At 75.8% G+C, this 55840-nt stretch carries 53 protein-coding genes (1 of these 53 cut by a window edge); 22 read left to right on the top strand and 31 right to left on the bottom strand.

The window, feature by feature from the left end:
* On the bottom strand, nucleotides 1-828 hold the 5' portion of the coding sequence (locus AC5FZL_RS00265; protein ID WP_493616549.1) for an L-lactate MFS transporter. It extends 561 nt beyond the left edge of the window; 828 of the gene's 1389 nt are visible here — the first part of the coding sequence; its start codon is at nucleotides 826-828; its stop codon lies beyond the left edge, outside the window.
* A gap of 192 nt (nucleotides 829-1020) precedes the next feature.
* On the opposite strand from AC5FZL_RS00265, the gene AC5FZL_RS00260 reads away from it, so the two are divergent.
* Together AC5FZL_RS00260 and AC5FZL_RS00255 are read left to right on the top strand one after the other, a co-directional pair.
* Nucleotides 1021-2796 carry an acetyl/propionyl/methylcrotonyl-CoA carboxylase subunit alpha gene (locus AC5FZL_RS00260; protein WP_493616565.1) on the top strand — a complete coding sequence of 592 codons (1776 nt, stop codon included), beginning with the start codon at nucleotides 1021-1023 and terminating at the stop codon, nucleotides 2794-2796.
* Between the two features lie 239 nt (nucleotides 2797-3035).
* Nucleotides 3036-3920 carry an endonuclease domain-containing protein gene (locus AC5FZL_RS00255; protein WP_493616548.1) on the top strand — a complete coding sequence of 295 codons (885 nt, stop codon included), beginning with the start codon at nucleotides 3036-3038 and terminating at the stop codon, nucleotides 3918-3920.
* 132 nt (nucleotides 3921-4052) lie between these two features.
* Here AC5FZL_RS00255 and AC5FZL_RS00250 read toward each other — a convergent pair whose 3' ends face one another.
* Complete coding sequence (locus AC5FZL_RS00250; RefSeq protein ID WP_493616547.1) at nucleotides 4053-5468, bottom strand: NAD(P)H-quinone dehydrogenase; 1416 nt, start codon at nucleotides 5466-5468, stop codon at nucleotides 4053-4055.
* Nucleotides 5469-5556: 88 nt separating this feature from the next.
* Between AC5FZL_RS00250 and AC5FZL_RS00245 the strand changes: the two genes are divergently transcribed.
* Nucleotides 5557-6006 (top strand): gamma-glutamylcyclotransferase, encoded by a 450-nt coding sequence (locus AC5FZL_RS00245; RefSeq protein WP_493616546.1) that lies wholly within the window; start codon nucleotides 5557-5559, stop codon nucleotides 6004-6006.
* Here AC5FZL_RS00245 and AC5FZL_RS00240 read toward each other — a convergent pair.
* Entirely contained in the window at nucleotides 5961-7268 is a 1308-nt protein-coding gene (locus AC5FZL_RS00240; RefSeq protein WP_493616545.1) for a DUF418 domain-containing protein, read from the bottom strand. The genes AC5FZL_RS00245 and AC5FZL_RS00240 overlap by 46 nt on opposite strands.
* Before the next feature lie 86 nt (nucleotides 7269-7354).
* Here AC5FZL_RS00240 and AC5FZL_RS00235 point away from each other — a divergent pair, with 86 nt between their 5' ends.
* Both AC5FZL_RS00235 and AC5FZL_RS00230 read left to right on the top strand, forming a co-directional pair.
* Nucleotides 7355-8227: a purine-nucleoside phosphorylase gene (locus AC5FZL_RS00235; protein WP_493616544.1), complete on the top strand. Its 873-nt coding sequence runs from the start codon at nucleotides 7355-7357 to the stop codon at nucleotides 8225-8227.
* Nucleotides 8224-9963 (top strand): phospho-sugar mutase, encoded by a 1740-nt coding sequence (locus AC5FZL_RS00230; RefSeq protein ID WP_493616543.1) that lies wholly within the window; start codon nucleotides 8224-8226, stop codon nucleotides 9961-9963. The genes AC5FZL_RS00235 and AC5FZL_RS00230 overlap by 4 nt, the downstream gene beginning before the upstream one ends.
* 14 nt (nucleotides 9964-9977) lie before the next feature.
* Here AC5FZL_RS00230 and AC5FZL_RS00225 read toward each other — a convergent pair whose 3' ends face one another.
* Complete coding sequence (locus AC5FZL_RS00225) at nucleotides 9978-10736, bottom strand: HpcH/HpaI aldolase family protein (RefSeq protein ID WP_493616542.1); 759 nt, start codon at nucleotides 10734-10736, stop codon at nucleotides 9978-9980.
* Between the two features lie 20 nt (nucleotides 10737-10756).
* A complete protein-coding gene (locus AC5FZL_RS00220; protein WP_493616541.1) occupies nucleotides 10757-11479 on the bottom strand; it encodes a hypothetical protein in 723 nt (240 codons plus the stop codon).
* Between the two features lie 111 nt (nucleotides 11480-11590).
* Between AC5FZL_RS00220 and AC5FZL_RS00215 the strand changes: the two genes are divergently transcribed.
* Nucleotides 11591-13366: a SpoIIE family protein phosphatase gene (locus tag AC5FZL_RS00215; RefSeq protein ID WP_493616540.1), complete on the top strand. Its 1776-nt coding sequence runs from the start codon at nucleotides 11591-11593 to the stop codon at nucleotides 13364-13366.
* A 3-nt stretch (nucleotides 13367-13369) separates the two neighbouring features.
* Here AC5FZL_RS00215 and deoC read toward each other — a convergent pair whose 3' ends face one another.
* A complete protein-coding gene (gene deoC / locus AC5FZL_RS00210; protein WP_493616539.1) occupies nucleotides 13370-14077 on the bottom strand; it encodes a deoxyribose-phosphate aldolase in 708 nt (235 codons plus the stop codon).
* A 50-nt stretch (nucleotides 14078-14127) separates the two neighbouring features.
* Between deoC and AC5FZL_RS00205 the strand changes: the two genes are divergently transcribed.
* On the top strand, nucleotides 14128-14778 hold the full coding sequence (locus tag AC5FZL_RS00205; protein WP_493616538.1) for a uridine kinase family protein: 651 nt from the start codon (nucleotides 14128-14130) through the stop codon (nucleotides 14776-14778).
* Nucleotides 14775-16790 carry a M13 family metallopeptidase gene (locus AC5FZL_RS00200; RefSeq protein ID WP_493616537.1) on the top strand — a complete coding sequence of 672 codons (2016 nt, stop codon included), beginning with the start codon at nucleotides 14775-14777 and terminating at the stop codon, nucleotides 16788-16790. The genes AC5FZL_RS00205 and AC5FZL_RS00200 overlap by 4 nt, the downstream gene beginning before the upstream one ends.
* Nucleotides 16791-16872: 82 nt before the next feature.
* Here AC5FZL_RS00200 and AC5FZL_RS00195 read toward each other — a convergent pair whose 3' ends face one another.
* The 10 genes from AC5FZL_RS00195 to AC5FZL_RS00150 all read right to left on the bottom strand — a co-directional run bounded on the left by AC5FZL_RS00195 (nucleotide 16873) and on the right by AC5FZL_RS00150 (nucleotide 27899).
* On the bottom strand, nucleotides 16873-17964 hold the full coding sequence (locus AC5FZL_RS00195; RefSeq protein WP_493616536.1) for an adenosine deaminase: 1092 nt from the start codon (nucleotides 17962-17964) through the stop codon (nucleotides 16873-16875).
* Nucleotides 17961-18164, bottom strand: a complete 204-nt coding sequence (locus tag AC5FZL_RS00190) for an Rv3202a family protein (protein WP_493616535.1) — start codon at nucleotides 18162-18164, stop codon at nucleotides 17961-17963. Before AC5FZL_RS00190 ends, AC5FZL_RS00195 begins: the two co-directional genes overlap by 4 nt.
* A gap of 10 nt (nucleotides 18165-18174) precedes the next feature.
* Nucleotides 18175-19476 carry a thymidine phosphorylase gene (locus AC5FZL_RS00185; RefSeq protein ID WP_493616534.1) on the bottom strand — a complete coding sequence of 434 codons (1302 nt, stop codon included), beginning with the start codon at nucleotides 19474-19476 and terminating at the stop codon, nucleotides 18175-18177.
* Nucleotides 19477-19628: 152 nt separating this feature from the next.
* Nucleotides 19629-19976 (bottom strand): cytidine deaminase, encoded by a 348-nt coding sequence (locus AC5FZL_RS00180; RefSeq protein WP_493616564.1) that lies wholly within the window; start codon nucleotides 19974-19976, stop codon nucleotides 19629-19631.
* 62 nt (nucleotides 19977-20038) lie between these two features.
* Nucleotides 20039-21343 (bottom strand): ABC transporter permease, encoded by a 1305-nt coding sequence (locus AC5FZL_RS00175; RefSeq protein ID WP_493616533.1) that lies wholly within the window; start codon nucleotides 21341-21343, stop codon nucleotides 20039-20041.
* On the bottom strand, nucleotides 21340-22617 hold the full coding sequence (locus AC5FZL_RS00170) for an ABC transporter permease (RefSeq protein ID WP_493616532.1): 1278 nt from the start codon (nucleotides 22615-22617) through the stop codon (nucleotides 21340-21342). Before AC5FZL_RS00170 ends, AC5FZL_RS00175 begins: the two co-directional genes overlap by 4 nt.
* A complete protein-coding gene (locus AC5FZL_RS00165; RefSeq protein WP_493616531.1) occupies nucleotides 22614-24158 on the bottom strand; it encodes an ABC transporter ATP-binding protein in 1545 nt (514 codons plus the stop codon). The genes AC5FZL_RS00170 and AC5FZL_RS00165 overlap by 4 nt, the downstream gene beginning before the upstream one ends.
* 131 nt (nucleotides 24159-24289) lie before the next feature.
* Nucleotides 24290-25360 carry a BMP family lipoprotein gene (locus AC5FZL_RS00160; RefSeq protein ID WP_493616563.1) on the bottom strand — a complete coding sequence of 357 codons (1071 nt, stop codon included), beginning with the start codon at nucleotides 25358-25360 and terminating at the stop codon, nucleotides 24290-24292.
* 116 nt (nucleotides 25361-25476) lie between these two features.
* Complete coding sequence (locus tag AC5FZL_RS00155; protein ID WP_493616530.1) at nucleotides 25477-26709, bottom strand: amidohydrolase; 1233 nt, start codon at nucleotides 26707-26709, stop codon at nucleotides 25477-25479.
* A 71-nt stretch (nucleotides 26710-26780) separates the two neighbouring features.
* On the bottom strand, nucleotides 26781-27899 hold the full coding sequence (locus tag AC5FZL_RS00150) for a mannose-1-phosphate guanylyltransferase (RefSeq protein WP_493616529.1): 1119 nt from the start codon (nucleotides 27897-27899) through the stop codon (nucleotides 26781-26783).
* A 171-nt stretch (nucleotides 27900-28070) separates the two neighbouring features.
* On the opposite strand from AC5FZL_RS00150, the gene sdhC reads away from it, so the two are divergent.
* From sdhC to AC5FZL_RS00130, 4 genes are read left to right on the top strand one after another with little or no spacing between them, the layout of a single operon-like run.
* Entirely contained in the window at nucleotides 28071-28472 is a 402-nt protein-coding gene (gene sdhC, locus AC5FZL_RS00145; protein ID WP_493616528.1) for a succinate dehydrogenase, cytochrome b556 subunit, read from the top strand.
* 15 nt (nucleotides 28473-28487) lie between these two features.
* Nucleotides 28488-28967, top strand: coding sequence for a succinate dehydrogenase/fumarate reductase transmembrane subunit (locus AC5FZL_RS00140; RefSeq protein ID WP_493616527.1), 480 nt, complete (start codon nucleotides 28488-28490; stop codon nucleotides 28965-28967).
* 28 nt (nucleotides 28968-28995) lie between these two features.
* Nucleotides 28996-30753 carry a succinate dehydrogenase flavoprotein subunit gene (sdhA, locus tag AC5FZL_RS00135; RefSeq protein ID WP_493616526.1) on the top strand — a complete coding sequence of 586 codons (1758 nt, stop codon included), beginning with the start codon at nucleotides 28996-28998 and terminating at the stop codon, nucleotides 30751-30753.
* Complete coding sequence (locus tag AC5FZL_RS00130) at nucleotides 30753-31499, top strand: succinate dehydrogenase iron-sulfur subunit (protein ID WP_493616525.1); 747 nt, start codon at nucleotides 30753-30755, stop codon at nucleotides 31497-31499. Before sdhA ends, AC5FZL_RS00130 begins: the two co-directional genes overlap by 1 nt.
* A 66-nt stretch (nucleotides 31500-31565) precedes the next feature.
* On the opposite strand, the gene AC5FZL_RS00125 is transcribed toward AC5FZL_RS00130, so the two are convergent.
* The 3 genes from AC5FZL_RS00125 to trpS all read right to left on the bottom strand — a co-directional run bounded on the left by AC5FZL_RS00125 (nucleotide 31566) and on the right by trpS (nucleotide 34359).
* Nucleotides 31566-32648, bottom strand: coding sequence for a YihY/virulence factor BrkB family protein (locus tag AC5FZL_RS00125; protein WP_493616562.1), 1083 nt, complete (start codon nucleotides 32646-32648; stop codon nucleotides 31566-31568).
* Nucleotides 32649-32730: 82 nt separating this feature from the next.
* Nucleotides 32731-33351 (bottom strand): 2'-5' RNA ligase family protein, encoded by a 621-nt coding sequence (locus tag AC5FZL_RS00120; RefSeq protein ID WP_493616524.1) that lies wholly within the window; start codon nucleotides 33349-33351, stop codon nucleotides 32731-32733.
* Between the two features lie 3 nt (nucleotides 33352-33354).
* Nucleotides 33355-34359 carry a tryptophan--tRNA ligase gene (gene trpS / locus AC5FZL_RS00115; RefSeq protein WP_493616523.1) on the bottom strand — a complete coding sequence of 335 codons (1005 nt, stop codon included), beginning with the start codon at nucleotides 34357-34359 and terminating at the stop codon, nucleotides 33355-33357.
* A gap of 87 nt (nucleotides 34360-34446) precedes the next feature.
* Between trpS and AC5FZL_RS00110 the strand changes: the two genes are divergently transcribed.
* The 3 genes from AC5FZL_RS00110 to galK are packed head-to-tail and all read left to right on the top strand — an operon-like array spanning nucleotide 34447 to nucleotide 37640.
* Nucleotides 34447-35229 carry a DeoR/GlpR family DNA-binding transcription regulator gene (locus AC5FZL_RS00110; protein WP_493616522.1) on the top strand — a complete coding sequence of 261 codons (783 nt, stop codon included), beginning with the start codon at nucleotides 34447-34449 and terminating at the stop codon, nucleotides 35227-35229.
* Nucleotides 35230-35274: 45 nt separating this feature from the next.
* Nucleotides 35275-36396, top strand: a complete 1122-nt coding sequence (galT, locus tag AC5FZL_RS00105; protein ID WP_493616521.1) for a galactose-1-phosphate uridylyltransferase — start codon at nucleotides 35275-35277, stop codon at nucleotides 36394-36396.
* Nucleotides 36393-37640, top strand: coding sequence for a galactokinase (gene galK, locus AC5FZL_RS00100; protein ID WP_493616520.1), 1248 nt, complete (start codon nucleotides 36393-36395; stop codon nucleotides 37638-37640). Before galT ends, galK begins: the two co-directional genes overlap by 4 nt.
* 4 nt (nucleotides 37641-37644) lie before the next feature.
* On the opposite strand, the gene AC5FZL_RS00095 is transcribed toward galK, so the two are convergent.
* Nucleotides 37645-38694 (bottom strand): zinc-dependent alcohol dehydrogenase family protein, encoded by a 1050-nt coding sequence (locus AC5FZL_RS00095; protein WP_493616519.1) that lies wholly within the window; start codon nucleotides 38692-38694, stop codon nucleotides 37645-37647.
* Between the two features lie 179 nt (nucleotides 38695-38873).
* Between AC5FZL_RS00095 and AC5FZL_RS00090 the strand changes: the two genes are divergently transcribed.
* Complete coding sequence (locus AC5FZL_RS00090) at nucleotides 38874-39902, top strand: sugar-binding transcriptional regulator (RefSeq protein WP_493616518.1); 1029 nt, start codon at nucleotides 38874-38876, stop codon at nucleotides 39900-39902.
* Here AC5FZL_RS00090 and AC5FZL_RS00085 read toward each other — a convergent pair.
* Nucleotides 39893-40354 carry a hypothetical protein gene (locus tag AC5FZL_RS00085; RefSeq protein WP_493616517.1) on the bottom strand — a complete coding sequence of 154 codons (462 nt, stop codon included), beginning with the start codon at nucleotides 40352-40354 and terminating at the stop codon, nucleotides 39893-39895. The genes AC5FZL_RS00090 and AC5FZL_RS00085 overlap by 10 nt on opposite strands.
* Nucleotides 40355-40445: 91 nt before the next feature.
* On the opposite strand from AC5FZL_RS00085, the gene AC5FZL_RS00080 reads away from it, so the two are divergent.
* Nucleotides 40446-41228 carry a hypothetical protein gene (locus tag AC5FZL_RS00080; protein WP_493616516.1) on the top strand — a complete coding sequence of 261 codons (783 nt, stop codon included), beginning with the start codon at nucleotides 40446-40448 and terminating at the stop codon, nucleotides 41226-41228.
* A 20-nt stretch (nucleotides 41229-41248) separates the two neighbouring features.
* Here the strand turns inward: AC5FZL_RS00080 and AC5FZL_RS00075 are convergent, their stop codons facing one another.
* The 7 genes from AC5FZL_RS00075 to AC5FZL_RS00045 form a co-directional block, all read right to left on the bottom strand.
* On the bottom strand, nucleotides 41249-41683 hold the full coding sequence (locus AC5FZL_RS00075; protein ID WP_493616515.1) for an SAM-dependent methyltransferase: 435 nt from the start codon (nucleotides 41681-41683) through the stop codon (nucleotides 41249-41251).
* A gap of 43 nt (nucleotides 41684-41726) precedes the next feature.
* Nucleotides 41727-43088: a lactate racemase domain-containing protein gene (locus tag AC5FZL_RS00070; protein WP_493616514.1), complete on the bottom strand. Its 1362-nt coding sequence runs from the start codon at nucleotides 43086-43088 to the stop codon at nucleotides 41727-41729.
* Nucleotides 43085-44068: an ABC transporter permease gene (locus AC5FZL_RS00065; protein ID WP_493616513.1), complete on the bottom strand. Its 984-nt coding sequence runs from the start codon at nucleotides 44066-44068 to the stop codon at nucleotides 43085-43087. Before AC5FZL_RS00065 ends, AC5FZL_RS00070 begins: the two co-directional genes overlap by 4 nt.
* A complete protein-coding gene (locus tag AC5FZL_RS00060; RefSeq protein ID WP_493616512.1) occupies nucleotides 44065-45030 on the bottom strand; it encodes an ABC transporter permease in 966 nt (321 codons plus the stop codon). Before AC5FZL_RS00060 ends, AC5FZL_RS00065 begins: the two co-directional genes overlap by 4 nt.
* Entirely contained in the window at nucleotides 45027-46574 is a 1548-nt protein-coding gene (locus AC5FZL_RS00055; protein ID WP_493616511.1) for a sugar ABC transporter ATP-binding protein, read from the bottom strand. Before AC5FZL_RS00055 ends, AC5FZL_RS00060 begins: the two co-directional genes overlap by 4 nt.
* Nucleotides 46571-47662 carry an ABC transporter substrate-binding protein gene (locus AC5FZL_RS00050; protein WP_493616510.1) on the bottom strand — a complete coding sequence of 364 codons (1092 nt, stop codon included), beginning with the start codon at nucleotides 47660-47662 and terminating at the stop codon, nucleotides 46571-46573. Before AC5FZL_RS00050 ends, AC5FZL_RS00055 begins: the two co-directional genes overlap by 4 nt.
* A gap of 68 nt (nucleotides 47663-47730) precedes the next feature.
* A complete protein-coding gene (locus AC5FZL_RS00045; RefSeq protein ID WP_493616509.1) occupies nucleotides 47731-48639 on the bottom strand; it encodes an SMP-30/gluconolactonase/LRE family protein in 909 nt (302 codons plus the stop codon).
* A 377-nt stretch (nucleotides 48640-49016) separates the two neighbouring features.
* Between AC5FZL_RS00045 and AC5FZL_RS00040 the strand changes: the two genes are divergently transcribed.
* Genes AC5FZL_RS00040 through AC5FZL_RS00025 form a run of 4 tightly spaced genes read left to right on the top strand, consistent with a single transcriptional unit; the run spans nucleotide 49017 to nucleotide 52549 of the window.
* On the top strand, nucleotides 49017-49742 hold the full coding sequence (locus AC5FZL_RS00040) for a FadR/GntR family transcriptional regulator (protein WP_493616508.1): 726 nt from the start codon (nucleotides 49017-49019) through the stop codon (nucleotides 49740-49742).
* A 17-nt stretch (nucleotides 49743-49759) separates the two neighbouring features.
* On the top strand, nucleotides 49760-50773 hold the full coding sequence (locus AC5FZL_RS00035) for a C-terminal binding protein (RefSeq protein WP_493616507.1): 1014 nt from the start codon (nucleotides 49760-49762) through the stop codon (nucleotides 50771-50773).
* Nucleotides 50770-51429, top strand: coding sequence for a bifunctional 4-hydroxy-2-oxoglutarate aldolase/2-dehydro-3-deoxy-phosphogluconate aldolase (gene eda / locus AC5FZL_RS00030; protein WP_493616506.1), 660 nt, complete (start codon nucleotides 50770-50772; stop codon nucleotides 51427-51429). Before AC5FZL_RS00035 ends, eda begins: the two co-directional genes overlap by 4 nt.
* Nucleotides 51430-51466: 37 nt before the next feature.
* The gene (locus AC5FZL_RS00025) at nucleotides 51467-52549 is read left to right on the top strand and encodes a sugar kinase (protein WP_493616505.1); all 1083 of its coding nucleotides are present in this window, start codon (nucleotides 51467-51469) and stop codon (nucleotides 52547-52549) included.
* Nucleotides 52550-52701: 152 nt separating this feature from the next.
* Here AC5FZL_RS00025 and AC5FZL_RS00020 read toward each other — a convergent pair whose 3' ends face one another.
* Complete coding sequence (locus AC5FZL_RS00020) at nucleotides 52702-53895, bottom strand: FAD-dependent monooxygenase (RefSeq protein WP_493616504.1); 1194 nt, start codon at nucleotides 53893-53895, stop codon at nucleotides 52702-52704.
* A 60-nt stretch (nucleotides 53896-53955) separates the two neighbouring features.
* Between AC5FZL_RS00020 and AC5FZL_RS00015 the strand changes: the two genes are divergently transcribed.
* A complete protein-coding gene (locus AC5FZL_RS00015; RefSeq protein ID WP_493616503.1) occupies nucleotides 53956-54927 on the top strand; it encodes a pyridoxal-phosphate dependent enzyme in 972 nt (323 codons plus the stop codon).
* Between the two features lie 30 nt (nucleotides 54928-54957).
* Here AC5FZL_RS00015 and AC5FZL_RS00010 read toward each other — a convergent pair whose 3' ends face one another.
* Together AC5FZL_RS00010 and AC5FZL_RS00005 are read right to left on the bottom strand one after the other, a co-directional pair.
* Nucleotides 54958-55374, bottom strand: coding sequence for a GNAT family N-acetyltransferase (locus tag AC5FZL_RS00010; RefSeq protein ID WP_493616502.1), 417 nt, complete (start codon nucleotides 55372-55374; stop codon nucleotides 54958-54960).
* A gap of 66 nt (nucleotides 55375-55440) precedes the next feature.
* The coding region (locus AC5FZL_RS00005; RefSeq protein ID WP_493616501.1) for an ABC transporter permease subunit at nucleotides 55441-55840 on the bottom strand (400 nt) is incomplete at its 5' end.

The following is a 55840-nucleotide window of genomic DNA, read 5'->3' as shown; positions in this document are numbered from 1 at the left end:
GAGGTCGGAGAAGAAGCCCTGGATCATCGGGGACGCCGCCTCGAGGATCCCGATGCCGGCGGTCACGTTGCAGAACAGCACCACCCACAGCAGCCAGAACTGCGGCGTCCGGATCGCGTTGGCCGCGGACACGTTGGCGTTGGTGCGCAGCGCCGAGGTGTGCTCGCTCGGCGTCCAGCCCGCGGGGCGCCAGTCGGCGGCGGGGACGCGGATCACCCAGGCGCCCAGGCTCATCACGACGGCGTAGATGACGGCCAGGGTGAGGAAGGTCGGCGCGACGGCGTCCGAGAGGGTGCTCTCGGGGTCCGCGGCGTAGCGGTTCATCAGCGACGTGGACAGCGGGCTGGCGATGAGAGCGCCGCCGCCGAAGCCCATGATCGCCAGGCCGGTGGCCAGGCCCGGGCGGTCCGGGAACCACTTGATGAGCGTGGAGACCGGGGAGATGTAGCCCAGGCCCAGGCCGATGCCGCCGATGATCCCGTAGCCCAGGTAGACCAGCCACAGCTGGTCGGTGGAGATGCCGAGGGAGCCGATGAGGAAGCCGCCGACCCAGCAGAGCATCGAGGCGACCATGGTCTTGCGCGGGCCGTTGCGCTCGACCCAGGTGCCGCCGAACGCCGCCGAGAGGCCGAGCATGACGATCGCGATGGAGAAGATCCAGCCGATCGCGGTGGCACTGGCGTCGAAGTGCTCCTGGAGCGGGATCTTGAAGACGCTGAAGGCGTACGCCTGGCCGATGCTCAGGTGCACGGCGAGCGCGGCCGGCGGGATCAGCCATCGGCTGTACCCGGCGGGCGCCACGGTGCGCTCGCGGTCGAGGAAGGACATGGGGGCAGAGCCTCCTGCGTCGATGGGGACTGTCGGGGCGTGTCTACTCCTGCGGGACCTCGATCACCACGCGGCGCACCGCACCTGTCCCACCCGGTGCAGCGTTACGCTCCCGTGGGCCCACTCCGGGGCCACGAGGAGGCGATCGGCGCAGTGGCAGGCTCAGCGGTGGACGTGACGAGCACCCGAGCGATCACCAAGGTCCTCATCGCGAACCGGGGCGAGATCGCCGTCCGGGTGGCGCGCGCGTGCCGCGACGCCGGGATCGCCTCGGTCGCCGTCTACGCCGACCCGGACCGGGACGCGCTGCACGTCACCGCCGCCGACGAGGCCCACGCCCTCGGCGGGGCGACCTCGGCCGAGAGCTACCTGCGCATCGACAAGCTGCTCGAGGTCGCCGCCCGCTCCGGCGCGGACGCCGTCCACCCCGGCTACGGCTTCCTCGCCGAGGACGCCGGCTTCGCCCGCGCGGTGCTCGACGCCGGCCTGGTCTGGATCGGCCCGCCGCCCTCGGCGATCGAGGCCCTGGGCGACAAGGTCGCGGCCCGGCACATCGCCGAGCGGGTCGGGGCGCCGCTGGTCGCCGGCACGTCGGACCCGGTCTCCGGCGCCGAGGAGGTGCTGGCCTTCGTCGACACCCACGGGCTGCCGGTGGCGATCAAGGCGGCCTTCGGCGGCGGCGGGCGCGGCATGCGCGTGGCGCGCACCCGCGAGGAGGTCACCGACCAGTACGAGTCGGCGGTCCGCGAGGCCGTGGCCGCGTTCGGGCGCGGGGAGTGCTTCGTCGAGCGCTACCTCGACCGGCCCCGGCACGTGGAGACCCAGTGCCTGGCCGACGCCCACGGCGGGGTCGTCGTCGTCTCCACCCGCGACTGCTCGCTGCAGCGCCGCCACCAGAAGCTCGTCGAGGAGGCGCCCGCGCCGTTCCTCACCCCCGCCCAGGAGGAGCAGCTGCGGACGTCGTCCGCGGCGATCCTGCGCGAGGCCGGGTACGTCGGGGCGGGCACCTGCGAGTTCCTCGTGGCCGGCGACGGCACCGTGTCCTTCCTCGAGGTCAACACGCGCCTGCAGGTCGAGCACCCGGTGACCGAGGAGGTCACCGGCATCGACCTCGTCCGCGAGCAGCTGCGGATCGCCGCCGGGGAGCCGCTGGGCTACTCCGAGGTGCCGGTGCGCGGGCACAGCATCGAGTTCCGGATCAACGGCGAGGACGCCGGGCGCGGGTTCCTGCCCTCCCCCGGACCGGTCACCGTCTTCTCCCCGCCCGGCGGCCCCGGCGTCCGGGTCGACTCCGGCGTGCGCTCGGGCGACGTCGTCTCCGGCGCCTTCGACTCGATGCTGGCCAAGCTCGTCGTCACCGGGGCCACCCGCGAGCAGGCGCTGCAGCGGGCGCGCCGGGCGCTGGCGGAGTTCCGGGTCGAGGGCATGCCGACCGTGCTGCCCTTCCACCGCCTCGTGGTGGAGGACCCGGCGTTCGCGCCGGCTCCGGGCGTGCCCTTCTCCGTGCACACCCGCTGGATCGAGACCGAGTGGGAGGGCAGCGTCGCCCCGTGGCAGGGCGCGGGCGCCGAGGAGACCACGACGGGCCACCCCCGCGAGCGCGTGGTGGTCGAGGTCGCCGGCAAGCGCCTGGAGGTCGTGCTGCCCTCCTGGCTGACCGAGGCCGGGCACACCGCGGCCGCCACCGTCACCCACGCCCGCAAGCAGCCGCGCCGGGCCCGCGGGGCGGCCGCTGCCGCAGCCGTGGGCGGCGACGCCCTCGTGGCGCCGATGCAGGGCACGCTCGTGAAGGTGGCGGTCTCCGAGGGGCAGTCCGTGCTGGCCGGCGACCTGGTCTGCGTCCTCGAGGCGATGAAGATGGAGCAGCCCCTGGTGGCGCACAAGGCCGGGGTCGTCACGGGACTCAAGGCCGAGGTGGGCGCCACGCTGACCTCCGGCGCCGTGATCTGCGAGCTCCGCACCCCCTGACCCCGGCGCGGCGTTCCCGTCCCCTCGCGCTTCCGCACTTCTCCGGAGGAGTGTCGTTCGGGCGCCCGTCCTCCCAGCACTTCTCCGGAGGAGTGCGCTTCGTGGCGCCCTCCTGTCCGCACTTCTCCGGAGAAGTGCGGCTGAGCACCCGCCGCCCACAGGAGCGCCCGGCGTCCCGGTGTCCACAGGGGCATCAGGCGGACGCCGACCGCGCCCCCGGACGCCCCAGGCTGCTCCGGGTGCCTCGCCGACCGTGGCCCGACCACCTGCCCGACGTCTTCCTCGGCTCAGCCGCGGTGGCCCAGGGGGTGCTCACGCCCGCGCAGCTGCGCAACCCGCGGCTCGCGCGCGTGCTGCAGGACGTCTACCGGCCCGCTCACGTCCCCCTCACCCACCCGCTCAAGTGCCGGGCCGCAGGCCTCGTGGCGCCCACCGGGGCGCGGCTGACCGGGCGCTCGCTGGCCACGGTGCTCGACGTGCCGCTGCTCGGGCCTGCTGACGACGTCGAGATGGTGGGGCCGGAGGGTGCGGCCGGCGACGGCGTTCGTGGGATCCGGCTGCGCGCGGCCTCGCGCGGGCCGCTCGGGTCCGCCACGTGGCGGGACGTCCCGATCGCGACGCCGGAGCGCCTGGCCTACGACCTGGCTGCGCGCTTCGACCTCGAGACCGCCGTGGGCCACCTCGACGCGGTCGCGCGCGCAGGCCTCGTGGACCTGGACGCCCTGACCGGATGGCTCCTCGACCGTCACGACGACGACGTGTGCCGGGTCCGCGAGGCCGTCGCCCTGGCCGACCCTCGCGCCGAGTCGCCACCGGAGTCGGTGTGCCGGGTGCGGCTCGTGCGCGCCGGCTTCGACGTGGTGCCGCAGCACCGCGTGCGGGACCACCGCGGCGTCGTGGCTCGGGTCGACCTGGCCCTGCTGGAGCTGCGGATCGCCATCGAGTACGAGGGCGCCTGGCACGCCGCCCTGGCGGACCAGCTCCACAAGGACCGCCAGCGGTTGAACCGGCTGCGTGAGGCCGGCTGGCTCGTCGTCTACGTCACCGCCGAGACGCTGCGCGAGCGCGGGGCCCTCGTGGACGCCGTGCGCCGGGCCGCCGCCCAGCGGACCCTCGCGTCCTGACGCGCTGCGAACCGCACTCCTCCGGAGGAGTGCGGTCCCCATGCGCCCTCGAACCGCACTCCTGCGGAGAAGTGCGGTGAGGGGCCCAACCGGAACAGCACTCCTCCGGAGAAGTGCGGAAGACGGCGGGGGTCAGCTGACGGCGGGGCTGATGTGCAGGCGGCGCGCGGCCTCGGCGATCGAGCCGGACAGCGAGGGGTAGACGGTGAACGCGTGCGCGACCTGGTCGACGGTGAGCCGGTGCTCCACCGCGAGCGCCACCGGGAAGATCAGCTCGCTGGCCCGCGGCGCCACCACGACGCCGCCGATCACGGTGCCGGACCCGGTGCGGCAGAACAGCTTCACGAAGCCGTCGTGGATGCCCTGCATCTTGGCCCGCGCGTTGCCGGCCAGGGGCAGCTTGACGACCTCGCCCTGCGCCTCGCCCGACTCGATCTGCGCCTGCGTCCAGCCGACCGTGGCGATCTCCGGGGCGGTGAAGACGTTGGCCGCCACGGTGCGCAGCTGCAGCGGCTGCACGGCGTCGCCGAGGGCGTGCCACATCGCGGTGCGGCCCTGCATGGCGGCCACCGAGGCCAGCTGCAGGACGCCGGTGCAGTCGCCGGCGGCGTAGACGCCCCGGGCGGAGGTGCGCGAGACCCGGTCGACCTGGATCTGCCCCGCCTCGTTGAGGGCCACCCCGGCCTCCTCGAGGCCGATCCCGGCCGTGTTCGGGATGGACCCGACGGCCATGAGGCAGTGCGAGCCCTCGACCGTGCGGCCGTCGGCCAGGGTGACCACGACGCCGTCCGCGGTGCGCCGCGCCGACTGCGCGCGCGAGCGCGACAGCACGGTCATGCCGCGGCGCTTGAAGACCTCCTCGATCACCTCGGCGGCGTCGGCGTCCTCCCCCGGCAGCACGCGGTCGCGGCTGGAGACGAGCACGACCTCCGCGCCCAGGGCGTCGTAGGCGCTGGCGAACTCGGCGCCCGTCACGCCCGAGCCGACCACGACGAGCCGCTCGGGCAGCTCGCGCAGGTGGTACAGCTGCGTCCAGGTGAGGATCCGCTCGCCGTCCGGCATCGCGTCGGGCAGCGTGCGCGGGGAGGAGCCGGTGGCCACGAGGACGACGTCGGCGGCGAGCTCCTCGCGGCTGCCGTCGGCGAGGTCGGCCACCACGCGGTCCGGGCCCTGCAGGCACCCGGTGCCCTCGAGGATCGTCACGCCCTCGGCCCGCAGCCGGGCCCCGATGTCGGTGGACTGCGCCTGCGCGAGGTCGCGCACCCGCTGGTTGACCCGGCCGAGGTCGACCGTGACGCCGTCCGCGCTGCCGTCGGGCGAGCCGGGGAAGCGCAGCCCGAGCTCGTCGGAGCCGTCGACCAGGGTCATCACCTCGGCGGTGGCGATGAGGGTCTTGGAGGGGACGACGTCGGTGAGGACGGTGGAGCCGCCCATGCCGGCGCGCTCCACGACCGTGACCGAGGCGCCGAGCTGGGCGGCGACCAGGGCGGCCTCGTAGCCGCCGGGGCCACCGCCGACCACGACGACGCGCGGGGACTCGCCGAGCACAGGGACCTCCGGGGGCCGTCGAGGGGGGACGCCCCCATTCTGCCTCCTGCCGACGACAGCGCGGGGGAGGTCAGTACGCTCGCCGCCCATGGCCCTGTACGCCGCCTACGCGAGCAACCTGCACCCGGAGCGGATGGCGAAGCGGGCACCCCACTCGCCGCTCCAGGGCACCGGCTGGCTGCGCGGCTGGCGCCTGACCTTCGGCGGCGAGGAGCGGGGCTGGGACGGCGCGCTGGCCACCCTCGTCGAGGACCCCGCCGAGCAGGTCTTCGTGGCGATCTACGACCTCACGGACGCCGACGCCGAGCAGCTCGACCAGTGGGAGGGGGTCGACATCGGCCTCTACACCAAGATCAAGGTGCGGGTCGCGACGCTCGACGGCGAGCAGGTGGCCTGGACCTACGCGCTCGACGCCTACGAGGGCGGGCTGCCCAGCGCCTTCTACCTCGGGATGCTGGCCGACGCCGCCGAGGGCGCCGGAGCGCCGGACGACTACGTCGCCGCGCTGCGCTCGCGGCCCTGCCGCTCCGCCGGCTGAGCCCGCCCGTACACCAGGCGCCGCAGCAGCTGCTCCGCTGGGCCGGGGCGACCGGCCCGGGCCAGCAGGACGGCCACCACCAGGCCGACGAGGTACACCCCGACGGCCACCGCGGCGGCGAGGGCCGTGCCGGCGCCGACGCCGAGCCCTCCGGCCCAGGGCGCCATCAGCGGCACGAGCAGCACGGACTGGAGCAGGTAGCAGGTCAGCGAGCGCTGCCCCACCGCGGCGAGCGCCCCGAGCACGCCACCCGGGCGGGCCGGCGCCCCCGCGCGCTGGCGCGCGGCCACCACCCAGGCGACGAGCGCCACGAAGGCGACGGCTCCGGCCAGGCCGGTCAGCGCGTGCAGCGCGCCGGCCAGCAGGCCGCTGACCCAGCCCACCTGCCACACCTGCAGGGAGGCCAGCACGAGCGGCAGGGAGCCCAGCACGCTCACCGCGAACCCGCCCACGGTCAGGGACCGCAGCAGGCGCAGGTGGTCCCCCGGCCGCTCCAGGACGCGGCGGCGCGCCAGCCAGAGGCCCACCGCGGCCGGGGGCAGCAGCGCCAGGACGACGACCGGCGACAGGAGGAGGTTGCCGAGCACCGCGACGGCGCGCTCGCCCAGGGCCCCCCACGGGCTGGTCGGGTCGAGCCCGAACGGGGCCGCGGACGAGCCTGCCAGCCCGGTGATCCCGTCGACCGCGCTGAGGCCGACGAAGAGGACGAGCGTCCCCCCGGCGCACGCGAGCAGGGCGCGGTCGCCGGCGCGCACGAGCAGCACCAGGGCCAGCCCCAGCACGCCGTAGGCCAGCAGCACGTCGCCGGTGAAGAGCAGCACGCCGTGCACGAGGCCGAAGGCGGCCAGCCAGGCACAGCGGCGCAGCAGCACCGCCCGCGCCGCCGGCCACGGGACGCCGAGCGCGGCCTGGCGGCGCAGGATCATCACCAGGCCGTAGGCGAAGAGCAGCGTGAACATGGGGAACGCCCGGTTGTCGACGAAGACCCCCACGAGGGCGTCGACCGCGCGGTCGGCGCCCGAGCCGTCCACCGGTCGGGCCGAGGGCCCCAGCTCGCGCCCCGAGAGGTGGCCGACGCTGTTGGCCAGCGCGATCCCGAGCAGGGCGAGGCCGCGGGCCAGGTCGGGGGCGAGGTCGCGCTCGCCGTCCCGCACGGGGCGGGGCGCCGGGACGGCCCCGGCAGCGGTCGGGACGGCCCGGGCGGCGGTCGGGACAGCGGACGGGGCGCTGGGGACGGCGGTGTCCGCAGCAGCAGGGCGCACGAGGGGCTCCACAGCACCAGGACGGTAGCGGCGCGCGCGGCGATGGCGGCGCGGGCGCGTCGGCGCGTCGCGGTAGCGTCCGCGCCATGACCGCCCCCGTCGACCCCACCGACCTCACCGACCCGGCGACCGACCCCTTCGCCGTCGCGGCGCAGGCCGCCGCCGTGCTGGCCGAGCGCACCGGCGCCGCCTCCCACGACGTCGCGCTCGTGCTCGGCTCGGGCTGGCAGGCGACCGCCGACCTGGTCGGGCGCACCGTGGCCGAGGTGCCGGTGACCGACCTGCCGGGCTTCCCGCCGCCGGCGGCGCTGGGGCACGTCGGGGTGGTCCGCTCGGTCGAGGTCGAGGTGGACGGCGGCACGCGCCGCGCCCTCGTCTTCGCCTCCCGCACGCACCTGTACGAGGGCCGCGGCGTGCGGCCGGTCGTCCACGCGGTGCGCACCGCCGCCGCTGCCGGGTGCTCGAGCATCGTGCTGACCAACGGCTGCGGGGGCCTGGACCCGGCCTGGGGGCCGGGCACCCCGGTGCTCATCAGCGACCACATCAACCTCACCGCGACCTCCCCGCTGGAGGGCGCGACCTTCATCGACCTCACCGACCTGTACTCGCAGCGGCTGCGCGCGGTGGCCCGCGAGGTCGACCCGGGCCTGCCCGAGGGCGTCTACGTGCAGTTCCGGGGCCCGCACTACGAGACCCCCGCCGAGGTCGCCATGGCCGGGCGGATGGGCGGTCACCTCGTGGGCATGTCCACGACGCTCGAGGCCATCGCCGCGCGCCAGTCCGGGATGGAGGTGCTCGGCATCTCCCTCGTCACCAACCTCGCGGCCGGCGTCGGCGACCAGCCGCTGGACCACCAGGAGGTCCTGGACGCCGGGGCAGCGGCCGGCCCCCGGATCGGCGCGCTGCTGGCCGACGTCGTGCGCCGCGTCCTGGCCGCCGGGCCGGTGGGCGCCCGGTGACCTCCGCGCAGGAGGCCGCCGTCGACGGCGCGCTGCTCGAGCGCGCCCGCGCCTGGGCCGCCGAGGACCCCGACCCCGCGACCGCCGCGCAGCTGCGCGCGCTCGTCGAGCAGGCCCGCGACGGCGACCCCGCCGCCGCGGCCGACCTCGCCGACCGCTTCGCCGGCACCCTGGAGTTCGGCACCGCGGGGCTGCGCGGGGCCCTGGGCCCGGGGCCGAACCGGATGAACCGCTCCGTGGTCGTCCGCGCCGCTGCCGGCCTGGCGGCGCACCTGCTCGCCGGGCGCGCGGGCGACGCGGGGCCCGGCGCCGCGCCGTCGGTCGTCATCGGCTACGACGCCCGGCACGGCTCGGCGGCCTTCGCGCGCGACACGGCCGCCGTGATGACCGGCGCGGGGCTGCGCGCGCTGCTGCTGCCGCGCCCGCTGCCGACGCCGGTGCTCGCCTTCGCCGTCCGTCACCTGGGCACCGACGCCGGCGTCATGGTCACGGCCAGCCACAACCCCCCGCAGGACAACGGCTACAAGGTCTACCTCGGCCGCGCCGAGGGCGGCTCGCAGATCGTGCCGCCCGCGGACGCCGCGATCGCCGCGCGGATCGCCGCGGTCGGTGCCCTGGCGGGCGTCCCGCGCCCAGACGCCGGGTGGGAGGTCCTCGGCGAGGAGGTGCTCGAGGCCTACCTGGAGCAGGCCGCCGCCGCGGCGCCGCCCGCCCCCGCCGACGGCCGCCGCGCGGGGCTGCGCGTCGTGCTCACCCCGATGCACGGGGTCGGCGGCGCGGTCGTCGTCGAGGCACTGCGCCGCGCCGGCTCCACCGGCGTCACCGTGGTGCCCGAGCAGGCCGAGCCCGACCCCGACTTCCCGACCGTGGCCTTCCCCAACCCCGAGGAGCCCGGCGCGATCGACCTGGCGCTCGCGCTGGCCCGCGAGCGCGGCGCCGACCTCGTCATCGCCGTCGACCCGGACGCCGACCGGTGCGCCGTCGCGGTCGACGACCCGGCCGGCCCCTCGGGGCCCGGCTGGCGGATGCTCAGCGGCGACGAGCTCGGCGCCCTGCTGGGCGAGCGCGTCGCCACCGCCGAGGGCCGGCGCTCCGGCGGCGTCCTGGCGAACTCCCTCGTCTCCAGCCGGCTGCTCGGCCGGATCGCCGCCGCGCACGGGCTGGCGCACGCCGAGACCCTCACCGGCTTCAAGTGGATCTCGCGGGTGCCGGGGCTGGCGTTCGGCTACGAGGAGGCGATCGGCTACTGCGTGCGCCCCGAGGCGGTGCGCGACAAGGACGGCATCTCCGCCGCCGTGCTCGTGGCCGCGACGGCCGCCGACCTCGCCGCGCAGGGCCGCACCCTGCTCGACGTCCTCGACGACCTGGCCCGCGCCCACGGCGTGCACGCCACCGACCAGCTCTCGGTGCGGGTGAGCGACCTGTCGCTCATCGGGGCCGCGATGGCCCGCCTGCGCGCCGCCCCGCCCACCGCCCTGGGCGGTTCCGCCGTGGTCACCGCCGACGACCTCCGCGAGGGCGCCGGCGGCCTGCCGCCCACCGACGGCCTGCGCTACCTCACCGCCGACGGCGCCCGCGTCGTCGTGCGGCCCAGCGGCACCGAGCCCAAGCTCAAGTGCTACCTCGAGGTGGTGCACCCGGTGGACGCCGGCGCCGACCTGGGCGCCGTGCGGGCGCAGGCGCGCACCGCCCTGGCGGCGCTGCGCGCCGACGTCGGGGCGGCCCTCGGCCTCTGAGGCGCCCCCAGGGCTCAGCCGCGCAGCTCGGCGATCCGCGCGGCGGCGGCCTCGGCCAGCAGGGCGGCGTCGGTCGCCGCGACGACGGCCGAGAAGCCGTGCGCGGCGAACGCCCGCGCCCGGGCGGGCTCGGCGGCGAAGGCGGCCGAGCCCACCCCGGCGGCGCGGCAGGCGGCCACCACGCGGGGCAGAGGCGCGCCCGGCGAGGTGTCGGCCAGCAGCGCGTCCACGCTCGTGCCGAGGGTCAGGGACAGGTCGAACGGGCCGACGAGGACGGCGTCCACGCCGGGAGTCGCGGCGATCGCCTCCACCTGCTCCAGCGCGCGGGCGGTCTCGACCATGACCACGCAGGCGACCGCGGCGTCAGCGGCCTCCGGTCCGGGCGCCGACCGGCCGCGCAGCCCCGCCAGCGCCCCCCAGCTGCGGTGCCCGCGCGGGGCGTAGCGGCACGCGGCGGCCACCTCGGCGGCCTGCTCGGGCGACTCCACGAGCGGCACCACGACCCCGGCGGCCCCGGCGTCCAGCGCCCGGCCGATGAGCACCGCGTCCCCGGCGGCCACGCGCACGAGCACCGGCGGGTCCGGCGGGAGCGCGGCGAGCGCCTCGACCACCGCCCGGTCGTCGTAGAGGCCGTGCTGGGCGTCGAGGACGAGCCAGTCGCAGCCCGAGCGCGCCAGCAGCTCCGCGGCCGGCGCGTGCCCGAGCATCGACCACGCGCCCCAGCGGACCCCGCCGCCACCGCTCCCCGCCCCGAAGACCCCGCGCACGTCCACGGGGTCATGGAACCAGCCGGTCAGGCGCCGCGCAGGTCCGGCGCGGGGACGTTGACCACGTCCGCGTCGCCGGCCAGGGAGTCCCCGAGGGAGACCGGCCACGCCTCGAGGTCGGGGCGGGCGAGGACGGCGTCCACGAGCTCGGTGGTGCCCGCCACGAGCGTGGAGTCGAGGTCGACCTCGGTGGCGACGCACCAGGCGCGGTCGGCGGGCCAGAAGAGGTTCGGCGACTGCGGCACGAACAGGGTCGGCGACACCTGCTCCCCCAGCTCCAGGGCCGCGGTGAGCGGCCCGGTGGACAGCAGGTGGTCGCGGCCGGGCAGCCGCACCCGGGGACCGGGAGCGGCGCCGGACCCGGCCCAGCCGTCCCACCGGCAGAACCAGCACACCTGCGGGGTGGCGGTGTGCTCGGCCAGGACGCCGACCAGCGCGGCGAGGGCGTCCGGGTCGAGGTTGCCGGGGTCGGGCTCCTCGCCGTCCCAGCCGGGCCGGGTGCGGGCGCCGCGCACCACGGTCGAGACGGCGTGCCACTGCACCAGGGGGTGCACGCGGCGCCCGGTGGCCGCCGCCACGTCGGCCCAGCGCGCCGGCTCGCCGTCCTCGTCCGAGGCGGGGTGCAGCACGCGGGCCACCGCGGCGAAGCCCGAGGGCACCACGGAGCCCACGGTGCCCTCCCCCTGGAGGCGCGCGGCGACCCACTCCGCCTCGGCCACGTCGTCGCTGGGGACCGGTGCGGTAGCCACCGCGCCATGGTGCCGGACGCAGGCGCGCTCCGACGCGCGTTCCGGGCACCGGCCCCTACAGTGAGCACCGCTGAGCCAGGCAGTGCAGCCGCTCGAGTGATGAGGGTCGCCATGACGTCGTGGGGGTCGCCGGACTACGCCGCGCTCTTCGACGCCGTGCCCACGCCGTACCTGCTCCTCGACCCCGACCTCGTGGTCGTCGGCGCCAACCGCGCCCAGTGCGCCCGCCTGGCCCGCCCCCGCGAGGAGGTCGTGGGGCGCCCGTGCTTCGACCTCTTCCCCCTCGCCCCGGACGCCGAGACCGACGGCCCCGACCTGCGCGCCTGCCTGCAGCAGGTGCTGGAGACGGGGCAGCCGCTGACGATGGGCCCGCGGCGCTACCCCGTGACCGACGCCGAGGGCCGGCTCGAGCAGCGGTGGTGGAGCCCGATCGTCGTGCCCGTCCACGACGGCGAGGGCGCGGTGGCCTGGCTGCTGCTGCGCTTCGAGGACATCACCGACTACGTCCGCCAGCGCGGTGGGGGCGAGGCCCGGCCCGAGGGGGTCGACGAGTCGGAGGTGGACGTCTTCGCCCGCGCCCGCGAGCTGCAGCAGCACAACCGCCAGCTCTGGGACACCGGGCGCCGCGAGCGCCGGCAGGTGGAGCGGCTGGAGGGCCTGGCCCGCGCCGCCCTCCTCGTGGGCTCCACGCTGTCGCTGCACGAGGTCCTGGACCGGATCGTCGCCAGCGCGCGTGAGCTCGTCGGGGCGTCGTGGGCGGTCCTCAGCTACACCGGTGCCGGCGGCTACGGGCCGGCCCTGGTCGCGACGTCCCCCGCACCGGCCTTCCCGCCGCCACCGGAGGACCCGTGGACGCCCGGGGCGGCGCGGTCCCTGGCCACCGTGGCCGACGAGCTGGTCCGAGCGCGGCCGGTGGCGCGCCTGACCCCGGACGAGCTCGCGCGCCACCCCGCCCGGGCCGGCGTCCCCGGGGCGAGCGGCTGCCTGGCCGCGGCGGTGACCGGCCGCGAGGGCTCCGTCGTGGGCCTGCTGGCCCTCGCCGGCAAGCTCGACGGCGAGTTCGACGCCGCTGACGAGGCGCTGGCGCTGCAGCTGACCGCCCTCGCCTCGGTGGGGGCGGACAGCGCGGCGGTCCACCAGCGCGAGCACCACGTCGCCGAGACCCTGCAGCGCAGCCTGCTCACGCGCCCGCCGCAGCCGGACCACCTGGAGATCGCCGTCCGCTACGCCCCGGCCGCGCGGCACGACCAGGTCGGCGGCGACTGGTACGACGCCTTCATGCGCGCCGACGGGTCGACGGTGCTCGTCATCGGCGACGTGACCGGTCACGACATGGAGGCCGCGGCGGCCATGGGCCAGCTGCGCAACCTGCTGCGCGCCACCGCCTACGACCGCAACGGGCCGCCGTCGTCGGTGCTGCGCCGCGTGGACCGCCTCGTGGACGGCCTGGGCCTGGAGACGCTGGCGACCGTCCTGCTGGCCCGGGTCGAGCAGGGGCCGCGGGACCGGGCGCGCGGGCTGCGGCGGCTGCGCTGGTCGAACGCCGGGCACCTGCCACCGGTGCTGCGGCGCGCGGACGGCTCGGTCGAGGTGCTCGCCACCGAGCCCGAGCCGCTCCTGGGCCTGGTGCCGCCGGAGCCGAGGACCGACCACGTCGCGGTCCTGGCGCCGGGCGACACGCTGCTGCTCTACACCGACGGCCTGGTCGAGCGGCGCGAGGCCTCCCTCACCGACCGGATCGAGGCGCTGGCCGCGGCGGTGCAGCGCTGCGTGCCCGACCCGCTGGACCGGCTGTGCGACCACCTGCTCCAGGAGCTGCTCCCGGGGGGCGGCGAGGACGACGTCGCGCTGCTCGTCGTCCGCTGCGGCGCCGAGCCGCCGCTCTGAGCCTCAGGCCGGCAGGCCGGCCAGGACCGCAGCGCTGCCCGACAGCCCCAGGCGGGTGGCGCCGGCGGCGACCAGGGCGAGCGCGGCCTCCGTCGTGCGGATGCCGCCGCTGGCCTTGATGCCCAGGCGCCCGCCGACGGTGGCGGCCATGACCTCGACGGCGTGCACGCTGGCGCCGCCGGTGGGGTGGAAGCCGGTCGAGGTCTTGACGAAGTCCGCGCCCGCGGCCTCGGCGGCGCGGCAGACGGCGACCAGGGCGTCGTCCTCGAGCGCGGCCGACTCGACGATGACCTTGAGGACGCCGGGGGCCGGGACGGCAGCGCGCACCGCGGCGATGTCGGCCTGGACGGCCGCGTAGTCGCCCGCGCGGGCCGCGCCCACGTCGATGACCATGTCGACCTCGTCGGCGCCGTCGGCGACCGCCCGGGCGGCCTCGGCGGCCTTGACCTCGCTGGCGTGCTTGCCGGAGGGGAACCCGGCGACCGTCGCGACCACGAGGCCCTCGCGCGCGGCCGGGTCCAGCGGCAGGAACGACGGCGAGACGCACACCGCGAGCACGCCGAGCGCGCGGGCCTCGGCCAGCAGCGCCGCCACGTCGGCCGCCGTCGCCTCGGGCTTGAGCAGCGTGTGGTCGACCAGCGCGGCCAGCTCGCGGGCGGACGCGGGGGCGGAGGCGGACGGCGCGGGGGTGGACGGCGCGGGGGTGGTCATGGCGCCCATCCTCCCAGCCGCCCGCCGGGGCCCGGCCAGCGGACGGGAGGATGGGCGCCGTGCCGACCGCTCCCCTCCACGACGCCGCCGACCGCCCCGCCCGCGTCGTGCTGCTGTGCGGCCCCAGCGGGTCGGGCAAGACCTCCCTCGTGCGCCGCCTGGGCCTGCCCTCCCTCGCCCTGGACGACTTCTACCGCGACGGCGACGACACCAGCGACCCCCCGATGCCGCACCGCTTCGGCATCGTCGACTGGGACGACGTCGCGAGCTGGGACGCCGGCCGCGCCCTGGAGTGCCTGCGGGAGCTGTGCGCGCACGGGGCGGCCGACGTGCCGGTCTACGACATCCCCACCTCGAGGCGCACCGGCACCGCGCGCCTGGACCTGTCCGGCAGCCCCGTGGTGCTCGCCGAGGGGATCTTCGCCGCCCACCTCGTGCGCGCCTGCGAGGACGCCGGCCTGCTGGCCGACGCGGTCTGCCTGCGCCTGAGCCCGTGGACGACGTTCTGGCGCCGCCTGCTGCGCGACCTGTCCGAGATGCGCAAGCCGCCGTGGGTGCTCCTGCGCCGCGGGTGGGCGCTGCGGCGCGCCGAGCCCGCGCTGGTGGGCCGCTGGACGGCGCTCGGCTGCCGGCCGCTGTCCCCCGGCGCGACCGAGGCCGCCGTCCGCGCCCTCGTCCCCGCCGGAGAGGATGGGGCATGACCACGACGGACCCCACGCAGCAGCCGACGGTGCGCTCGGGCCTCGACCTCGCGCACGTCGACGCCGCCACCCGCCCCCAGGACGACCTGTTCGCGCACGTCAACGGCGCCTGGCTGCGCGACCACGTCATCCCGCCGGACCGCTCCCAGGACGGCGCCTTCCGCGCCCTGCGCGACGCCGCCGAGGCCGACGTCCGGGCGATCGTCGAGGAGGCCGCGGCCGCGCCCCGCGTCGAGGGCAGCACCGCCGCGAAGATCGGGGACCTGTACGGCGCGTTCATGGACGCCGAGCGGGTCGAGGCCGCGGGCACCGGGCCCCTGCAGCCCCTGCTCGCCGAGGTCGCCGCCGCGCCCGACCGCGCCGCGCTCGCGGCCCTGCTGGGCCGCGGCCTGCGCGAGGGGCTGGTGTCGCTCGTGGGCGCGTTCGTCGCCACCGACGCCAAGGACTCCACCCGCTACCTCGTGCACCTGTCCCAGTCCGGGCTCGGCCTGCCGGACGAGTCCTACTACCGCGAGGACTCCTACGCGGCGATCCGCGAGGCCTACCTCGCCCACCTGGCCCGGATGGCGGCCCTCGTCGGCCTGGTGCCCGAGGGCGACGAGGCGGCGGGCGCGGCGCTCGCGGCGTCCGTGATGGACCTGGAGACCGCCCTGGCGAGCGCCCACTGGGACCGGGTGACCAACCGCGACGCCGACCGGACGTACACGCTCATGACGCTGGAGGGGCTGCGCGAGCACGCCCCGGCCTTCGACTGGGACCCGTGGCTGGCCGGCCTGGGCGCCCCGGAGGGCTCCTTCGCCGAGGTGGTGGTGCGCCAGCCGGGCTTCGTCGCCGACGCCGCCCGGCTGTGGGCCGAGCGGCCGCTGCAGCAGTGGAAGGACTGGCTGGCGCTGCGGACGGCGTCCGCCTGCGCCAGCTACCTCTCCGCCGCCGTGGTGGAGCAGAGCTTCGACTTCTACGGCCGCACCCTGTCGGGCACCCAGGAGCTGCGGGAGCGGTGGAAGCGCGGCGTCTCGCTCGTCGAGGGCGCGCTCGGGGAGGCCGTGGGCGAGCTCTACGTCGAGCGCCACTTCCCCGCCGCGGCGAAGGAGGCGATGGTCACCCTCGTCGACAACCTCGTCGCCGCCTACCGCGAGTCGATCTCCGCGCTGGACTGGATGGGCCCGGAGACCCGCGAGCGCGCGCTGGCCAAGCTCGCGAGCTTCACGCCGAAGATCGGCTACCCGGACCGGTGGAAGGACTACAGCGACCTCCAGGTCGACCGCGACGACCTGCTCGGCACCGTGCGCCGCGCCGGGGCGTGGGAGAGCGACCGGGACCTCGCCAAGGTCGGCCAGCCCGTCGACCGCGACGAGTGGTTCATGACGCCGCAGACGATCAACGCCTACTACAACCCGCGGATGAACGAGATCGTCTTCCCCGCGGCGATCCTGCAGCCGCCCTTCTTCGACCCCGAGGCCGACGACGCCGCGAACTACGGCGGGATCGGCGCCGTGATCGGCCACGAGATCGGCCACGGGTTCGACGACCAGGGCTCGAAGTACGACGGCGAGGGCAACCTCGTGGACTGGTGGACCGAGGCCGACCGCGCCGAGTTCGACCGCCGCGCGCAGGCGCTCATCGCCCAGTACGACGCCCTGTCCCCCGCCGGGCTGCCCGACCACCACGTCAACGGCGCCCTGACCGTGGGCGAGAACATCGGCGACCTCGGCGGCCTGACCATCGCGCTCAAGGCCTACCGCCTCGCGCTGGCCGCCGCGGGCGTCGACGAGCCGCCGGTGCTCGACGGCCTGACCGGCGAGCAGCGGGTGTTCTTCGGCTGGGCGCAGGTGTGGCGGGCGGCCACCCGCGAGGAGGAGGCGCTGCGCCGCCTCGCCGTCGACCCGCACTCCCCGCCGGACCTGCGCTGCAACGCCGTGGTGAGCAACCTCGACGCCTTCCACGAGGCCTTCGACGTGCGGGAGGGCGACGGGCTGTTCCGCCCCGAGGCCGAGCGGGTCCGCATCTGGTGACCCCCACCCCCTCGTGACCAGGGGATCCCGCCACCCCGGCCGGGGTGGCGGGATCCCCTGATCACCGAGCGAGGCGCCGGGGTCAGGCCCCCGGAGCGCGCCAGCCGGGCAGGACGACGTCGCGCTGCAGCTGCTGGCGCAGGTCCTCGGGCATGAACGCGGCGTCCAGGGCGTCGAGGGTGACCTGGCGGAAGTCGTCCCAGCCCCAGCCGGCCTCGGTGGCCAGGAGCACCATCTCGTCGGTCAGCGTCGTGCCCGTCCACAGCCGGTCGTCGCTGGAGAGGGTGATGGTGAACCCGAGGTCGCGCAGCGCGGTGACCTGGTGCCCGGCGATCGAGGGCGAGGCGCCGGTCTGGGTGTTCGAGCGCGGGCACACCTCCAGCGGCACCTGGCGGTCGCGCACGTAGGCGGCCACCCGGCCCAGCGCGTTGGTCACGCCGTCCCCGGCGCGCACGTCCTCGAGCACCCGCACCCCGTGGCCGATGCGCTGCGCGCCCTGCGCCAGGGCCTGCGCCACCGACTCCGGGCCGACCGCCTCACCGGCGTGGATGGTGAACGGGAGCAGCTGCTCGCGCAGCAGCGCGAAGGCCTCGGCGTGGGCGGTGGCCGGGAACCCGATCTCCGGGCCGGCGATGTCGAACCCGACCACCCCGGCGTCCCGGCGCGAGAGCGCGAGGCGCGCCGCCTCCAGCGACCGGTCGCTCTGGCGCATGGCGCAGACGATGGCGCCGGTGCGGATGGGCGTGCCCGCCGCGGCGGCCTCGGCCTCGCCGGCGCGCAGCCCGGCCAGGACGGCGTCGATGACCTCCTCCATCGAGAGCCCGCCCGCGGTGCTCAGCTCGGGCGCGAAGCGGCTCTCGGCCCAGACGACGCCGTCGGCGGCCATGTCGAGCACGAACTCGCGCGCCACCCGCTCCAGGCCGTGCGCGGTCTGGAGCACCGCGCCGGTGTGGGAGAACGGCTCGAGGAACGCCTCGAGGGAGCCGGAGTCGGCCGCCGTCTGCACCCACGCGGCCAGCTCGGCCGGGTCGGTCGTCGGCAGCTCGTGGCCGGCCTCGGCCGCCAGCTCGACGAGGGTGGCCGGTCGCAGGCCGCCGTCGAGGTGGTCGTGCAGGACGACCTTGGGCGCAGCGGCCAGCGCCTCGCGCGCGGGAGCGGTCGTCGGGGTGCTCACGCGCGGTCCTCCTCGGCGTCCTGGGGACGGGGGTGCTCGTCGTCACCGTCGTCGGGCAGGGCGTGGCCCTGCTCCAGGACGTCGGCCGGCTCGGCCTCCAGCGGCAGGGCCGTGCCGCTCTGCGTCGGGTCGGCCTCGTCACCGCCGACGGGCTGCAGCTGCTCCACCACGTCGGCCTCGTTCGCGTCTGCCTCGCTCATGGCGCCAACCCTAGGAGGCGATGCGCTCGAGCACGACGCCGCCGGACGCCGGGGCGGCGTCGGCGCTGACGTCGCAGCCGCCCTCGAGCGCGGCCAGGGCCCGCTCGAACCGCTCGGGGGTGTCGGTGTGCAGCGTCAGCAGGGGCTGCCCGGCGCGGACGGCGTCCCCGGGCCTGGCGTGCAGCACGACGCCGGCCCCGGCCTGGACGGCCTCGCCCTGGCGCGCGCGGCCGGCTCCCAGGCGCCAGGCCGCCACGCCCACGGCCATCGCGTCGAGGCGGGCGAGGGTGCCGTCGGCGGGGGCGAGGACGGTGTGGGTGTGCGCGGCCACGGGCAGGGCGGCGTCCGGGTCGCCGCCCTGGGCGCTGACCATGCGCCGCCACACGTCCATGGCGCTGCCGTCGCGCAGCTTCTCCGCCGGGTCGACGTCGCCCCGCCCGGCCGCGGCGAGCATCTCGCGGGCCAGGGCCAGGGTCAGCTCGACGACGTCCGCGGGGCCGCCGCCGGCGAGGACCTCGACCGACTCGGCGACCTCCAGGGCGTTGCCGGCCGTGAGCCCGAGCGGGGTGGACATGTCGGTGAGCAGGGCCACGGTGCGCACGCCGGCGTCGGTGCCGAGGTCGACCATCGTGCGGGCCAGCTCGCGGGCGTCCTCGCGGGTCTTCATGAAGGCGCCGGTGCCGACCTTGACGTCGAGGACGAGCGAGCCGGTGCCCTCGGCGATCTTCTTGCTCATGATCGAGCTGGCGATGAGCGGGATGGCCTCGACCGTGCCGGTGACGTCGCGCAGGGCGTAGAGCTTCTTGTCCGCCGGGGCCAGGCCGGGCCCGGCGGCGCAGATGACGGCGCCGACGTCCTCGAGCTGGGCGAGCACCTCGGCGGTGCTCAGGCTCGCCCGCCAGCCGGGGATGGACTCCAGCTTGTCCAGGGTGCCGCCGGTGTGGCCCAGGCCCCGCCCGGACAGCTGCGGGACCGCGACGCCGCAGGCGGCCACGAGCGGCGCCAGCGGCAGGGTGATCTTGTCGCCGACCCCGCCGGTGGAGTGCTTGTCGGCGGTGGGGCGGGACAGGGAGGAGAAGTCCAGCCGCTCCCCCGAGGCGATCATCGCCGCCGTCCACCGGGAGATCTCGCGCCGTCCCATGCCGTTGAGGAGGATCGCCATCGCCAGCGCCGACATCTGCTCGTCGGCCACCGCGCCCCGCGTGTAGGCGTCCACGACCCAGTCGATCTGGCTGTCGGAGAGCTCCCCGCGGTCGCGCTTGGTGGCGATCACCTCGACGGCGTCGTGCGGGGCGGGGGCGGGGGGCGTCATGGCCCGCATCCTCCCAGGCCCTCTCCGCCCCGAGATCACCGCACTTCTCCGGAGGAGTGCGGACGGCGAGGCCTCACGAACCGCACTTCTGGCGAGAAGTGCGGTCGCACGGCGCTCTGGAACCGCACTCCTGCGGAGAAGTGCGGACGGGGTCAGTACTCGCGCAGGTCGTCGGGGCCGAACGCGTCGGGCAGCACCTGGTCCATCGTGCGCAGGCCGGAGACCGTCTCGAGCACGAGGTCGCGCCCGCCGTGCTCGAAGAGCAGCTGCCGGCAGCGGCCGCACGGCATGATCACGCCGCCGTCGCCGCCGACGCAGGTGAAGGCCACGAGCCTCCCGCCGCCGCCCGCCACGAGGGAGCTGACGAGCCCGCACTCCGCGCACAGGGTGACGCCGTACGCCGCGTTCTCGACGTTGCACCCGACGACCACGCGCCCGTCGTCGACCAGCGCCGCGGCGCCGACCGGGTAGTGGGAGTACGGCGCGTAGGCGCGGCGCATGGCCGCGCGGGCGTGCTCGCGCAGCGCCTCCCAGTCGACCTCAGCGGCCTCCACCGGTGCGCTCACCCCTTCCCGTACGGGACGCCGTCCGCGGCGGGAGCGCGCACCCGCCCGACCAGGCCGGCCACCGCCAGGACCGTGGCCAGGTACGGCAGCATCAGCAGCAGCTGGCCGGGGATCGGGAAGCCGCTGAGCGTGCCGAGGGTCTGCTGCAGGCTCGAGGCGAACCCGAAGAGCAGGGCGGCGCCCAGCGCCCCGAGCGGCTTCCACCGCCCGAAGATCATCGCCGCGATGGCGATGAACCCCTGGCCGGCGGTCATCTCCTCGCCGAACGCGCCGACCCGGCCGAGGGTGAAGAAGGCGCCCCCGAGGCCGGCGACCGCGCCGCCGAGCAGCACGCTGCGCCAGCGCACCGCCATCACCCGCACGCCGAGGGTGTCGGCGGCCTTGGGGTGCTCGCCCACGGCGCGCACCCGCAGGCCCCAGCGGGTGCGGAAGAGGGCCACGTTGACCACGACCACCAGCACGTACATGAGGTAGACGATCAGGGACTGGTCGAAGACCACCGGCCCGAGCACGGGGATGTCGGACAGCAGCGGCACGGCCAGCGGGCGCAGCACCGGCGGGGTGTTGAGGGCGTCGGCCTGGGGCACGAGCAGCTGGCCGTAGAGGAAGCTCGTGAAGCCGATGACGAGCACGTTGAGGACGACGCCGACGATCGTCTGGTCGACCTGGTAGCGCAGCGCGAACAGGCCCAGCAGGGCCCCGACCACGAGGCCGGCCACGGGCGCGGCCAGCAGCCCGACGTAGGCGCTGTCGGTGAGGCTGGCGAGCACCGCGGAGGCGAAGGCGCCCGCCAGCAGCTGCCCCTCGATCGCGATGTTGATGACGCCGGCCCGCTCGCAGAGGATGCCGGCCATCGCCCCGAAGACCAGCGGCACCGCGAGGAGCAGGGTGCCGCGCAGCAGGCCGGTGAAGGGGATGCTGCGCCCGGCCACGGCCCAGCACAGGAACGCGAGGATCCAGGCGACGCCGAACAGCGCCGTCGCCCAGGCGGGGGTGCGCCGCCCGGCGCGGACCAGCAGCGCCGACCACGCCGCCACCGCCAGGCACAGCAGCGAGAGCACGAGGGCCGCGGTCCGGCTGGGCACGGTCACCGGCGACAGCTCGACGGCCTCGGAGCCGAGCGCGAGCACGAAGGTGGCCCGCAGCCCGCCGGCGGGCAGCACGGCGAAGCAGACCAGCGCCACCAGGGCCAGGACGCCGAGCACGACCGGCTGCTTCCACCGCCCCCGGCCGGGCAGGCCCGTGGCCACCGGGACCGCCGGTCCGGGGGTGGCCGGGGCCGGTGTCGTGACGGTGCTCATCGGGCTCCTCCGGCCGGGGCGGCCTGGCGCGCGCCGGCACGGCGCGGCAGGCGCGGCCGCAGCGCGCGCACCAGGGCCGGCGCTGCGACGAACAGGACGATCAGGGACTGCAGCACCACCACGAGGTCGAGGGAGGTGCCCGTGCGCGCCTGCATGGTCAGGCCGCCGGCGCGCAGCGCGCCGAACAGCACGCCCGCGGCCACGGTGCCCCAGGGGCTGGAGCGGCCCAGCAGCGCCACGGTGATGGCGTCGAACCCGAGGCCGCTGGAGACGCCTCCGGCGAGGAACCGCTCGGTGCCCAGCACCTGCGAGACCCCGGCCAGCCCGGCCAGGCCGCCGCAGACGAGCATCACGCCGGTGTAGGAGCGCTCCACCGAGATGCCCGCCGTGCGCGCCGCGCCGGCGTTCTGCCCCACGGCGCGGAAGCGGAAGCCGACCGTGCTGCGGGTCAGCAGCCACCACACCAGGGCGGCGGCCGCCACGGACAGCAGGATCCCGGCGTGCAGGCGGTAGCCGCCGCCGAACAGCCGGGGCAGCAGCGCGGAGTCGGGGATCAGCGGGCTGATCGGGTCGTTGCGGCCGGGGCGCTGGAAGGCCGCCGTGGTCAGCAGGTAGGCCACGAGGAACCGGGCCACGTAGTTGAGCATGATCGCGACGATCACCTCGTGGGCCCCGGTGGTCGCCTTGAGCAGGCCCACCACGCCGCCCCACAGGGCCCCGCCCAGGACGCCGGCCGCCACCGCCACGACGAGGTGCAGGCCGACCGGCAGGTCCCAGGAGAAGCCGACGTAGGCGGCGAAGATGGCGGCCAGGATGATCTGGCCCTCGACGCCGATGTTGAACAGGCCGGTGCGGAACGCCAGGGCCACCGCGAGGCCGCCGGCGATGAGCGGCGTCGCCCAGACCAGGGTCTCGGTGATCGGCCGCAGCGCCCCGCTGACGCTGTCCGCGCCGAGGTCGACGACCGAGCCGGCGAACAGCGCCGCGTACGCCTCGCTCACGGCCGTCCAGGCCGCCGAGAGGGTGTCCTGCGGGCGGGAGAAGAAGTACCGCGACGCGTCCTGCACGTCCGGGGCGGAGACGACGATGAGGACCGCGCCGACCACGAGGGCCAGGACGACGGCCGCCAGGGTGCTCAGGCCGCTGCTCACGCGCTGGGGGCTGAACCAGCCGCCCCGCTCGCCGTCGCCCGGCCGCAGGACCGGGCCGGCGGAGCTGGCCGGCCGCCCGGGGTCGACCGCGGCGGTGGGGGTCTGGTCGGGTCCGGTGCTCATGCGCCCTCCTGCCCGTGCGGGCCCGAGGCGCGGACGGCCTCGTCGTGCGGGACGCCGGCCATCATCAGGCCGAGGACGTCGCGCGGGGTGTCGCCGGGCACCACGCCGACGACCCGGCCGCGGTACATCACCGCGATCCGGTCGGCCAGCGCGACGACCTCGTCCAGCTCGGTCGAGGAGATCACCACCGGCGTGCCGTGGTCGCGCTCGGCGACGATCCGGCGGTGGACGAACTCGATCGAGCCGACGTCGAGGCCGCGGGTGGGCTGCGAGGCGATGAACAGCTGCAGCGGCCGGGCCAGCTCGCGCGCCAGCACGACCTTCTGCTGGTTGCCGCCGGACAGCGAGCCGGCCGGGGTGTCGACGCTGGGGGTGCGGACGTCGAACTCGCGCACCTTCTCGCGGGCGAACTCGCGCACCACGCCGGTGCGCAGCGCCAGCCCGCGCGAGTAGGGGGCGCTGCCGTGCAGGTCGAGCACCATGTTCTCGGCGACCGAGAAGGTGGCCACGAGCCCGTCGGAGGTGCGGTCCTCGGGCACGAAGCCGACGCCGGCGTCGAGCACCTGGCGCGGGCTGCGGCCGAGCAGCTCGGTGCCGCCGAGGCGCACCGAGCCGGTGGCGCGCGGCTGCAGGCCCAGCAGGGCCTCGGTGAGCTCGCTCTGCCCGTTGCCCTGGACGCCGGCCAGCGCCAGCACCTCCCCGCGGCGGACCTCGAGGTCCACGCCGTCGACCACGCGGTGGCCGCGCTCGTCGACCACGACGAGGTCGCGCACCACCAGGGCGTCCTCGCCCGCCTCGGCGGGCGCCTTCGCGACGGTCAGCGACACCGCCCGCCCGACCATCATCGAGGCGAGCTCGGCCTCGGGCGCCTGCGGGTCGGCGACGCCGACCACGGCGCCGCGGCGGATCACGGTGATCCGGTCGGCCACGGCGCGCACCTCGCGCAGCTTGTGGGTGATGAAGACGATCGAGGTCCCGCCGGCCTTGAGCTGGCGCATGATCTCGATCAGCTCGTCGGTCTCCTGCGGGGTGAGCACGGCGGTGGGCTCGTCGAGGATGAGCACCCGGGCGTCGCGCACGAGCGCCTTGATGATCTCCACACGCTGCTGGACGCCGACCGGCAGGTCCTCCACGAGCGCGTCGGGGTCGACGTCGAAGCCGTAGCGGTCGGAGACCTCGCGCACCTGGCGGCGGGCCGCGGCGACGTCCAGCAGCCCGCCCCGGCCGACCGGCTCGGCGCCGAGCATGACGTTCTCGGCCACGGTGAAGACCGGGACGAGCATGAAGTGCTGGTGGACCATCCCGATCCCCGCGGCGAGCGCGTCGCCGGGCCCGGAGAAGCTCACCGGCGCCCCGTCGAGCAGGATCTCGCCGGCGTCGGGCTGCAGCAGCCCGTACAGGACGTTCATCAGGGTGGACTTGCCGGCCCCGTTCTCCCCGAGCAGGCAGTGGATCTCCCCGGGGGCGACCGTCAGGTCGATCGCGTCGTTGGCCACCAGCGCCCCGAAGCGCTTGGTGACCCCGCGCAGCTCGAGCTGCACGCCGCCTCCTCGTGAACCGTCGTCGTCAGTGTCCGCTCGTGCGCGAGCGCCCTCCCGGCGGACGGTACCGCCCGCCGGGAGGGCGCTCGCAGGTGCTCTGCCGTGCTGGGTGCCGCAGGGTGCCGCGGGCCTCAGGAGGCGCTGGGCGCCGAGGGCGACTCGACGACGAGCTCGCCGCTGATGATCTGCTGCTGCAGGTCCTCCAGCTCGGTCTTCAGCTCGGCCGGGACCTCGGCGTCGAAGTCGTGGAACGGGGCCAGGCCCACGCCCCCGTTCTCCAGGGTGCCGACGTACGCCTCGCTGGAGTACTCGCCCGCCATCGCGGAGGTCGTGACGTCCTCGACGGCCGCGTCGATCTCCTTGACCACGCTGGTCAGGACGATCGGCGCGTACTGCTCGGCGGACTCGTACCAGTCGCTGTCGACGCCGATGATCTTGACGTTGCCGGCGGCCTGCGCCGCCGCGGCGGCGCCCAGGCCGACCGGGCCGGCGACCGGCATGACGATGTCGGCGCCCTGCTGGATGAAGGTGTCGGTCAGCGCCTGGCCGTTGGCCTGGTTGTTGAAGTCACCGGTGAAGGAGCCGTCCTGGGCCGCCTTGTCCCAGCCGAGGAGCTTCACGTCGGTGCCCTTGGCCTCGTTGTGGGCGGCGACGCCGTCGGCGAAGCCGTCCATGAAGACGGTGACCGAGGGGATGTTGATGCCGCCGAAGGTGGCGACGGTGCCCGTCTGGGTCGTGCCCGCCGCGGCGTAGCCGGCGAGGAAGGAGGCCTGCGCGGTGTCGAACAGCAGCGGCTTGACGTTGTCCATCGGCTCCTCCGTGGTGGAGTCGATGAGGGCGAAGTCCTGGTCCGGGTTGGACGACGCGGCCTCCGCGGTCGCCTCGGCGAGGAGGAAGCCCACGGTGACGGTGATGCCGCAGTCGCCGCTCGTCGTCTGCGCCAGGTTGGGGCCGAAGTCGGCCTCGGAGCTGGACTCCAGGAGGGTCACGTCGATGCCCTCGGACTCCTCGAGCGCGGTCAGCCCCTCGTAGGCGGACTGGTTGAACGAGCGGTCGTCGACGCCGCCCGAGTCGGTGACCATGCAGGCGGTGAAGTCGCTGGCGCTCTCGCCCCCGCCGCTGCCGCTCGCGCTGTCCTCAGGGGCCTCGCCGCACGCGGCGGCCGTGAGGGCCACGACCCCGAGAAGGGCTGCCCCGACCATCTTCTTCACGCTTCGTCCTCCTGCTGCTCGGCCAGGGATCTCCCGTCCGCTCGGCTCGGACTGTAGGTGCCCCAGCGGCCCGGCACAGGCCCCTGGCGCGCCTGGGGCCGCCTTCGTTACCGATCTGCGACAGGGACGGCGCCCTCGACGCCGTCGGCGGGCACGGGCGGCTCCTCGCGCTCCAGGCCGGCGAGCGCCGCGGCCGCCAGCAGGCGGACGCCGACCGCGATCGCGCGCTCGTCCGGCTCGAAGTCGCCCCGGTGCAGGTCGTGGGTGGGGCCCCCGGGCGTGCGCGTGCCGAGGCGGGCCATCGCCCCGGGCACCCGCTCCAGGTACCAGGCGAAGTCCTCCCCGCCCAGGCTCTGGTCGGTCGGCACGGCCGCGCCGGGCCCGAGCTGCGCCTCGGCGGCGTCCTCGAGCAGCCCCGTGCTCACGGCCTCGTTGACCACCGGCGGCACCCCGCGCACGTGCTCGACCTCGGCGGTGAGCCCGTAGGGGCGCACGAGGTCCTCGACCACCTCGGTGAGCAGCTCGCCCGCGGCGGCCCAGGCGTCGGCGCGCACGCAGCGCAGCGTCCCCTCGACCACGCCGACGCGCGGGATGGCGTTGGCGGCGCCGCCGGCGCTGATCCGGCCCCACACGACGCTGACGCCGGCGCGCGGGTCGAGGCGGCGCGAGAGCACGGCGGGCACGCCCGTGACCACGGCGGCGAGCGCGTAGACGAGGTCGCCGGTCAGGTGGGGGCGGGAGGTGTGGCCGCCGGGCCCGCGCAGGCGCACGAGCACCTTGTCGAAGGCCGAGGTGATCGGGCCGACGCGCAGGCCCACGTGGCCGACGTCGGTGTGCGGGTCGCAGTGCACGGCGAGGATGCGCTCCACGCCCTCGATCGCCCCGCCCTCCAGGACGCCGAGCGCGCCGCCGGGGGTGACCTCCTCGGCCGGCTGGAAGACCAGGCGGACCCGCCCGGGCAGCGCGGCGTCCCCGCCGGCGCGGTGCAGGTCGGCGAGCACCAGCCCGGCGCCCAGGACGACGGCGGTGTGCACGTCGTGCCCGCAGGCGTGCGCGACGCCGGCCACCGTGGAGGCGAAGGGGCTGGACGTCTCATCGGCCAGCGGCAGGGCGTCGAGGTCCGCGCGCAGGGCCACCACGCGCTCGCCCTGGCCGACGTCGCAGACCAGCCCGGTGCCGGGCAGCAGGCGCGGCGCCAGGCCGGCGGCGCGCAGCTCGTCGGCGACCACGGCGGTGGTGCGGTGCTCCACGTGCGCGGTCTCGGGGTGGGCGTGCAGGTCGCGGCGCAGGGCCACGAGCCGCTCGAGGCGGGGCGCGAGGAGGTCCGCGAGGGCCGGCACGGCGGCGTCGGGGGCGTGGGAGGGGTTCAGGGGAGGTCCTTCCGGGGTCCGCCCCACGCTAGCGCCCCGGGTCAGACCAGGTCGGCGCGGCCGCCGTCCCTCCACGCCGCGACCTCCGCCTTGACCGCCTGCGCGTGCGCCCGCGTGGTCACCAGCAGGGCGTCGGGGGTGTCGACGACGACGGCGTCGGGCAGGCCCACCACCGACACCACCCGCCCGGCCCCGGGCACGACGACGCCGCTGGCCCCGCCGGCGGCGTGCACCAGCGCCGGGTCGCCGAGGACCGCCACGCCGTCGCCGGCCCCGGGCAGGAGGGAGGCGAGGGAGTCCCAGTCGCCCACGTCGTCCCAGCCGAAGGCCCCCGGCACCACGGCCACGCCCCCGGCCGCGGCCACCGGCTCGGCGATCGCGTGGTCGATCGCGATCTTCGTCAGGGCCGGCCACACGCGCTCGAGCACGGCCTGGCGCGAGGGGCCGTCCCAGGCCGCGGCGACCTCGCGCAGCCCGTCGTGCAGCGGCGGCAGCTGGGCGGCGAGGTGGTCCAGGAGCACGCCGGCGCGCACGACGAACATCCCGGCGTTCCAGCGGTGCTGCCCGCCGGCGAGGTAGGCGCGGGCGGTCTCCTCGTCGGGCTTCTCCACGAACTCCGCGGCCCGCCGGGCCAGCGGCGCGCCCGGCACGGCGAGCGGCTCGCCGCTGCGCACGTACCCGAAGCCGGTGGCCGGGGACGCCGGCTCGATGCCGATCGTCACGACGAAGCCCTCCCGGGCGGTGGCCACCGCCTGGGACACGGCGTCGGCGAAGACCTCCGCGTCGGCCGGCGCGATGACGTGGTCGGCGGCGAAGGAGCCGAGGACGGCGTCAGCGCCCTCGCGCTCGGCCAGCACCGCGGCGGCGAGGCCGATCGCCGCCATCGAGTCGCGCGGCGAGGGCTCGACGAGGAGGTTGCGCTCGAGCAGCCCGGGCAGCTGGCCCGCGACGGCGGCCGCGTGCGACCCGCCGGTGACGAGCAGCAGCCGGTCGGAGCCGCACAGCGGCACGAGCCGGTCCCAGGTGCCCTGCAGCAGGGTGCGGCCGGTGCCGGTGAGGTCGTGCAGGAACTTCGGCGACGACGCGCGCGACAGCGGCCACAGCCGCGTGCCGGCCCCGCCGGCGGGCACGACGGCGGAGAATCCCTCGAGGTGGCTCATGCCTGGGGATCGTGGCACAGCACGCCGCCGGTGAGGCGTTCGTCACTCGGACGGCCCCCAGGAGCGCCTGCAGCCCTGCCCGGGCGCGCCGATCAGTAGAGTGAGGCCGTAGACGCCGCCGTCCCCCGCACCGCCGGACGACGCGCCCCGAGAACCCGAGGAGGCGCTCCCGTGCCCACCCTGCCCACCGTCCCGACCGTGTCGGGTCCCACCGGAACCCTCTACCGCGGCCGCGAGGGCATGTGGTCGTGGGTCGGCCACCGGATCACCGGGGTGCTGATCTTCGTCTTCCTCCTCGTGCACGTGCTCGACACGGCGCTGGTGCGGGTCTCCCCCGAGGCCTACAACACCGTCATCGAGACCTACAAGAACCCGGTCGTGGGCCTGGGCGAGGCGGGCCTCGTGGCCGCGGTCCTCTTCCACGCCTTCAACGGCGTGCGGATCATGCTGGTCGACTTCTGGCGCAAGGGCGCGCAGTACCAGCGCCACATGTTCTGGGCGGTGATGGCGCTGTTCGTGCTGACCTTCGTGCCCTTCCTCGCCCGCCACCTCGGCCTCGTGCTGTCCCACTGATCGAAGGCGCTGACGATGACCGCGATCCAGACCACCCCGGCCACCTCCCCGCCGATCGACGCGCCGCGCTCGCCCTACCGCCGGGTGAAGTCCACGCGCAGCAACTTCGAGCTGTACGGCTGGCTGTTCATGCGCCTGTCCGGCGTGCTGCTCGTCGTGCTCGTCCTGGGCCACCTGCTCATCCAGCTCGTGCTGGGCCAGGGCATCAACCAGGTCGACTTCGCCTTCGTCGCCGGCCGCTGGGCCAGCCCGTTCTGGCAGGTCTGGGACCTGACGATGCTGTGGCTGGCGATGCTGCACGGCACCAACGGCGTGCGCGTGATCATCAACGACTACGCCGAGCGCAACGGCACCCGGTTCTGGCTGAAGATGGCGCTCTACACCGCCTTCACCGTGACCGTGGTGCTCGGCACGCTCGTCGTCTTCACCTTCGACCCGTGCCTGCCGAACGCGGCCGCCGGCGACCTGCCGTCGTTCTGCCCGGCCGCCGGCTGACCGCCGCACCACCCACCAGGAGGCACCTGTGCAGACCCACATGTACGACGTCGTCATCGTCGGCGCCGGTGGCGCGGGCATGCGCGCCGCCCTGGAGTCCGGCCAGCGCACCCGCACCGCGGTGCTGACCAAGCTCTACCCGACCCGCTCCCACACCGGCGCGGCCCAGGGCGGCATGTGCGCCGCCCTGGCCAACGTCGAGGAGGACAACTGGGAGTGGCACACCTTCGACACCGTCAAGGGCGGTGACTACCTCGTCGACCAGGACGCCGCCGAGGTGATGTGCAAGGAGGCCATCGACGCGGTCCTCGACCTGGAGAAGATGGGGCTGCCGTTCAACCGCACCCCCGAGGGCCGGATCGACCAGCGCCGCTTCGGCGGGCACACCCGCAACCACGGCGAGGCCGCCGTGCGCCGCTCCTGCTACGCCGCGGACCGCACCGGCCACATGATCCTGCAGACGCTCTACCAGCAGTGCGTCAAGCACGAGGTGGAGTTCTTCAACGAGTTCTACGTGCTCGACCTGCTGCTCACCGACGTGGACGGCGTCCGCACGACGTCCGGCGTCGTCGCCTACGAGCTGGCCACCGGCGAGGTGCACGTCTTCCGGGCCAAGTCGGTCGTGCTGGCCACCGGGGGCGCGGGCAAGGTCTACAAGACCACCTCCAACGCCCACACCCTCACCGGCGACGGCATGGGCATCGCCTACCGCGCGGGCCTGCCGCTGGAGGACATGGAGTTCTTCCAGTTCCACCCGACGGGCCTGGCGGGCCTGGGCATCCTCCTGTCCGAGGCCGCCCGCGGCGAGGGCGGGATCCTGCGCAACGGCGAGGGCGAGCGCTTCATGGAGCGCTACGCCCCGACCATCAAGGACCTCGCCCCGCGCGACATCGTGGCCCGCTCGATGGCCAACGAGGTGCGCGAGGGCCGCGGCGCGGGCCCGAACAAGGACTACGTGCTGCTCGACCTCACGCACCTGGAGCCGGCGCACATCGACGCCAAGCTCCCCGACATCACCGAGTTCGCCCGCACCTACCTCGGCGTCGAGCCCTACACCGAGCCGGTGCCGGTGTACCCGACCGCGCACTACGCGATGGGCGGGGTGCCGACCACGGTGACCGCGCAGGTGCTGGCCGACAACGAGACGGTCGTGCCCGGCCTCTACGCCGCCGGCGAGGTGGCGTGCGTGAGCGTGCACGGGTCCAACCGCCTGGGCACCAACTCGCTGCTGGACATCAACGTCTTCGGCAAGCGCGCGGGGATCGCAGCCGCCGAGCACGCGATGGCCACGCGCGAGTACGCCGACCTGCCGGAGGAGCCGGAGTCGAACGTCGTCGACTGGATCGAGCGCATGCGCTCGGCCACCGGCGGGGAGCGCTACGCCACCCTGCGCCAGGAGCTGCAGGAGACGATGGACGCCAACGCCCAGGTCTTCCGCACCGAGACGACGCTCAAGCAGGCGCTGTCCGACATCCAGGGCCTGCGCGCGCGCTACCTCAACGTCTCCGTCCAGGACAAGGGGCGGCGCTACAACACCGACCTGCTCGAGGCGATCGAGCTGGGCTTCCTCCTGGAGCTCTCGGAGGTGATCGTCGCGGGTGCTCTCGAGCGCAAGGAGTCGCGCGGCGGGCACTTCCGCGAGGACTACCCGCACCGCGACGACGTCAACCACATGCGGCACACGATGGCCTACCGGACCGTGGACGAGCTCGGCCGCGAGGGCGTGCGGCTGGACACCAAGCCCGTCGTCATCACCCGCTACCAGCCGATGGAGCGCAAGTACTGATGCCTTCTGACCAGCCCGTGACCCCGCCCGGCGTGCCGAGCTTCGACGTCACCCTGCGCATCCGCCGGTACGACCCGGAGACCGACTCCGAGCCGCACTGGGAGGACTACACGGTCACCGCCCACGGCACCGACCGGCTGCTCGACTCCCTGCACAAGATCAAGTGGGAGCTCGACGGGTCGCTGACCTTCCGGCGCTCCTGCGCGCACGGCGTCTGCGGCTCGGACGCCATGCGGATCAACGGCCGCAACCGGCTCGCCTGCAAGGCGCTGCTCAAGGACCTCGACCCGAGCAAGCCGATCACCGTCGAGCCGATCAAGGGCCTGCCGGTGGAGAAGGACCTCGTCGTCGACATGGAGCCCTTCTTCCAGTCCTACCGCGAGGTCATGCCCTTCCTCATCACCTCCGGGCACGAGCCGACCCGCGAGCGCCTGCAGTCCGCCCACGACCGCGAGCGGTTCGACGACACCACGAAGTGCATCCTCTGCGCGGCGTGCACGTCGTCCTGCCCCGTCTTCTGGACCGACGGGCAGTACTTCGGGCCGGCGGCGATCGTCAACGCCCACCGGTTCATCTTCGACAGCCGCGACGAGGGCGCCGACCTGCGCCTGGAGGTCCTCAACGACCGCGAGGGCGTGTGGCGCTGCCGCACCGTCTTCAACTGCTCCGAGGCGTGCCCGCGCGGCATCCAGGTGACCAAGGCGATCTCGGAGGTCAAGCAGGCCCTGCTCATGCGCAAGGTCTGACCCGACCAGCCCTCCTCGGCGTGGTCAGGGGATCCCGCCACCTTCGCCGGTGGCGGGATCCCCTGATCACGCCGGGGGCCGGGGCGGGCGCCGGTCCAGGACCGCGCTGAGCGCGCCGGCCACGAGCCGGGTGCCGGCCACGGCGAGCCCGCCGAGGACGGCGCCGGCGGCGATCGTCGCGCGGTCGGCGGCCCGCGCCCCGTAGCTCGGGGCGAGCCGCTGGCCCCCACCCGCGACCCCGGCCCCGTTCGCGGCGAGCGCGGCCGGGCCCACCGCGGGGCCGATCACCCGCTCGGACTCCCCCGCGGTGATCGCCGCGGCCACGGCCGGGTCGGTGGCCGCCCACGCGGCGGTGAGCAGCACCACCCGCGAGACGAGGTTCATCCAGACCAGGACGCCGGCCAGCACGCCCAGCGCCGCGAACAGCGGGTTGCGCCCGCTCGTGGCCCCCAGGAGCACCCCGGCGAAGAGCTTCAGCGCCCCCACGGCGGTGGCGCCGACCAGCGACGCCTGGCGCAGGTCGCGCCAGGGCACCGGCAGGTCGGCGAGGACGCGCAGCAGCACGGCGAAGATCCCGGCGTCCACGAGCAGCACCACGGCGACGCCCAGGGCCGAGAGCAGGACGCCGGCCGCGCGGCCGCCGTCCAGGCCGAGCACGCGCAGCACGAAGGTCGCCGCCGCGCTGGCCGCCACCGACAGCACTACCGAGGCGAGCACCGCGACGCCGAAGGTGACCAGGCCGATGAGGTCGCGCACCCGCATGGCGACCGGCCCGAGGCGGTCCTTCGGCACCCCGAACATCGCCCGCACGCCCTCGCGCAGGGCGTCGATCCAGCCCAGGCCGGCCAGCAGGGCCACGACGAAGGCGACGACGCCGGTGGGGCTGAACGGGTCGAGGCTGAGCAGGTCCTCCTGGGCGACGAGCCCGCCGCTGCCGGTGTCGACCAGCCCCGGCACCTGCTCGACCGCGGCCTGGACGACGCGCTGCTCCAGCTCGGGGCTGCCGCCGACGACCCGGGCGAGCACGGTGAGGCCCACGTAGAGGATGGAGAAGACCGACAGCAGCGCCAGGTAGGCGATGCCGCCGGCGATGACCGGCCCGCGCAGGTCCTGGTACTGCGCCCACGTGCGGGAGGGGTGGCTGCTCAGCGCGCGCCGCAGCAGGGCCAGGGGCCGGGCGGTGGACGGGGCGACGAGCGGCTCCTTCCTCGGGAGCCGGCCGCCGGCCGGCTCAGGCGAGGCCGAGGGGGAACTCGGCCGACGGGCGCCACACGCCGTCGCTGCCGTGGAGGTACAGCTCGACGCTGGCGACGGGGAAGGTCGCCTCGTAGCCGGCCAGCGTCGAGCGGGCGCGGTCCAGCGCCGCGTCGTCGACCTCCTGGGCGACCGTCACGTGCGGGTGGTACGGGAAGCGGCGCTGGCTGCCCAGCACGCCGGACCGTACCCGCTGCTCCAGCGCCGCGCACTCGCGCGCACCGGCCTCGACCTGCACGAACACGACCGGGGAGACGGGCCGGAAGCTGTCCGTGCCCCTCAGGCGCATCGCGAACGGCTGCACCGCGGCGGCGCAGGCGCGCAGGTGCTCGTGGACGTCGTCCAGCACGGAGAGCTCCACCGCCGTCGGCGGCACGATCGTCACGTGGGCCGGCACCACCGAGCCCAGCGGGTCGCCGAAGTCCACGCGGCAGCGCTGCAGGAGCTCGGCGTGCGGCGGGGGCACCGGGATCGCCACGCCGATGGTGACCTGCTCGTCGCGCACCGCCCGCACGACGCCGTCGAGGGTCTGGCTGGACGCGTCCTCGGCCGGGAGGCCGGCCGCAGTCCCCCTGCTGGCTCCGGTGCCGGTGGCCACCCCTCAGCCCCTCGCGGGCAGCAGGCCCAGCCGGTCGTAGGCGCGGGCGAGGACCCCGGAGGCGCGCTCGCGGGCCTTCTCCGCTCCCCGCGCCAGGACGGCGTCCAGGGAGGCCGGGTCGTCCAGGTAGGCCAGGGTCCGCTCGCGCACCGGGGTCAGGGCCTCGACGACCACCTCGGCGAGCTCCTTCTTGAGGTCGCCGTAGCCGCGGCCGGCGAAGTCGGCCTCGAGCTGCTCGACCGTGCGCCCGGAGAGCGCCGAGTGGATGGTCAGGAGGTTGGAGATCCCGGGCTTGGCGGCCGGGTCGAAGCGGATCTCGCGCTCGGTGTCGGTGACCGCCGAGCGGATCTTCTTCGCCGTCACCTTCGGGTCGTCGAGCAGCTCGACGATGCCGTTCGGGGACGAGGCGCTCTTGCTCATCTTCGTCGTGGGGTCCTGGAGGTCCGCGATCCGGGCGCTGGGCCCGACGATGTGCGGCTCCGGCACGACGAACGTCTTGCCGTAGCGGGAGTTGAACCGCTGGGCCAGGTCGCGGGTGAGCTCGAGGTGCTGGCGCTGGTCCTCGCCCACCGGCACCCGGTCGGCGTCGTAGAGCAGGACGTCGGCGGCCATGAGCACCGGGTAGGTGAACAGCCCGACGGTCGTGCCCTCGCTGCCCTGCTTGCTCGACTTGTCCTTGAACTGCGTCATGCGACCGGCCTCGCCGAAGCCGGTGATGCAGCTGAGCACCCAGGCGAGCTCGGCGTGCTCGGGCACGTGGCTCTGGACGAACAGCGTGGAGCGCTCGGGGTCGATCCCGGCCGCGAGGTACTGCGCGGCCGTCAGGCGGGTCCGCGCGCGCAGCGCCTTCGGGTCGGGGGCGACCGTCAGGGCGTGGAGGTCGACGACGCAGTAGGTGGCGTCGTACTGCTCCTGCATGGCCACCCAGTTGACCAGCGCGCCCAGGTAGTTCCCCAGGTGCAGGGAGTCCGCGGTGGGCTGCATTCCGGACAGGAGGCGTGCGGGCACGGCGTCCATCCAACCACCTGTGCGGCGGGGGCGGGCGCGACGCACCGCCGACCGGGTCAGGCCGTCGCTCGCCGCTATCGTCGCCGGATGCTGGCCCCCCAGCGCCAGGAGCGCATCCTCGAGGAGGTGCGGGCCCACGGCGGGGCCCGGGTCTCCGACCTCGTCGCCGTCCTGGGCGTCTCGGACATGACGGTGCGCCGCGACCTGGAGGCGCTGGCCGCGCGCGGTCTCGTGGCCCGGGTGCACGGCGGCGCGGCGGCGCTGGCCGGGCGCGCCGCCGTCGAGCCGGGGTTCTCGGCGAAGTCGGCGCTGCAGCGGCCGGAGAAGCGGGCGATCGCCGCGCTCGCGGTCTCCCTGGTCCGGCCCGGCGACTCCGTGGCCCTCTCCGCCGGGACGACGACCCACGCCGTGGCCGCGGCGCTGCGCGCCGTGCCGGACCTCACCGTGGTGACGAACTCCCTGCCGGTGGCCCAGGTCCTCCACGACGCCGGGCGCGACCCCGCGCACGTCCTGCTCACCGGCGGGGTGCGGACGCCGTCCGACGCCCTGGTCGGGCCGGTCGCCGTGGCCGCGCTGAGGGACCTGCACGTGGACTGGCTCTTCCTCGGCGCGCACGGCGTGGACGAGCGGGCGGGCCTGACCACCCCCAACCTCGTCGAGGCGCAGACCGACCAGGCGCTGCTGGCCGCGGCCCGGCGGGTCGCGGTGGTGGCCGACTCGACCAAGTGGGGCGTGGTGGGCCTGACGACGATCGCGCCGCTGGAGGGGCTCGACGTGCTCGTCACCGACGAGGGCCTGCCGCCGGACGGTCGACGGGCCGTGGCGGAGAGGGTGGGACGGCTGCTGCTGGCGCCGGTCGGCGCCCCGTGAGTGGTCGACGTTGCCGACCTGTGTGCGTTCCTGTTTGATCACAGGGTGCGCCGCACTCCGATGACGATGGCCGACGGCCGCCAGCTGCTCTACTTCGACGACACCGAGCCGTACGCGTCGGGCGCCGCCACCCGCGCGCTGCACGACGCGCGCGACCTCCCGCCGGTGGCCACGACGTCGACGATGCGCTTCGACGTCCTCACCGGCGAGTGGGTGGCCCACGCCGCCCACCGCATGGACCGCACCTTCATGCCGCCGGCCGACCTGTGCCCGCTGTGCCCGGCCCGGCCGGGGCGCGAGCCCGGGGAGGTGCCCGCCGACGACTACGACGTCGTCGTCTTCGAGAACCGCTTCCCCTCCTACGCCGGCGCCGGGACCCCGCTCGCGGCCGAGCCGGCGTCCCTGGTGGACGGCCAGGCGCTGTGGCCGGTGCGCCCGGCGGTGGGCCGCACCGAGGTCGTCTGCTTCACCGCCGACCACGCCGCCACCTTCGCCTCGCTCCCGGTCGAGCGCGTGCGCACCGTCGTCGAGGCCTGGGCCGACCGCACCGCCGAGCTCTCCGCGCTGGACGGCGTCGCGGAGGTCTTCGTCTTCGAGAACCGCGGCGCCGAGATCGGGGTGACCCTCCAGCACCCGCACGGGCAGATCTACGCCTACCCCGAGCCCACCCCGCGCACCGCCCAGTACCTCGGGCAGGCCGCGCAGCACCGGCGGGCCACCGGCGGGAACCTGCTCGCCGACGTCCTGGCGGCCGAGCGCGCCGCGGGCACCCGCGTGGTGCTCTCCGGGGAGCACTGGAGCGCCTACGTGCCCGCCGCCGCCCGCTGGCCGGTCGAGGTGCACCTGGCCCCCCACCGCGACGTGCCCGACCTCGCGGCCCTCGACGAGGCCGAGCGGGACGAGCTCGCGCACGTGTACTCCGAGCTGCTCCAGCGCCTCGACCGCTACTTCGAGGGCGTGGACCGCCTCCCCTACATCTCGGGGTGGCACCAGGCGCCGAGGGGCGAGGCCCGCGAGCTGGGGCGGCTGCACCTGCAGGCCTTCTCCGTGCTCCGCTCGCCCGGGCGGCTGAAGTACCTGGCCGGGTCGGAGTCGGGCATGGGCGCCTGGGTCAACGACACGACGCCGGAGCGGATCGCCACCCGCCTGCGCGAGGTGGCCTCGTGAGCGCCGCTCCCCCGCGGGCCGAGCCGGTCTGGGTGCCGGCCGCCGACCCCGCCGCCGCGGCGCGCACCGCCACCGAGGCCTTCACCGAGGCGTTCGGGCGGGCGCCGGACGGCGTCTGGGCCGCGCCGGGGCGGGTCAACCTCATCGGCGAGCACCTCGACTACAACGGCGGCCCGGTGCTGCCGCTGGCCCTGCCCCACCGCACGGTGGTCGCGGTGCGCCGCCGCGACGACGACGTGGTGCGCCTCGTCTCCGCCGCCGACCTCGGGAAGGAGTCCGCCCGCTGGGAGGGGCGCCTGGCCGACGTCGGCCCCGGGACGCCGTCCGGCTGGCCCGCCTACGCGGCCGGGGTGCTGTGGGCGCTCGGCCTGGCCGGGCACGACGTGCCGGGCCTCGACGTCGCCGTGGAGTCCTCGGTGCCGTTCGGCGCGGGGCTGTCCAGCTCCGCCGCGCTGGAGAGCGCGGTCGCCGTCGCCGTGGCCGACCTGCTCGGGCTGCCCCTGGACGACGCCGGGCGCGCGGCGCTCGCCGCGGTGTGCGTGCGCGCCGAGAACGAGGTGGCGGGCGCTCCCACCGGCGGCATGGACCAGGCGGCGTCCCTGCGGGCCACCGCCGGGGCGGCGCTGCTGCTCGACACCTCGGACGGGTCCGTGGAGCAGGTGCCGCTGGACCTGCCGGCGTCCGGGCTGGAGCTGCTGGTGATGGACACCCGCGCGGCGCACTCCCTCTCCGACGGCCAGTACGGCGCGCGGCGCGACGCCTGCGAGCGGGCGGCGGCGATCCTCGGGGTCACCGCGCTGGCCGAGCTGCACGACGTCGACGCCGCCCTCGCGCGGCTCGACGGCCAGGACGACACCGCGCTGCTGCGCCGCCGGGTGCGCCACGTGCTCACCGAGACGGCGCGGGTCCACGACGCCGTGGCGCTGCTGCGCAGCGCCTCGGGGAGCAGCGACCTCGGCGCGCGCCTCGGCCCGCTGCTGGACGCCTCGCACGCCTCGCTGCGCGACGACTACGAGGTCTCCTCCCCCGAGCTCGACGTCGTCGTGGACGCCGCCCGCGCGGCCGGGGCGCTCGGCGCCCGGATGACCGGCGGCGGCTTCGGCGGCTCCGCGGTGGCGCTCGTGGCGACGGGCGCCTCGGCGCAGGTGGCGACCGCGGTGCGCGCCGCGGCCCTGGCCGCCGGGCACCCCGAGCCGGCCTTCCTCGTCGCCGAGGCCTCCGCGGGAGCCGCCCGGGTGGCCTGAGCGGTCAGCCCCGAGCGCCGGCCCGGTCGTCGTCCCACACGATGCCGATCTTGCCGCCGGCGCCCGCGTCGGCGACCTCGTACGCCCGTCCCGCCTCGGCGAGGGGGAAGGTGGCGGTGACGACGCGGTCGGGGTGCAGGCCCCAGCGGTCGAGGTTCTCGAGCAGCTCGGCCATGCGCACCGTGGAGGTCACCCACGAGCCGTGGACGGTGAGCTGGCGGTGGATGAGCACCTCGGAGACGTCGACGGACAGCTGGCCCCCCTCGCCGACGAGGGCGGCGCGCCCCCAGCGGCGGGTGTGGCGCAGGGCGGTGAGCTGGCCGCGACCGTTGCCGGAGCAGTCGACGGAGGCCTCGGCGCCGTCCCCCAGCAGGGCGGTGAGCTCCTCGTCGCTGCCCGGCACGGCCTCGTCGACGGCGCCGAGCTGCACGGCGAGGGCCCGCCGCTCGGGGCTGGGGTCGGTGCCGATGACGGTGGTGGCGCCCATGGCCCTGCCGAGGAGGCCGGCGGCCAGGCCCACCGGGCCGAGGCCGACGACGAGGAGGCGGTCGCGCCCGGAGACGCCGAGGCGGCACAGGGCCTCGTAGGCGGTGCCGAAGCCGCAGGCCACGCACGCGCCGTCGAGGTAGGACAGGGAGTCCGGCAGGACGAGCAGGTCGCGCTCCTCCGCGAGGAGCCGGTCGGCGTGGCCGCCGTCGCGCTGCCAGCCGTAGGCGGCGCGGCGCGGGGAGGTGCAGCTGATCTGGTACCCGCGCCGGCACTCGTCGCACTGCCCGCAGCCGCTGATGTGGTAGACGACGACGCGGTCGCCGACCCCGATCCGGTCGACCCCCTCGCCGACGGCGACGACGACGCCGCAGGGCTCGTGCCCGCCGACGACCCCCTGGTAGGCCTCGGGGCCCTCCCCCAGGTGCTCGCGGTAGATCGCCCGCAGGTCCGAGCCGCAGATGGTCGAGGCCCGCACGGCGACGAGGACCTGGCCGTGCCCGGGCTCGGGGTCGGCCACCTCGCGCAGGTCGACCGTCGAGTTCCCGGGGAGGAAAGCAGCGAGCACGGGGGCCTCCGAGTGGTGCGTCGTCCTCGACCGGCGTCCGCCTCTCCGGCATGGACTCCGCTCATCTGAGCGGCTATGCTCAGGTGAGCCACCAGGGTGCGCCAGCGACGCAGCCGGTGTCAACGCCTCCGCGACCCTCGCCCAGGCGGTGGTCGGGTCGGCGTGCGAAGAGGGGTCTGATGGCGCGCGGAGCGACGAGCAGCCGGACGTCGTCGGTCCAGGTCGGCGGGCTGGCGCTGGCCGTGGAGGCCGCGCGGCGGTTCCACCTCGACGGCGCCTCGAAGGTGCAGATCGCCGAGGACCTGGGCGTCAGCCGGTTCAAGGTGGCGCGGCTGCTCGAGACCGCGCGCGCGGCCGGGCTGGTGCAGATCCGGGTGGGGATGCCGCCGGAGATCGACGAAGCCCTGTCCGCCCGGCTGTGCAGCGCCCTGGGGCTGCAGCGGGCCGTCGTCATGGCGGGCGCGGTCGAGGAGGTCCCCGACTCCGGAGAGGCTGGCCCGATCGGCGCCGCGGTGGGGCGGATCGCCGCCGGCTACCTGCAGCAGCTGACCAGCGCCGAGGACGTCGTCGGCCTGGCCTGGGGCCACGCGATGTCGCACCTCGGCGCGTCATGGTCGGAGCACGTGCCCGCGACGTTCGTCCAGCTCGCCGGAGCGATCAGCCGGCCGGACGTCCCCGAGAACGCCCCCGAGCTGGTCCGCCGCACCGCGGCCGCAGCCGGTGGGACGGCGGCGACCTTCTACGCCCCCATCGTCATGCCCGACGCCTCCAGCGCCGAGGCGCTGCGCCAGCAGATCGGGGTGCGGGAGGCCATGGCCCTCCTGGACGACCTCACCAAGGCCGTCGTGAGCATCGGGGCGTGGACCCCCGGGGGGTCCACCGTCCACGACTCCCTCGAGCCCGGCGAGCAGGAGCAGCTGAGGGCCGCCGGCGCCGTGGCCGAGACCACCGGGCTGCTCGTGGCCGAGGACGGCACCGTCCTGCGGGCCCTGGCCGACCGCGTCGTCGGCGTCAGCGAGGCGCAGCTGCGCCGCACGCGCCAGGTCTTCGCCATCGCCGTCGGTGCGGCCCGCGCCGACGCCGTGGCCGCTGTCGTGCGCAGCGGCATGGTCACCGGCCTGATCACCCACGCCTCGCTGGCCCGGGAGCTGCTCGGCCGCACCGGAGGCCTCGCGCCGGCAGGCCCTCCGCCGAGCGGTCACCGCTGACGGGTGAGCCGCAGGTCCATCCAGGGCCGCCGCCGCCCGTCCGGTCCCTGCACCTCCCAGTGCGCGTGCATCGACGCGCCGTCGGAGGCCACCCGCAGCGTGGCGCTGGCCGTGCCCGCGTGGAAGGTCCACGTGCCGTCGCGCACGACGGCGGTCGAGGTCTCGACGCCGCCGCGGTCGTCGTAGGCCCGCGTGGGGAAGGCACCGCGCTCGGGGTCGTAGGGCTCGATGACCTCCAGGGCTCGCGTGCGCTCGCCACCGATCTCCACGTCGACGTGGTGGACGACGGTCGGTCCCAGCTCCTCGTAGACGTCGCTGCCGGTGACCGCGGCCACCACGGTCCGCCCGTCCTCGCCGAAGACCTCCCCCTCCGTGCGCCACGCGCCGATCAGGGCAGCCGTCGGAGGCGGCTCGTCGCGGCGCACCGGGACGCCGCGGTGCCGGTCCGTCATGACGCCCCCTCCCCACCACCTCGGGCGAGGCGGCTGCGGAGGGGACGACCCGGCCCGAGCGCGGAAGTCATCGCCGGGCCAGGATGCTGCGGTGGGCGCGAGCGGGTTGACCTGGACCGGCGACGTCTCGCTCGGCGCGTGGATCGCCCCGCGCCTGGGGCCGTTCGGCGGGTGGGTGGGCTCCGTGGTCCCCCGCGGCTTCCCCGCCTGCGCGCGCGTGCTGCACCCCGTGCGCGACCGCGAGGGGCGGCCCACCACGTGGGCGGCGGTGTGCGAGACGACCGGCCGCACCCCGCACGCCCTGGTGCAGTGGCGGTCGATCTGCCGGCCACCCGTCGGGCACGACGCCGGGCGCGCGTGGGACGGCGAGGAGCCGCAGGAGGGCGACCTGGAGGCCACGGCGCTCGAGGCCCTGTGCCGGGTGCTGGCCGGTCACACCCCGCGGGGTGCGGAGTGCTGCTTCGCCCTGTGGGAGGGCCACGGCTGGATCCGCGGCAGCCCCTCGGTCGTCGCGTTCGGGTTCCCGCCGGGCTCCACGAGCACCGACGTGCCCCCGGCGTTCGACGCGACGGTGCTGGCGGGCCCGCGGCTGCACCTCCCCGGACGCGACCACCTCCTGTTCACCGGGCCCCTCGAGGCCGCGACCGACCTGGGCTGGCGGCCGGCGCCGGACTGGTTCGTCCCCCAGTCCCCCAACCTGCTCTGGCCCGCGGACCGGTCCTGGTGCGTCGCCACGGAGATCGACTTCGACTCGACCCTGGTGGCGGGCAGCGCCGCCCTCGTCGACTCCGTCCTGGCCGATCCCGACCTCGAGGCCTGGCCGGTCGACCCGGGCGACGACCTCACCGTCCACGGCGACGGCGTCAACGACTGAGCGGCGAGCGGCTCCGCGGGCTAGGGCCGGTCGAGGGAGAGCTCGCGCAGCGGGCTCCCGCCGTCGACGAACAGCCGGGCACCTGGGGCGGTGGCCGCGGCGAGGCGGCGCAGCACCTGGCGACCGGCCTGCGGGTGGCGGCCGTCCAGGGCCCCGACGCGGACGGCGAAGACCAGGTCGAACGGCTCGTCCCCGGGCAGGAGGACGAAGTCCTCGGCCGCGACGTGGCGCAGGCGCAGCCGCCCGGAAGCGATCTGGGTGGCCCCTGCCTCCGCCGCCTGCGCGATGGCCACCGCCGACCGGTCGATGCCGAGCACGTGTCCGGTGACGAGCCGGTCGGCCACGGCGCGCGCCGCCGCACCGGGCCCGCAGCCGATCTCCAGCACGCGCGAGTGCGGCAGCAGGGGCAGGGCGTCGACGACCGCGGCGAGGCGGGGCGACAGGCCGCTCGGCACGCTCAGGAGGCCGGCGGCGGAACGGCCGCGCTGGCGTCCTCGCTCATCCGTCCAGGCCCTCGCGCGAGGGCGACCGCCCGTCCGGCTCGCCGGCGCCCCCGGACGCGGCCCCCGGGCGCAGCCGGTAGAGGACCTCTCCGGCGTGGGGCTCGACGAAGGTGTCCGGGTCGCGGAGGCAGGCGTCGAGGTCCACGGTCGCCGGGTCCCGGTAGGACAGGTTCACCGAGCGGACGACGTCCTCGGGGATGCCCGTCGCGAGGGTCACGGTGACCCGGTTGCGCTCGCCCTCCTCGGGGCTCCACGTGCCCTGCCCCCGCAGGTGGGTGGAGTGCGCCAGGTCGCCCCAGGGGTGGTGGCGGAAGCGGTCCCACTGGCCCAGGAAGTAGTCGCGGTTGTGGTACCCGATCTCGCTGATGTGGGGGTGCATCACCGAGATCTCGGTGATGTGCGGCGCGTAGATGATCACCTCACCGCCGTCCGCCACGATCGGCTCGAGCTTGTAGAAGCCCTTCGCCGCGGTCCAGATGTCCTGGTACTTCTCGGGCATCACCGACACGACCCGCTGCACCGGGTGGTCGAAGTAGGTGATGTGCGTCTGCGCGGAGACGGCCGCGCACGCCGCCCAGGCCTCCTCCGGCGTGCCGAAGGAGGCCGCGTGGAGGGTGTCCGTTCCCGAGGCGACCACCAGGCACAGGGCCAGCCGCCGGGCGGGGACCAGGCTCGCGGCCTCGTCGATGAGGGCCCGCACGGGCGTCGTCCCGCCGGTCCCGATCATCTCGGCGCTGGTGACCAGCGCGCCGACCCAGTGCGACACGTCGATGAGCTCGGGCCCCGAGACGCCGGGGAAGAAGTACTTGTTGCCCCCGGAGAAGCCGACCACCTCGTGCGGGAAGACCGGCCCGATGAGCAGCGCCACGTCGGCGTCGGCGACGTGGCGGTTGATCCGCACGTCGACGGAGACCCCGGTGAGCAGCCCGCCGGTGATCTCGCCGAGCCGCTCGGCGCTGATCCGCCCGAGGTGCGTCAGCGCCCCCTCCGACGCCCACTCGTGGTTGACGATCCGCCAGCCCGGGTAGGTCTCCTGCGGCGCTGACGGGTCGAGGCCCAGGTGGGTGGCCAGGGCCTCCTCGCTCATGCTCTGGTGCGTGCCGAGGGCGATGACCACCGTGACCTCGGAGGCGCGCCCGGACAGCGCCTGGTGCACGGCTCCCAGGAGCGCCGGCAGCGGGCAGGTGCGCGTGCCGTCGGGCACCACGAGGCAGACCCGCTTGCCGTCGAGGTCGGCGCCGGCGAGGGCGTCCAGCACGAAGCGGCGGACCTCCTCGTGCGGCAGCTGCTGCCCCGGGCCGCCGACCACCGCCGCGCGGGCGCCGGCGGTCCCCGGGTCCTGCTCCTGGCTGCTCACCTGCGCGTGGTCCTCGCGGTGAACGCCAGCAGCATCAGGAGGATGACGGCGCCGTAGGCGATGTTCTGGCCGGCCTGCGGGATGCCCACCACGCGCAGGATGCTCAGCAGGAGCACCGTGATGAGCACGCCGGCGACGGTACCGCCGTAGCCTCCCCGACCGCCGAAGATGCTCACGCCGCCGAGGACGACCGCCGCGATCGACGCCAGCTGGTAGCTGCTCCCGGACCCCAGGTAGCTGGACCCGGTGTACCCGGTGAGCAGGAAGCCCGCGACGGCCGCCGTGATGCCGGACAGCGTGTAGAGGGTGATGACCGTGCGAGTGACCGGGACCCCCGCGTAGAAGCTCGCCTCGCGGTTGAGCCCGGTCGCGTAGATCAGCCGCCCGGTGACGCTCCGCCGCAGCACCACCACGGTGATGGCGGCCAGCAGCGCCCAGACGAGCACGCCGGTGGTGAGGAACCCCGCGTAGCGGTGGGTCATCAGGGAGTTCAGCAGGGGGCTGGAGGTGCCGCGCGGCGCCCCGTTCGTCAGGAGGTACCCGACGCCGGTGACGATCGTCATCGTCGCCAGGGTCGCCACGAGGTCCGGGACGCGGATGAAGGCGATCACGGCGCCGTTGACCAGGCCGACCGCGGCCCCGATGGCGAGGGACACGAGCAGCGCCAGCGGCAGGTCGGCGTCGTTCCCGTCCAGGACGGCGGCGGTCATGAGGTTGGCCAGGGTGACGACGGCCCCCACGGACAGGTCGATGCCCGAGATGAGGATGACCAGCGTCTGGCCGATGGCCACGACCCCGAGGATCGCCGCCAGCTGGAGCAGGCTCCCGATCTGGGCCGCCTCCAGGTAGCCCGGGGAGATCAGCACGGTGACGACGTACAGCCCCGCGAGGGTGATGAAGGGCAGCACCGGCCGCAGCTGCGCCGTCCGCGACCGGCTGCGCGAGGGGCTGGTCGGGGGGCTGGCGGTGGTCGTCGTCATGCTGTCGCCTCCCTGCGCTGGCGCAGTGTGCGGGCCGCGTAGGGGATGCCCAGTGCAGCGATGAGCAGGATGCCTGTCACGAGGTACTGGTAGTAGGTGTTGACGCCGAGCGAGAACAGCAGGTTGTTGATGAAGCTCAGCACCAGCGCGCCGGCCACGGGGCCGGCGACGGTGCCCCGGCCGCCCGAGAGGGCCACGCCGCCGATGACCGCGGCGGCGATCGCGTTGAGCGTGTAGGCGCTGCCGATGTTCGGGTCGCCCGAGCCGGCGTTCATCGTGATGAAGATCCCGCCGAGGGCGGCGAAGAACGCGGCCAGGACGTAGGCGCGGATCTTCACGGACCGCACCTTGACCCCGCTGGTGAAGGCGGCCGACTCGTCGTTGCCGACGGCGTACAGCGCCGTGCCGAACCGGCTCCGGCGGATCGGCCACCACAGCAGGACGGGGATGGCCACGAGCAGCAGCACCACCACGGGGACGGGCCCGACCAGCAGGAGGACCGTGTTCGTGAACGAGGCCGGCAGCTCGCCCCGGGGGCTCGGCAGGATGTACAGGGCCACACCGAAGAGCACCGACGAGGTGGCCAGGGTGACGATGAGCGCCGGCAGCTCGAACACGGCCACGAAGATCCCGTTGACCAGCCCGGCGACGAGGGCCGCGGCCACGGCCACGGCCACCCACACCGCGAGGCTCCCGCCGGCGATGGAGCCGTGGGCGATGATCACGTTCACCAGGGTCAGGGTCGCCCCGATCGACAGGTCGATGCCGCGGGAGACGATGACGACGGTCGCGCCGATGGCGGCCATCGCCAGCGGCAGCTTCTGGGCGAAGGTGTTGGTGATCGACACGACGTCGAGGTTGGGCGTGGCCGCCATCCAGGCCACCACGATCACCAGCAGCACCGCGTAGGCGACCGGTGTGGCGGGGTCGCGGCGCAGGTAGCGCCTGATCGAGGCGGTCACGCCGCCTCCGCCCCGGCCGCGAACGAGGCGCCCGTGATGTTCTCCTCGGTGAGGTCGTCCCCGGAGAACTCGGCGACGACGTGGCCCCCGGAGATGACGAGGACGCGGTCGCACACGCCGATCACCTCGCTGAGGTCGGTGGACATCAGCAGGATGCCGCGGCCCTGCGCGGCGAGGTTCCGCAGCAGCACGTAGATCTCGTACTTCGTCCCGACGTCGATCCCCCGCGTGGGGTCGGCGAAGAGGTAGACGGACGGGTCCACCAGCAGCGCCTTGCCGATGACCACCTTCTGCTGGTTGCCGCCCGAGAGCCCGCCCGAGACGATCGAGGCGTCCGGGGGTCGGATCGCCATCGTCGCCAGGCTCACGTCGGCCGCCGCCTTCTCGCGGCGCGAGGAGATGAACCCGAAGCGGGCCATGGACCTGATCGTCGGCAGCGTGAGGTTGCGCGCGATGGAGAAGGGCAGCACGAGGCCGTGCCGCTTGCGGTCCTCGGGGACGAGGGCCATCCCGCTGCGCAGCGCCTTCGAGGGCCGGCGGAAGGGGCCGACCGCGGTCCCCAGGCGCACCTGGCCGGTCGACGGCCGGACGCCGGCGAGCCCCTCGAGGAGCTCGTTCTGGCCGTTGCCGGCGAGCCCGGCGATGCCGACGACCTCGCCGGGGCGCACCTGCAGCGAGACGTGGCTGACGCGCGTGCCGGGGACGGAGAAGTCCGAGACCTCCAGCAGCGGCCGGCTGCGGTCGCCGTCGTAGGGGTCCCCGCGCGGGGGGAAGAGCGCCTCGAGCTTGCGCCCGACCATGAGCCGCACCAGCGTCTCCGAGTCGATCTCCGCGGCCGGGAGCGTGGCGACGGACTCGCCGTCCTTGAGGACGGTGAAGCTGTCGCAGACGGCGAACATCTCCGACAGCCGGTGCGTGATGAGGACGACGCTCGTCCCCCCGGCCCGCAGGCGCCGGACCAGCTCGAGGAGCCTGGCGACCTCGGCCTCGCGGAGGCCCGACGTCGGCTCGTCGAGGATGAGCACCCTCGGCCCGGACACCAGCGCCTTGGCGATCTCGACGAGCTGGCGGTCGGCGAAGTCGAGGTCCCTGACCATGTCGTGCACGGACGCGGTCGAGCCGACCGTGGCGAGGGCCTCGGCGGCGCGGCGGTCCCGCTCCTTCGTGTCGACGAAGGGGCCGCGCATCGGCTCCTGCGACAGGAAGACGTTCTCGCTCACCGACAGGTGCTCGAGGACGGACAGCTCCTGCGCCACGGCGGCGATGCCCGCCGCGCGGGCGACCGCCGGGGTGAGGTGCTCCTGGGGCTGCCCGTCGTAGAGCACCTCACCGGCGTCGGGCGTGTAGATGCCCGAGAGGACCTTGAGCAGCGTCGACTTGCCGGCCCCGTTCTCCCCCGCCAGGCCGATCACCGTCGAGGGGGGGACGACGAGGTCCACGCCCTTGAGCGCGTGGACCCCGCCGAACCTCTTGCGGACGCCGCGCAGCTCGACGACGGGGCCCGGCGAGGGAGCCGGGCGGTGGTCCTCAGGCCGCGACGTCACTGCTTCCCGCCGTAGTACTTCTGGATGGACTCCTCGCTGAGCTTGGTCGGCAGGAAGAACGCGTCCGGCAGGTCGGGGCGCACGTACTCCTCCAGGGTGTCCTGGGTGATGACCGGCAGCTCGACCTCGGGCGTGCGGCCCGGGTCCTCACCGCGGACGGCCTTGAGCGCCACCTCCAGCGCGTCCGCCGACAGCGACGGCGGGTTGGAGGGAGCGATCGACTCGAAGCCGCTGCTGTCCTTGAGCTGCTTCCACTTCTTGAGGAAGCCGTTGTAGCCCTCGCCGGGGATGGGGACGACGGCCGCGCCGCGCTGCTCGATGGCGTTGATGGCCCCGAGGCTGGGGCCCCCGCCCTGGGAGTAGATGCCGGCGACGTCCGGGTTGGCGGACAGCAGGTCGGCTGCGGCGGACTGGCCCTTGGCCTGGTCCCAGTCGGTGTTGGCGCCGCCCGCGACGGTGATCCCGGCCTCCTCGAGCGCTGCCGTGGCGCCGGCGAGGCGCTGGTCGTTGACCGGGCTGCCCGCTGCGCCGTCCAGGGTGACGACCGAGTCGCCGCTCTGGAGCTTGGAGGCCAGCCACTCGCCGCCGATGCGGCCGAACTCCTCCTGGTCGACGTTGACGACGATGCCGTTCTCGCTGGAGACCTCGTTGTCGAAGGAGACCACGAGCACGCCCTGCGCGTGCGCCCGCTGGACCGCGCTGTTGAGCGCCGTCTCCGAGGCCGCGTCGATGAGGAGGATGTCGACGCCGCGGGTGAGCAGGTCGTTGATGTCGGACAGCTGCTTGTCGACGCTGTTGTTCGCGTCGGTGACGATGAGGTCCTCGATGTCGTCGCCGTGCCGGGCCACGGCGTCCTCGAGCTCGTAGATGATCTGGGTGCGGAAGGCGTTGCCGGCGAAGGAGTTCGAGAAGCCGACCGTGAGCTTCCCCTCCTTCGGGGGGACCATGTACGGCGCGGTGCTGGCGCTGTCGCCGCCGCCCTCCGCCTGACCGGCGGTGGAGCAGCCCGTCGCTCCGAGGAGCAGGGCGGACACGGCGACGCCGGCCGCCAGCAGGGTGCGGCGCCGGGGGGCTCTCGAGGTGGTCATGGCTGTCTGCTCCTTGGTGAGGGGGTTCTGGAGGGCTGGAGGGCCGGGCGCGGGGACCGCGGAGCCGGTCAGGACGTCGTCGCGCCGACGGGTGCGTGCGGCGGGGCGGTCGCCGCGCCGAGGGCGGCGCGCGCCTCGGCCCGCCCCTGGGTGCCGGTGGGGACGAGCAGCACGCGCCCCGCGAGCGGCTCCCGGTCGCGCCCCAGGCTCGCCGACGTGATGGCCAGGGTCGCCAGGTCGGAGCCGACGAAGGCGGCGCTGGTCGGGCGGCTCACGGGGAGCGCCAGCTCGAGGTCGACGGCTCCGTCGGGGCGGTAGCGGACGACCTTGCCGCCGTCCCACTTCGCCGCCCACACGCACCCGTCGACGTCCACGGTGAGCCCGTCAGGCACGTAGCCCGCGGGGTCCTCCGCGAAGACCCGCCGGCCGGACAGCCGGCCGGCGTCCAGGTCGAAGTCGAACACCCAGATGCACCGCGCGAGGGAGTCGGTGTAGTAGAAGCGGCGGTCGTCCGGGGACCACCCGAGCCCGTTGGACGTCGTGACGGCGCCGAACTGCTCCTCGCAGCGACCCTCGGCCCAGCGGTAGAAGGCGCTGGTCGCCTCGGTCTCCGGGTCGTGCATGGTCCCGAACCACAGCCGGCCGGCCCGGTCGGTCTTGCCGTCGTTGATCCGGTGGCAGCTGGTGTCGAAGTCGCCGCGCCACAGCGCGGTCCACCGGCCGTCGGCGTAGCGGTGCAGCCCGTCGCGCAGGCCGGCCACGAGCCCGCCCTGGTCGTCGGGCACGACGAACCCCACGTCGCTGGCGGTGGGGACCGGCGGCTCCTCCGCGCCGTCGAGCGACGAGCGGCGGACCAGGTGGCGCTTGATGTCGACCCACAGCAGCTGCTGCGCGCTCGCGTCCCACCAGGGCCCCTCGCCCAGCACGTCGCGCGACGCGCTGTCGAGCACGTCGACGTCAGCCGGCTGGCGTGACATCACCGCACCGCGTGGTGGGAGTGCGCCCCGTGGGCGCAGGAACGTCCCGTGCTCATCGCTGGCTCCTTCGCCAGAGGTGTGACCTCTTCGTCGTCACGCCGAGCCTGCCAGCGCTCTCCGAGCGCTGTCAACCGCAGACACGCCGGTTCTTGAGGTCAACTGGTCCGACCACCTGGCGACTCTTGCGGCGCGGGGTGAGCGTCCCCGACGCTGGAGGCGCCGCATGGGCGGCCGGCGCCGGCTCCGGTGTCGCCTCGCGACGCTCTTGAGCCGACTGGTCAGACCAATTATTGTGACTCTCGACGGACACTGGGGTCGTCACTCGGCGGAGGCCGAGTCTCGTGCTGGGGAGCAGCTGAGATGGTCGGACCACTCGCATGAGCGGCGGCACCGCACCGGAGCGCGTCGTCGCCCTCCTGCGCGACCAGATCGCCGATGGCGCCCTGGCTCCGGGGGACCGGCTCCCGCGCGAGCGGGACCTCGCAGCGGAGCTCGGCGTCTCCCGCTCCGCGCTGCGCGAGGCGATCAGCGCGCTGGCCGTGATGGGGCTCCTGGAGACCCGCCACGGATCGGGGACGTACGTGACCGCCCTGGGCCCGGAGGACCTCCTCGCCGGCGTCGGCCTCGTGGCCTCGGTCATGCCCTCGGGGTCGGTCACGGAGCTCGCCGAGTTCCGCCGCCTGGTCGAGCCGCCCGTCGCCGGCCTGGCCGCCACCCGCGCCACGCCGGAGGACCTCGCCCGCATCGAGGCGGTGCACGCCGAGATGGAGCGCACCACCGACCCCGCCCGCTACGCCGAGCTGGACTCGGACTTCCACCGCGCGGTCGTGGCCGCCGCGGGCAACCAGGTCATCAGCGCGGTGTTCGCCGCGCTCGTCCTCGGCGACGCCTGGAGGCGGATGTGGCAGGGCCTGACCCGCGACCACGTGCCCGCGCGGACCCGGCAGGACCACGCGGACATCCTCGTCGCCCTCCAGACCGGCGACTCCGCGCTCGCCATCGCCGTCGAGACGTCCCACACCGCTGCGACGCAGCGGCACCTGCGCACGCCGCGACCATCGGAAGCGGCGCCGGACAGCACGCCCCAGCCCGACCGACGATGACCACCGAGGAGCGACCGATGCAGGGCCAGCCGACGCCGACGACCGACCGCGAGGTGGCCCCGCCCGCCCGCCGGGTGGTCATCACCGAGTACGACCAGGAGTCGGTGGCGATCGAGCAGGAGGTGGCGGCGTCGCGCGGCGTGGAGCTCGTGCGCGCCGACTGCCGGACCGAGGACGACGTGATCAGCGCGGGGTCCGGGGCCGGCGCCCTCGTGGTGCAGTACGCGCAGATCACCGACCGCGTCCTGGCGGCCCTGCCGGACCTGCGGGTGGTCAGCAGGTACGGGGTCGGCGTGGACACCGTGGACGTCGCGGCGGCCACCCGGCACGGGGTCGCCGTGTGCAACGTGCCCGACTACGGGACCGAGGACGTCAGCGACCACGCCGTCGCCCTCGCCCTGGCGCTGGCCCGGGGCGTCGCCCGGCTCGACCGAGGCGTGCGGCGCGGCGAGCACTCGCTCGCCCCGGCCAAGCCGCTGCACCGGATCGCCGGGCGCGTGTTCGGCGTCGTCGGGCTCGGCCTGATCGGCACCGCGACCGCCCGCAAGGCGCGCGGCCTCGGGTACTCGGTGATCGGCTGCGACCCCCTGAGGGCACCGGGGACCGTGACCGACGAGGGCATCGCCGTGGTCTCCTTCGACGACCTCGTCGCGAGCGCCGACGTGATCTCCCTGCACGTGCCGCTGAACGCCCACACCCACCACCTCATCGGCGCCGAGGCGCTGTCCCGCACCCGGCCGGGCGCCGTCCTGGTGAACACGTGCCGCGGTGGCGTGGTCGACACCGCCGCGCTGCTCGACGCGCTGGACGGCGGCCGCCTGCTCGGGGCGGCGCTCGACGTCTTCGAGGAGGAGCCGCTGCCGGCCTCGAGCCCCCTCGTGCAGCGGGAGGACGTGGTGCTCACGCCGCACGCCGCCTGGTACAGCGAGGAGTCCGAGCAGGAGCTCAAGCGCCGCGTGCTCGAGAACGCGGCCGACGTCCTCGACGGCCGGCGTCCCCGCAACGTCGTCAACCCCGAGGTGCTGGCATGACCGCCGGCGAGGGCCGGCGGGAGCCGGGGGCCGACGTCCTGGCCTCGCTCAGCGCCGCGCGCCTCGTCCCCGTGGTCGTGGTCGACGACGCCGCGGACGCCGGCCCGCTGGCCGGCGCCCTCGTGGCCGGCGGGCTGCCCGTCGCCGAGGTCACCTTCCGCACGCCGGCCGCGGCCGACGCCATCCGCGCCATGGCGGAGCGGGGCGACGTCCTCGTCGGGGCCGGCACGGTGCTGACGCCCGCCCAGGTCGACCTGGCCGTCGCCGCGGGAGCCCGCTACGTCGTCTCCCCCGGCCTCAGCCGCGCCGTCGTGGAGCGCTGCCGCGAGCACGGCGTGCTGCCCCTGCCGGGCGCCGTCACGGCCACCGAGGTCCAGGCCGCGCTGGAGCTGGGGCTGGCCACCGTCAAGTTCTTCCCCGCGGGCACCTCCGGCGGCGCCGCGGCGATCGCCGCGCTCACCGCCCCCTTCGCGGGGGTGCGCTTCGTCCCCACGGGCGGCATCGGGCCGGCCAGCGTCCACGACTACCTCGCCGTCCCCGCGGTGGTCGCCGTGGGCGGCTCGTGGATGGTCCCGCGGGACCGGGTCCGGGCCGGCGACCTCGCCACCGTCCAGCGGCTCACCGCCGAGGCCGTGGCGCTCGTCCGCGCGTCCTGAGCAGTCCCGTCCCGCCACCACCCCCGAGGAGCACGCCGTGGCCGACCTGACGATCCGCCCCGCGGACGAGTGCCGCTACGACCTCGTGGCCCTGGGCGAGGTGATGCTGCGCCTGGACCCCGGCGAGGGCCGGGTGCGCACCGCGCGGACCTTCACGGCGTGGGAGGGCGGCGGGGAGTACAACGTCGCACGCGGGCTGCGACGCACCTTCGGCCGGCGCACCGCCGTGGTCACCGCCCTCGTCGACAACGAGGTCGGCCGGCTGCTGGAGGACCTCGTCCTCACCGGCGGGGTCGACACCTCCCTGATCCGCTGGGTCGGCCACGACGGCGTGGGGCGCGCCGCCCGCAACGGCCTGAACTTCACCGAGCGCGGCTTCGGGGTGCGCCCAGCCGTGGGCACCTCCGACCGCGGCCACACCGCGGTGAGCCAGATGCGGCCGGGGCAGGTCGACTGGGACCACCTCTTCGGCGCCCTCGGGGTGCGCTGGCTGCACACCGGCGGGATCTTCGCCGGGCTCAGCGAGAGCACCGCCGAGGTGGCCCTGGAGGCGGTCGCCGCCGCCCGGCGCCACGGCACGGTCGTCTCCTACGACCCGAACTACCGCCCGAGCCTGTGGGAGTCCCAGGGAGGCCGTGCCAGGGCGCGCGAGGTCAACAGCGCGGTGGCCGCGTACGTCGACGTCATGATCGGCAACGAGCAGGACCTGGTGGGCGGCCCCGACGGCGGCTCCGGTCCGGTCCAGGGCGAGGACGCGGCCGCAGCGGTGGAGCGGATGAGCGCTGCCCACCCCCAGTTCGCCGTCATCGCCACGACGCTGCGGACGGTGCACAGCGCCACGGTCAACGACTGGGGGGCGGTGGGGTGGTCACCGAGCACGGGCCTCGTGCGCGCCGTCCACCGCGAGCGCCTGGAGGTCCTGGACCGCGTCGGCGGAGGCGACTCCTTCGCGTCGGGGCTCATCCACGGCCTGCTGGCCGGTGAGGGCCTGCCCACGGCGCTGGAGCTCGGGACGGCGCACGGAGCCCTGGCGATGACCACCCCGGGGGATGCCAGCGCGGCCAGCGAGGCCGACGTGCTCGCCCTCGCCGGCGGAGCCCGCGCCCGCGTGCAGCGCTGACCCCGAAGGCTCGGGACGCTCCCCGCCGTCACCGCCGCGGAGGGCCGAGCACGCGCTGCGCGTTCGTCGTGGACGCCGCGACGGCGCTCGGCGCGGCGGTCGTGGCCCACGCGCTGGCCTGGCACCTCGCCCGGGCGGTCCGCCGCGCGCGGTCAGGACGGCGCGCCGGCGCCGGGCGGCCGCCAGTCCACGACGGCGTCCAGGCCCCGCGCGACCACGCGGGCCGGGACCCGGGTCATCACCCGGCCGGCACCGTTCCGGAGCCGCACGCCCAGCGGTGACGAGGCCTGCGTGAGGCGCGCCGCGGACCGGGAGCGGGCCGCGATCCGGGTGGTCCGCGGCAGGCGCAGGGCGCCGTAGCGGTCGAGGGCGCCGAGCACGTCGGCCGCGGTGGCGGCCCGGGCGACGAGCGCGGCGAGCGTCACGGCGTCCTCGAGGGCCAGGCACCCGCCCTGGCCGAGCTCGGGGGTCATGGCGTGCGCGGCGTCCCCCACCAGCGCCACGCGCCCGGCGGTCAGGCGCGGCAGCGGCGTCCGCAGGTCCATGACGTCGTGGTGCAGGACGTCGAGCGGGCCGGCGCCGGCGAGGACCTGCGGGATGGGGTCGTGCCAGGCGCCGAACCGCCGCCGCAGCTCGGCCGCCTCGTCGTCGTGCCGGACGCCGGCCGGCGTCGTCGCGGTGGCGTAGCAGTAGACCCGCCCGCCGGCCATGGGCACGACGGCGAAGCGCTGCCCGCCGGGGCCCCAGGTCTCCGACCCGGTCGCCCCGGCCGGCGCGGGGGCCACCAGGCGCCACGCGGTGTACCCGGCGTAGACGGGCCCGGGGTGGCCGGGGAAGAGGCCGGCCCGGATCCGGGACCAGGTGCCGTCCGCCGCGACCACGAGGTCGGCCTCGAGCTCGCGCCCGTCGCCGAGCCGCACGCGCGCCGGGCCGTCGAGAGCCGGGTCTCCCGGCTCGACACCGCCCACCGGGCAGCCCAGGCGCAGCACGCCCGCGGGCAGCGCGCCCACGAGCAGGTCGACCAGCTCCGTGCGCTCGAGGACCACGAGCGGGTCCGCGAACCGGGCCCGGACGGCGTCGGCGACGTCGCTGCGGCCCAGCCACCGCCCGTCGGGCAGGCGGACGCCGCTCCCCGCGCCGAGCGCGGCCCGGCTGCGGACGGCGTCGCCGAGGCCGAGCGCGTCCAGGGCGCGCAGCGCGTTGGGCCACAGGCTGATCCCCGCCCCGCGCGGCTCGAGCCGCGGAGCACGCTCGAACACCGCCACGTCCCATCCGGCCCGCGCCAGGCCGGCGGCCGCCGCCAGCCCGCCGAGGCCCGCTCCGACCACCACCGCGCGCACCGGCACCACGCTCCTCCTCGCCCGCCGTCGCGTCGAGGGCCGGGGCGCGGTGGTAGGGATGGCCGCATGATCGCTGCAGATGCCCAGCGCGTCGCCCTGGGCACGTGGCCCACGCCGCTCGAGCCCGCTCCGCGCCTGGCCATCGCCCTCGGGCTGCACCCGGACGACCTGTGGATCAAGCGCGACGACCTGGGCGGGCTCGGAGGCGGCGGCAACAAGGTCCGCAAGCTCGAGCACACCCTGGGCCGGGCGGTGCACCGCGGCGCGCGGGCGGTGGTCACCAGCGGGGCGGCCCAGAGCAACCACGCCCGCCTGACCGCGGCGGCCGCAGCGCGCCTGGGGCTCGCGGCGGTGCTGGTCCTCGAGGGCGACCCGCCGGCCGAGCTCCGCGGCAACGCGCTGCTGGACGCGCTGCTGGGCGCCCGCCTGGTGTGGGCGGGTCCGGTGGACGCCGCCGCGCTGGCCGCGCGCGTGGAGCAGGAGGCCGAGGCGCTGCGATCGGCGGGGACGCCGACCGAGGTGGTGCCCTTCGGCGGGTCCAGCGTGGTGGGCGCGCGCGGGTACGCCGAGGCCGGCGCGGAGCTGCTGGACCAGCTCTCCGACCTGGACACCGTCGTGGTCGCCGTCGGGTCAGGCGGCACCATGGCCGGGCTGGTGCACGCCCTGGGGGCCGAGCGCGTGCTGGGCGTGGACGTCGGCGCCGTCCCCGACCCGCTCGAGCGGGTCGGGCACCTGGCCGGCGGCCTGGCGCGCGAGGACGGGACCCCGGTGCCCGGCCCGCTGCGGCTGCGCCGCGACCTGGTGGGGGCCGGCTACGCCACCCTGACGCCGCAGGCCCAGGAGGCGATGGTCCTGGTCGCCCGCACGGAGGGCGTCGTGCTCGACCCGGTCTACACCGCACGCGCCGCCGCCGGGCTGGTGGCCGCGGTCGCGGAGGGTGACGTTCCTGCGAGCCGACGCACCGTGCTGCTGCACTCCGGGGGCCTGCCGGGCCTCTTCGGCCATCCCAGCGCCCCGGACCTGGCCGACGCTCCCTGAGGCGCACCGGGCGGGGCGGGCCGCCCCGGGTCAGCCGCGGGCGGAGACCTCGAGGTCCTTGGAGCACAGGACGTCGGGGTGGGAGAGGTAGCCGAGGCGGGTCCAGAACTCCAGGGCCCCGGGGTCCTGCGGCACCACGAGCAGGTTGATCCGCGGCACGCCGAGCCGGGCGAAGCGCGCCTCCAGCTCGCGCACGAGCGCGGTGGCCACCCCCTGGCGCCGGTGCTGCGGGTGCACCGCCAGCCGCCAGATCCACCCCCGGCGCCCGTCGAAGGTGCCCAGCACGACCCCGCGCAGGCCGTCCCCGTCGTCGTCGACGAGCAGCAGGTCGGGCGTGTGCTCCAGCGTGGCCCGCAGCTCGGGCAGCGGGACCACCACGCGGCCGGCCTGCTCCCACACCCGCACCACCGCCGGGTAGTCCGCCTCCACGTACGCGCGCACGCCCACGACCGCTCCCCTCCCGCCACGCCCGCCAGCCGGCCGGACGCCTCGGCGCCACCCTCGCAGGTGCGCTCAGCGCAGCGCCCGCCGGGCGGCGCCGCCCAGCAGGTCCACCGACGCGGTGAGCACCACGAAGGCGGCCACCGTCGTGGCCGCGGCCGGCCAGTCGAACGCCGCCGACTGGCGGGCCAGGAGGTAGCCGAGCCCCCCGGCGCCGACCAGGCCCACGACGACCGCCTCGCGGACGACGACCCCGCCCCGGTAGACCGCGTAGGCCAGCAGCTGCGGCGCCGCCCGCGGCAGCGCGCCGTAGGCGAAGGCGGCGGCGCGCCCGGCTCCAGACGCGCGCAGCGCCTGCTCCGGCCGGGGGTCGAGGTCCTCCACGGACTCCGCGGCGAGGCGGCCCAGGACGCCGACCTCGTGCACCGCCAGCCCCACGGCGCCCGGCAGCACCCCCGGGTGGGTGAGGAAG

The sequence above is a fragment of the Quadrisphaera sp. DVD1 genome (assembly GCF_058932755.1).
Note: the sequence above shows the minus strand (reverse complement) of the source record. Positions and strands in the feature narration are given on the sequence as shown.

What these genes read in the sequence shown, in the direction of transcription:
- AC5FZL_RS00245 (WP_493616546.1), top strand. Translation starts at nt 5,557, where the DNA reads ATGGCCCTGTACGCCGCCTACGCGAGCAACCTGCACCCGGAGCGGATG.
- AC5FZL_RS00235 (WP_493616544.1), top strand. Translation starts at nt 7,355, where the DNA reads ATGACCGCCCCCGTCGACCCCACCGACCTCACCGACCCGGCGACCGAC.
- AC5FZL_RS00215 (WP_493616540.1), top strand. Translation starts at nt 11,591, where the DNA reads ATGACGTCGTGGGGGTCGCCGGACTACGCCGCGCTCTTCGACGCCGTG.
- deoC (WP_493616539.1), bottom strand. Translation starts at nt 14,077, where the DNA reads ATGACCACCCCCGCGCCGTCCACCCCCGCGCCGTCCGCCTCCGCCCCC.
- AC5FZL_RS00205 (WP_493616538.1), top strand. Translation starts at nt 14,128, where the DNA reads ATGGGCGCCGTGCCGACCGCTCCCCTCCACGACGCCGCCGACCGCCCC.
- AC5FZL_RS00200 (WP_493616537.1), top strand. Translation starts at nt 14,775, where the DNA reads ATGACCACGACGGACCCCACGCAGCAGCCGACGGTGCGCTCGGGCCTC.
- AC5FZL_RS00190 (WP_493616535.1), bottom strand. Translation starts at nt 18,164, where the DNA reads ATGAGCGAGGCAGACGCGAACGAGGCCGACGTGGTGGAGCAGCTGCAG.
- AC5FZL_RS00185 (WP_493616534.1), bottom strand. Translation starts at nt 19,476, where the DNA reads ATGACGCCCCCCGCCCCCGCCCCGCACGACGCCGTCGAGGTGATCGCC.
- AC5FZL_RS00180 (WP_493616564.1), bottom strand. Translation starts at nt 19,976, where the DNA reads ATGCGCCGCGCCTACGCGCCGTACTCCCACTACCCGGTCGGCGCCGCG.
- AC5FZL_RS00175 (WP_493616533.1), bottom strand. Translation starts at nt 21,343, where the DNA reads ATGAGCACCGTCACGACACCGGCCCCGGCCACCCCCGGACCGGCGGTC.
- AC5FZL_RS00170 (WP_493616532.1), bottom strand. Translation starts at nt 22,617, where the DNA reads ATGAGCACCGGACCCGACCAGACCCCCACCGCCGCGGTCGACCCCGGG.
- AC5FZL_RS00160 (WP_493616563.1), bottom strand. Translation starts at nt 25,360, where the DNA reads ATGGTCGGGGCAGCCCTTCTCGGGGTCGTGGCCCTCACGGCCGCCGCG.
- AC5FZL_RS00150 (WP_493616529.1), bottom strand. Translation starts at nt 27,899, where the DNA reads ATGAGCCACCTCGAGGGATTCTCCGCCGTCGTGCCCGCCGGCGGGGCC.
- AC5FZL_RS00140 (WP_493616527.1), top strand. Translation starts at nt 28,488, where the DNA reads ATGACCGCGATCCAGACCACCCCGGCCACCTCCCCGCCGATCGACGCG.
- AC5FZL_RS00130 (WP_493616525.1), top strand. Translation starts at nt 30,753, where the DNA reads ATGCCTTCTGACCAGCCCGTGACCCCGCCCGGCGTGCCGAGCTTCGAC.
- AC5FZL_RS00110 (WP_493616522.1), top strand. Translation starts at nt 34,447, where the DNA reads ATGCTGGCCCCCCAGCGCCAGGAGCGCATCCTCGAGGAGGTGCGGGCC.
- AC5FZL_RS00090 (WP_493616518.1), top strand. Translation starts at nt 38,874, where the DNA reads ATGGCGCGCGGAGCGACGAGCAGCCGGACGTCGTCGGTCCAGGTCGGC.
- AC5FZL_RS00085 (WP_493616517.1), bottom strand. Translation starts at nt 40,354, where the DNA reads ATGACGGACCGGCACCGCGGCGTCCCGGTGCGCCGCGACGAGCCGCCT.
- AC5FZL_RS00065 (WP_493616513.1), bottom strand. Translation starts at nt 44,068, where the DNA reads ATGACGACGACCACCGCCAGCCCCCCGACCAGCCCCTCGCGCAGCCGG.
- AC5FZL_RS00050 (WP_493616510.1), bottom strand. Translation starts at nt 47,662, where the DNA reads ATGACCACCTCGAGAGCCCCCCGGCGCCGCACCCTGCTGGCGGCCGGC.
- AC5FZL_RS00045 (WP_493616509.1), bottom strand. Translation starts at nt 48,639, where the DNA reads ATGTCACGCCAGCCGGCTGACGTCGACGTGCTCGACAGCGCGTCGCGC.
- AC5FZL_RS00040 (WP_493616508.1), top strand. Translation starts at nt 49,017, where the DNA reads ATGAGCGGCGGCACCGCACCGGAGCGCGTCGTCGCCCTCCTGCGCGAC.
- AC5FZL_RS00035 (WP_493616507.1), top strand. Translation starts at nt 49,760, where the DNA reads ATGCAGGGCCAGCCGACGCCGACGACCGACCGCGAGGTGGCCCCGCCC.
- eda (WP_493616506.1), top strand. Translation starts at nt 50,770, where the DNA reads ATGACCGCCGGCGAGGGCCGGCGGGAGCCGGGGGCCGACGTCCTGGCC.
- AC5FZL_RS00015 (WP_493616503.1), top strand. Translation starts at nt 53,956, where the DNA reads ATGATCGCTGCAGATGCCCAGCGCGTCGCCCTGGGCACGTGGCCCACG.